Origin of the sequence: Pleionea mediterranea, from assembly GCF_003148745.1 — a bacterium.
Lineage (GTDB): Bacteria > Pseudomonadota > Gammaproteobacteria > Enterobacterales > Kangiellaceae > Pleionea > Pleionea mediterranea.
Window position 1 is genome coordinate 403,700 of record NZ_QGGU01000002.1, and the last position, 51,370, is coordinate 455,069.

48 protein-coding genes and 1 pseudogene (1 of these 49 only partly in view) are annotated in these 51,370 nt (G+C 42.5%); 31 read left to right on the plus strand and 18 right to left on the minus strand.

The features are described from left to right. Together C8D97_RS03840 and C8D97_RS03845 are read right to left on the minus strand one after the other, a co-directional pair. Positions 1–43: the beginning of a tetratricopeptide repeat protein gene (locus C8D97_RS03840; RefSeq protein ID WP_109762108.1), read on the minus strand. It extends 1,001 nt beyond the left edge of the window; only the first 43 of its 1,044 coding nucleotides appear in the window; the start codon lies at positions 41–43; the stop codon falls past the left edge of the window. Beyond that, positions 40–795 (minus strand): hypothetical protein, encoded by a 756-nt coding sequence (locus C8D97_RS03845; RefSeq protein WP_109762110.1) that lies wholly within the window; start codon positions 793–795, stop codon positions 40–42. Before C8D97_RS03845 ends, C8D97_RS03840 begins: the two co-directional genes overlap by 4 nt. Before the next feature lie 188 nt (positions 796–983). Here C8D97_RS03845 and C8D97_RS03850 point away from each other — a divergent pair, with 188 nt between their 5' ends. The 7 genes from C8D97_RS03850 to C8D97_RS03880 all read left to right on the plus strand — a co-directional run bounded on the left by C8D97_RS03850 (position 984) and on the right by C8D97_RS03880 (position 7,123). Further along, positions 984–2,129: a sensor histidine kinase gene (locus C8D97_RS03850; RefSeq protein ID WP_170115129.1), complete on the plus strand. Its 1,146-nt coding sequence runs from the start codon at positions 984–986 to the stop codon at positions 2,127–2,129. Between the two features lie 3 nt (positions 2,130–2,132). Next, positions 2,133–2,780 (plus strand): response regulator, encoded by a 648-nt coding sequence (locus C8D97_RS03855; protein ID WP_109762114.1) that lies wholly within the window; start codon positions 2,133–2,135, stop codon positions 2,778–2,780. A gap of 97 nt (positions 2,781–2,877) precedes the next feature. After that, complete coding sequence (locus C8D97_RS03860) at positions 2,878–4,566, plus strand: GAF domain-containing hybrid sensor histidine kinase/response regulator (RefSeq protein ID WP_109762115.1); 1,689 nt, start codon at positions 2,878–2,880, stop codon at positions 4,564–4,566. 427 nt (positions 4,567–4,993) lie between these two features. Then, positions 4,994–5,230 (plus strand): DUF3303 domain-containing protein, encoded by a 237-nt coding sequence (locus C8D97_RS03865; RefSeq protein ID WP_109762117.1) that lies wholly within the window; start codon positions 4,994–4,996, stop codon positions 5,228–5,230. Between the two features lie 66 nt (positions 5,231–5,296). Then, a complete protein-coding gene (locus tag C8D97_RS03870) occupies positions 5,297–5,734 on the plus strand; it encodes a hypothetical protein (RefSeq protein WP_109762119.1) in 438 nt (145 codons plus the stop codon). A gap of 43 nt (positions 5,735–5,777) precedes the next feature. Then, positions 5,778–6,185: a hypothetical protein gene (locus C8D97_RS03875; protein ID WP_109762121.1), complete on the plus strand. Its 408-nt coding sequence runs from the start codon at positions 5,778–5,780 to the stop codon at positions 6,183–6,185. Between the two features lie 455 nt (positions 6,186–6,640). Next, the gene (locus C8D97_RS03880; RefSeq protein WP_109762123.1) at positions 6,641–7,123 is read left to right on the plus strand and encodes a cupin domain-containing protein; all 483 of its coding nucleotides are present in this window, start codon (positions 6,641–6,643) and stop codon (positions 7,121–7,123) included. 111 nt (positions 7,124–7,234) lie between these two features. Here the strand turns inward: C8D97_RS03880 and C8D97_RS03885 are convergent. Continuing rightward, a pseudogene (locus C8D97_RS03885) lies at positions 7,235–7,567 on the minus strand (IS110 family transposase); the annotation flags it as partial. A gap of 140 nt (positions 7,568–7,707) precedes the next feature. Between C8D97_RS03885 and C8D97_RS03890 the strand changes: the two are divergent. The 3 genes from C8D97_RS03890 to C8D97_RS03900 all read left to right on the plus strand — a co-directional run bounded on the left by C8D97_RS03890 (position 7,708) and on the right by C8D97_RS03900 (position 10,359). Beyond that, positions 7,708–8,277, plus strand: a complete 570-nt coding sequence (locus tag C8D97_RS03890) for a plasmid pRiA4b ORF-3 family protein (protein WP_109762125.1) — start codon at positions 7,708–7,710, stop codon at positions 8,275–8,277. A gap of 116 nt (positions 8,278–8,393) precedes the next feature. After that, positions 8,394–9,833 (plus strand): serine hydrolase domain-containing protein, encoded by a 1,440-nt coding sequence (locus C8D97_RS03895; RefSeq protein WP_109762127.1) that lies wholly within the window; start codon positions 8,394–8,396, stop codon positions 9,831–9,833. A 67-nt stretch (positions 9,834–9,900) separates the two neighbouring features. Then, complete coding sequence (locus C8D97_RS03900) at positions 9,901–10,359, plus strand: hypothetical protein (protein ID WP_109762130.1); 459 nt, start codon at positions 9,901–9,903, stop codon at positions 10,357–10,359. Between the two features lie 92 nt (positions 10,360–10,451). On the opposite strand, the gene C8D97_RS03905 is transcribed toward C8D97_RS03900, so the two are convergent. Both C8D97_RS03905 and C8D97_RS03910 read right to left on the minus strand, forming a co-directional pair. Beyond that, on the minus strand, positions 10,452–10,769 hold the full coding sequence (locus C8D97_RS03905; RefSeq protein WP_109762132.1) for a CcdB family protein: 318 nt from the start codon (positions 10,767–10,769) through the stop codon (positions 10,452–10,454). Then, a complete protein-coding gene (locus tag C8D97_RS03910) occupies positions 10,769–11,014 on the minus strand; it encodes a type II toxin-antitoxin system CcdA family antitoxin (RefSeq protein ID WP_109762134.1) in 246 nt (81 codons plus the stop codon). Before C8D97_RS03910 ends, C8D97_RS03905 begins: the two co-directional genes overlap by 1 nt. Positions 11,015–11,138: 124 nt before the next feature. Between C8D97_RS03910 and C8D97_RS03915 the strand changes: the two genes are divergently transcribed. Beyond that, complete coding sequence (locus C8D97_RS03915) at positions 11,139–11,687, plus strand: hypothetical protein (RefSeq protein ID WP_109762136.1); 549 nt, start codon at positions 11,139–11,141, stop codon at positions 11,685–11,687. Positions 11,688–11,764: 77 nt separating this feature from the next. Next, complete coding sequence (locus C8D97_RS03920) at positions 11,765–12,382, plus strand: DUF4272 domain-containing protein (RefSeq protein ID WP_109762138.1); 618 nt, start codon at positions 11,765–11,767, stop codon at positions 12,380–12,382. 189 nt (positions 12,383–12,571) lie between these two features. Here the strand turns inward: C8D97_RS03920 and C8D97_RS03925 are convergent, their stop codons facing one another. The 4 genes from C8D97_RS03925 to C8D97_RS03940 all read right to left on the minus strand — a co-directional run bounded on the left by C8D97_RS03925 (position 12,572) and on the right by C8D97_RS03940 (position 15,676). Beyond that, the gene (locus C8D97_RS03925) at positions 12,572–12,811 is read right to left on the minus strand and encodes a DUF1289 domain-containing protein (protein WP_109762140.1); all 240 of its coding nucleotides are present in this window, start codon (positions 12,809–12,811) and stop codon (positions 12,572–12,574) included. A gap of 26 nt (positions 12,812–12,837) precedes the next feature. Further along, positions 12,838–13,434, minus strand: coding sequence for a TIGR04211 family SH3 domain-containing protein (locus C8D97_RS03930; RefSeq protein WP_146196072.1), 597 nt, complete (start codon positions 13,432–13,434; stop codon positions 12,838–12,840). A 165-nt stretch (positions 13,435–13,599) separates the two neighbouring features. Beyond that, positions 13,600–14,877, minus strand: a complete 1,278-nt coding sequence (locus tag C8D97_RS03935) for an inorganic phosphate transporter (RefSeq protein ID WP_109762143.1) — start codon at positions 14,875–14,877, stop codon at positions 13,600–13,602. Between the two features lie 124 nt (positions 14,878–15,001). Further along, positions 15,002–15,676 (minus strand): TIGR00153 family protein, encoded by a 675-nt coding sequence (locus C8D97_RS03940; RefSeq protein WP_109762236.1) that lies wholly within the window; start codon positions 15,674–15,676, stop codon positions 15,002–15,004. Between the two features lie 231 nt (positions 15,677–15,907). Here C8D97_RS03940 and C8D97_RS03945 point away from each other — a divergent pair, with 231 nt between their 5' ends. From C8D97_RS03945 to C8D97_RS03965, 5 genes are all read left to right on the plus strand, one after another. Further along, positions 15,908–17,428 (plus strand): CYTH and CHAD domain-containing protein, encoded by a 1,521-nt coding sequence (locus C8D97_RS03945; protein ID WP_109762145.1) that lies wholly within the window; start codon positions 15,908–15,910, stop codon positions 17,426–17,428. 63 nt (positions 17,429–17,491) lie between these two features. Beyond that, on the plus strand, positions 17,492–18,943 hold the full coding sequence (locus tag C8D97_RS03950) for an aspartate kinase (RefSeq protein ID WP_109762147.1): 1,452 nt from the start codon (positions 17,492–17,494) through the stop codon (positions 18,941–18,943). Between the two features lie 123 nt (positions 18,944–19,066). Further along, positions 19,067–19,897: a UDP-2,3-diacylglucosamine diphosphatase gene (locus tag C8D97_RS03955; RefSeq protein WP_109762148.1), complete on the plus strand. Its 831-nt coding sequence runs from the start codon at positions 19,067–19,069 to the stop codon at positions 19,895–19,897. 111 nt (positions 19,898–20,008) lie between these two features. Beyond that, a complete protein-coding gene (olsF, locus tag C8D97_RS03960; RefSeq protein ID WP_109762150.1) occupies positions 20,009–21,760 on the plus strand; it encodes a bifunctional ornithine lipid synthase OlsF in 1,752 nt (583 codons plus the stop codon). Positions 21,761–21,851: 91 nt separating this feature from the next. Then, positions 21,852–22,142, plus strand: a complete 291-nt coding sequence (locus C8D97_RS03965) for a hypothetical protein (RefSeq protein ID WP_109762152.1) — start codon at positions 21,852–21,854, stop codon at positions 22,140–22,142. A gap of 34 nt (positions 22,143–22,176) precedes the next feature. On the opposite strand, the gene C8D97_RS03970 is transcribed toward C8D97_RS03965, so the two are convergent. The 3 genes from C8D97_RS03970 to C8D97_RS03980 form a co-directional block, all read right to left on the minus strand. Then, on the minus strand, positions 22,177–22,413 hold the full coding sequence (locus C8D97_RS03970) for a DUF2789 domain-containing protein (protein WP_109762154.1): 237 nt from the start codon (positions 22,411–22,413) through the stop codon (positions 22,177–22,179). A gap of 143 nt (positions 22,414–22,556) precedes the next feature. Beyond that, a complete protein-coding gene (gene dapE / locus C8D97_RS03975) occupies positions 22,557–23,864 on the minus strand; it encodes a succinyl-diaminopimelate desuccinylase (RefSeq protein ID WP_109762156.1) in 1,308 nt (435 codons plus the stop codon). A gap of 152 nt (positions 23,865–24,016) precedes the next feature. Further along, positions 24,017–24,940, minus strand: a complete 924-nt coding sequence (locus C8D97_RS03980) for a histone deacetylase family protein (RefSeq protein WP_109762157.1) — start codon at positions 24,938–24,940, stop codon at positions 24,017–24,019. A gap of 403 nt (positions 24,941–25,343) precedes the next feature. On the opposite strand from C8D97_RS03980, the gene C8D97_RS03985 reads away from it, so the two are divergent. Next, on the plus strand, positions 25,344–25,901 hold the full coding sequence (locus tag C8D97_RS03985; RefSeq protein ID WP_109762159.1) for a DUF1569 domain-containing protein: 558 nt from the start codon (positions 25,344–25,346) through the stop codon (positions 25,899–25,901). Positions 25,902–25,988: 87 nt separating this feature from the next. Here the strand turns inward: C8D97_RS03985 and C8D97_RS03990 are convergent, their stop codons facing one another. The 3 genes from C8D97_RS03990 to C8D97_RS04000 all read right to left on the minus strand — a co-directional run bounded on the left by C8D97_RS03990 (position 25,989) and on the right by C8D97_RS04000 (position 28,886). Next, positions 25,989–27,917: a M48 family metallopeptidase gene (locus C8D97_RS03990; RefSeq protein ID WP_109762161.1), complete on the minus strand. Its 1,929-nt coding sequence runs from the start codon at positions 27,915–27,917 to the stop codon at positions 25,989–25,991. Positions 27,918–28,005: 88 nt separating this feature from the next. Further along, a complete protein-coding gene (locus tag C8D97_RS03995) occupies positions 28,006–28,590 on the minus strand; it encodes a LemA family protein (protein ID WP_109762163.1) in 585 nt (194 codons plus the stop codon). Positions 28,591–28,640: 50 nt separating this feature from the next. Beyond that, the gene (locus C8D97_RS04000; protein WP_109762165.1) at positions 28,641–28,886 is read right to left on the minus strand and encodes a hypothetical protein; all 246 of its coding nucleotides are present in this window, start codon (positions 28,884–28,886) and stop codon (positions 28,641–28,643) included. 121 nt (positions 28,887–29,007) lie between these two features. On the opposite strand from C8D97_RS04000, the gene glnE reads away from it, so the two are divergent. The 6 genes from glnE to C8D97_RS04030 all read left to right on the plus strand — a co-directional run bounded on the left by glnE (position 29,008) and on the right by C8D97_RS04030 (position 40,609). After that, positions 29,008–31,920 (plus strand): bifunctional [glutamate--ammonia ligase]-adenylyl-L-tyrosine phosphorylase/[glutamate--ammonia-ligase] adenylyltransferase, encoded by a 2,913-nt coding sequence (glnE, locus tag C8D97_RS04005; RefSeq protein ID WP_170115130.1) that lies wholly within the window; start codon positions 29,008–29,010, stop codon positions 31,918–31,920. Positions 31,921–32,047: 127 nt separating this feature from the next. Further along, a complete protein-coding gene (locus C8D97_RS04010) occupies positions 32,048–32,242 on the plus strand; it encodes a zinc-finger domain-containing protein (RefSeq protein WP_109762168.1) in 195 nt (64 codons plus the stop codon). A 245-nt stretch (positions 32,243–32,487) separates the two neighbouring features. Beyond that, complete coding sequence (locus C8D97_RS04015) at positions 32,488–33,738, plus strand: efflux RND transporter periplasmic adaptor subunit (RefSeq protein WP_109762170.1); 1,251 nt, start codon at positions 32,488–32,490, stop codon at positions 33,736–33,738. A gap of 30 nt (positions 33,739–33,768) precedes the next feature. Continuing rightward, positions 33,769–36,933, plus strand: coding sequence for an efflux RND transporter permease subunit (locus C8D97_RS04020; RefSeq protein ID WP_109762172.1), 3,165 nt, complete (start codon positions 33,769–33,771; stop codon positions 36,931–36,933). 94 nt (positions 36,934–37,027) lie between these two features. Further along, the gene (locus C8D97_RS04025) at positions 37,028–39,937 is read left to right on the plus strand and encodes a BamA/TamA family outer membrane protein (RefSeq protein ID WP_109762174.1); all 2,910 of its coding nucleotides are present in this window, start codon (positions 37,028–37,030) and stop codon (positions 39,935–39,937) included. A 138-nt stretch (positions 39,938–40,075) separates the two neighbouring features. Next, entirely contained in the window at positions 40,076–40,609 is a 534-nt protein-coding gene (locus tag C8D97_RS04030) for a hypothetical protein (RefSeq protein WP_109762176.1), read from the plus strand. A 4-nt stretch (positions 40,610–40,613) separates the two neighbouring features. Here the strand turns inward: C8D97_RS04030 and C8D97_RS04035 are convergent, their stop codons facing one another. Both C8D97_RS04035 and C8D97_RS04040 read right to left on the minus strand, forming a co-directional pair. Further along, positions 40,614–41,021 (minus strand): ACT domain-containing protein, encoded by a 408-nt coding sequence (locus C8D97_RS04035; protein WP_109762178.1) that lies wholly within the window; start codon positions 41,019–41,021, stop codon positions 40,614–40,616. A gap of 21 nt (positions 41,022–41,042) precedes the next feature. Next, positions 41,043–41,642, minus strand: coding sequence for an acyl carrier protein phosphodiesterase (locus C8D97_RS04040; protein WP_109762180.1), 600 nt, complete (start codon positions 41,640–41,642; stop codon positions 41,043–41,045). 118 nt (positions 41,643–41,760) lie between these two features. On the opposite strand from C8D97_RS04040, the gene C8D97_RS04045 reads away from it, so the two are divergent. The 7 genes from C8D97_RS04045 (at position 41,761) to C8D97_RS04075 (ending at position 50,768) form a co-directional block, all read left to right on the plus strand. Continuing rightward, entirely contained in the window at positions 41,761–42,147 is a 387-nt protein-coding gene (locus C8D97_RS04045; protein WP_109762182.1) for a hypothetical protein, read from the plus strand. Between the two features lie 291 nt (positions 42,148–42,438). Continuing rightward, positions 42,439–43,764, plus strand: a complete 1,326-nt coding sequence (miaB, locus tag C8D97_RS04050; RefSeq protein ID WP_109762184.1) for a tRNA (N6-isopentenyl adenosine(37)-C2)-methylthiotransferase MiaB — start codon at positions 42,439–42,441, stop codon at positions 43,762–43,764. Positions 43,765–43,791: 27 nt separating this feature from the next. Further along, positions 43,792–44,775, plus strand: a complete 984-nt coding sequence (locus tag C8D97_RS04055; protein WP_210204840.1) for a PhoH family protein — start codon at positions 43,792–43,794, stop codon at positions 44,773–44,775. A gap of 13 nt (positions 44,776–44,788) precedes the next feature. Continuing rightward, positions 44,789–45,259, plus strand: a complete 471-nt coding sequence (gene ybeY, locus C8D97_RS04060; protein WP_109762188.1) for an rRNA maturation RNase YbeY — start codon at positions 44,789–44,791, stop codon at positions 45,257–45,259. 70 nt (positions 45,260–45,329) lie between these two features. Beyond that, a complete protein-coding gene (locus tag C8D97_RS04065) occupies positions 45,330–46,199 on the plus strand; it encodes a CorC family transporter (protein WP_109762190.1) in 870 nt (289 codons plus the stop codon). Between the two features lie 3 nt (positions 46,200–46,202). Further along, entirely contained in the window at positions 46,203–47,762 is a 1,560-nt protein-coding gene (gene lnt, locus C8D97_RS04070; RefSeq protein ID WP_109762192.1) for an apolipoprotein N-acyltransferase, read from the plus strand. Between the two features lie 222 nt (positions 47,763–47,984). Further along, a complete protein-coding gene (locus C8D97_RS04075; RefSeq protein ID WP_170115131.1) occupies positions 47,985–50,768 on the plus strand; it encodes a TonB-dependent receptor domain-containing protein in 2,784 nt (927 codons plus the stop codon). 449 nt (positions 50,769–51,217) lie between these two features. Here the strand turns inward: C8D97_RS04075 and C8D97_RS04080 are convergent. Next, on the minus strand, positions 51,218–51,370 hold a 153-nt coding region (locus tag C8D97_RS04080), incomplete at its 5' end, for a transposase (protein ID WP_280951647.1).

Below are 51,370 nucleotides of genomic sequence, written 5' to 3' on the forward strand. Positions count from 1 at the left end.
CGAACAAAATGTTAACTAAAATGAGTGGGATAATATACTTCATGACTTGGCTTCTCCTTGAACTTTAAATTTTGTCGCGAAATATTTTTTATAGAAATGAATACTGAGTCCGCCGATTACTCCAGGTAAAATCCACGGGATCAACTGCCAGTTTCCCTGCAGGACTTCTGATAAGTAGCGACGACCGCCAACCGCAAAAAAAGCTGTGTATACCGCAATGCCTGAGCCGATGATGGCGCTCATATGTTCAATTATCCACTCACGTTGTTTGAGTTGTGGTTTAAAAATATAGTGATAAACACCCATTGCAGATACGATTGCGAGAACCGCAAATATGGCGTATAAAACTTGGCTGTTGATGATGGCTTTTATAAGAATCAGCGAGCCAAGTAAAAACAATAAAGCCACCCAAAATAAATGGCTCCAATGTTTGAGTTGGTTTCTATCTGCTTTTGCTTTTAAGACGAGAGTGCTGTGTTTAACACCAACGAGAACTAAAACGGATAACAGTAATAAGAACTCGGTCAGTTGTCGGTGACGATCAGTCAGTTTTCCCCGTACTTCTTCAGATAAAACTTGTTCTCCAAATCGAATGGCAATTGGGTCAAACCAGGCAATCAAACACATTACAATTCCACTGATACTGATAATCCACATTGCCCTTGTAAAGATTAGACCAGCTTGCTTATGCAAACGCGAGCCCTTGCGACTCACTACAGGTACCCAGAAAGCAACCATTGCAATAAAGCCCACCAGAATATGAAGGATTAATGCCGAATGATGGATAACAATCATATTTTTTATCTCCGTTTATCACTTGGAAACACATGTTATTTGATAAGCAATCGGTGCGCATGTGCCACAGGTAATGATTTAAAACCGTGACTTTTGGCCTATTGGCATTAATGATGGACTTTGCGATACTGACTATCTTTTAAACTTAAAGCGAAACTTTAGTGTCTGAATTCGACAGTCCAGTAAATATGAGCTCACGGCGTCAAAAGAGTAAAAAGGATGACTTATTTGATGCGAAAAATATCGCCGCATTATCAACCTGGGGGGCTATTTTTGCATTAAGCCTCTACTTGATGACTCGATTATCCATTGAAGATCCCATTCGTTATATTCAAATTGTTGTATTGTTTTTAATTTATGCGGCCAGTTTTATTGCTGTGGCTCAAGAGAACCTAACCTGGGGCAATTTTGCTCATTGGCGAGCCGTGTTTCTGGCAGTTATGTTGTTGGCTGCTTTTTCCATAGGTTATATTTTATTGTTTGATTTTTTGTCTATCTTGACGATTATATGGGCTGCGGTTGTTTCATATTACTTGACCCTTCGTCAGTCAGTCGTAGTGGTTTTAACCGTCATTTTGCTGTGGTTTGCCATGATAAGTTTCAGACAAAATGAACTGCACTGGATTCAGGCTATTCTATATGGTTCATTTCATATGTTTGCTTTATTGCTTGCAACATCGAATAAACGCGAGCGAGCTATTGCTGAACAACTGCAACGTCGTAACGCCGAGCTTCAGGCCACACAAAAACTGCTTACCGAAGCATCAAAGCAAACTGAACGTACCCGAATCGCACGCGACTTACACGATTTACTGGGGCATCATCTCACCGCTCTTGCTATAAAACTTCAGGTCGCTTCTCGACTCACTGAGGGCGAAGCTAAAAGTCAGGTTGATGAATGTCATGTCATTGCAAAGCTATTGCTGAATGATGTTAGGGATGCGGTATCAACGCTGCGTGAATCTGGAACAATTAATGTTGTACAGGCTATTAAGTTATTAACAGAACAAGTGCCAAAACCGAAGGTTCATTTATCGGTAGATGATTCGCTTTCAATTGAAAATATTACTAAAGCGGAAACATTGTTGCGCTGTATTCAGGAGTCTATTACCAATAGTATGAAACACGCGGGTGCTGATAATCTTTGGCTTAGTATGAAATATGACGATAAAGCAATCATTACCCAAGTAATAGACGATGGGCATGTAGATACCCATTGGCGCAAGGGTAATGGTATTCGAGGCATGGAAGAACGATTAAATGCCTGTGGTGGGACGTTATTGCTTTCAAGAAAAGACAGCAGCCTTGAATATATTATTACAATACCGGTGTAATCAATGACTATACGTGTACTTCTGGTTGACGATCAAAAACTCATTCGAGATGGCATAAAAAGTTTATTGCAATTGTCTGATAAAGTTTCCGTTGTTGGTGAGTGTATTGATGGTACTGAAGTGATTTCAGCAATTAACCTGACACAGCCTGATGTTATCTTGCTGGATTTGTCCATGCCAAAAATGGATGGGATTTCAACTTTGGAACATTTGAAAGTATGCAACATGACAACTCCAGTATTGGTACTAACCACTTTTGATGATCACGAGTTGGTTTTAAAAAGCATACAATTTGGTGCCAGCGGTTTTTTACTTAAAGATATTTCGCTGGAGTCATTAGTAGAGGCGATTGAGTCCGTTAATGATGGACAGTCATACATTCAGCCAGCCATCACTGAAAACTTAATAAAAAATACACGAGTTGAATCTACAAGCATACCTTCGTCTGCAGTAATAGAACCATTGTCCAAAAAAGAACTGGAAGTTTTACGACTAATAGCGAGTGGTTATTCGAACAAAGAAATTGCGTTAGCACTGAGTAAGTCCGAAGGAACAATTAAAAATCATGTGTCCAATTTGTTGTCGAAACTTGGGGTTCGAGATAGAACTCGGGCTGTATTGTTGGCAATAGAGCAAGGAATATTGTACTAGCAGAAAAAGCTTTCAGTTGGTGCGTTGGTGATCAGAGCGACAATTAGCATTTTCCGTTAAATTGGCTACACTGGATATGTTCTTTTAGGAGTTCAGTATGCAAAGTGCACCCAATCATCCCCAAGAAGCTGCCAGAATAGAAGCATTAAACGAATACCAGATATTGGATACCCTGCCTGAGCAGGAGTTTGATGATCTGACGCAGATAGCAGCCAGTATCTGTGGCACTGAAATTGCTCTGGTCAGTTTGGTGGATACCGATCGACAATGGTTTAAATCCCGTTATGGGCTGGATGCCGAGCAAACACCCAGAGAATTGGCATTTTGTGCCCATGCCATTTTGCAAGAACAGATTTTTGAAGTACAAGACGCCAGTAAAGATGAGCGGTTTTTTGATAATCCTTTGGTTACTCAGGCGCCAGATATTCGATTTTATGCCGGCGCACCCATATACGCGCACAATGGTTTGCCGGTGGGTACTTTATGTGTGATCGATCAACAACCGAAAAAACTGACCAGTGAGCAGCAGGCCGCGTTGTTTGCATTAGCCCGGCAGGTGATGTCACAGCTGGAATTGCGCCGCAATATTATGGAGCTGGAAACCAGCCAGCAACAGCTGGAAGAAAGTAATAAAGAACTAACACGCTTGACCCGTCATCGAACGCAATTTATTAACCATGTCAGCCATGAAATTCGCACACCATTAAATGCCATTCTTGGATTCAGCCGTATCTTGTCGCGGCAAATGCCTGCCGAACAACAAGATAATGATGAACTGACATTGAATGACGATTCTCCTGAAGCATTGATCGATTTAATTAAAGTGTCCGCTGAAAACTTAAGTGAAACCGTTAATCATGTACTGGATTTATCACGGCTCGAAGCCGGAAAAATGACCTTGCAAGATGAAGATGTTTTGCTGGAAGCATTAGCCAAAGACATTATTGTGATTAATTCACAACGTGCGAAAGAAAAAAATATACAACTGTCCAGCGAACTTTCACCTGCTTTACCGCGTTGTGTGCGAACCGACAAAACAAAACTGGTACAAATATTAATAAACCTGGTGGGCAACGCGATTAAGTTTACACCCGCTGGCAAACGAGTTTCTTTACAAATAAATTCGGACAATGGCACGCTGAATGTTCATGTGAAAGATGAAGGTGTTGGAATAGCCGAAGAGAATATTGATAAAGTTTTTCGTCCTTTTCAGCAAGTCGAAAGCAGTGAGAGTCAGCTTTATGCAGGCTCGGGTCTTGGTTTAACCATTTGCCGGGAGCTGGCTGATTTTTTAGGAGGCAGTTTAAATGTTTCCAGCCAGTTAAACGAGGGATCGGAATTTATATTGCGCTTGCCACTGGTTGCTGGAAATGAATCGTTGGTGCAGTCGGATCTTACTCTTAAAGCCCTCGACTTATCCGATAAAAATATTCTGGTAATAGAGGATAATCGGGTAAATCAACTGGTGATTAAAGCCATGTTAAAAGCAACCAAAGCCCGGTTAAACTTTGCTGATAATGGAAGCGATGGCATAGCAGCAGCAAAGCAGACATTACCGGATCTGATTCTTATTGATATACGACTGCCGGATATGGATGGCTTTTCCATATTAAGCCAGTTAAAAGCCTATGATGCGACCGTAGAAACCCCAATGATTATTGTTTCGGGTGATGTGACCAATGAAAATTATCAGAAAGCTGAAAAGTTAGGCGCAGAGGCGTTTATTGAAAAGCCATTGGATGAACTTAAATTGATGGTATTGCTTGAGCAAATATTTAAATTATAACCACCGTATTAAACGATAATTTAGATAGATCTGAACACAATTTTGCATTCCTGAACGAGAGGGCTCAAGATAATTAGACAGTAAAGCTTCTGCCAATATCTTAAAGCGGACATGGCAAACTCCTTTAAATTAAATCTTTCAAGCTCTCAATAATGGGAATGGGTTGTCCGTTTTTTCGTTTAATTTCACACTAATTTCGTAGATATATCTGTGGATAAACTGCTAACTAATTGAATTTATTGAGAATACACTGGCGCATATAATGGAGTTATATACTATTGAGCGATCTATCAAACATTATTAGAAAATGTGATTTTTGCTCTAGCGATTGTGACCAAAGGGTTGTAGGCTATCCGGTAAGAAAAGCGAGCGGTTTATTTAAGCTCGCATGAATAGAATAAGCGTTCTTTGCTATTAAGGAGAACCTTTGAAAAAGTACATGGTCGTTGAAAATTTTAAGCCTGGGCTAATGGAAGAGAATTACAGAGTGTATAACGCGAAGGGCCGTCAATTTCCTGAAGGTTTGTACTATTTGAATTCGTGGGTAAACACAGAAAAAAGCATCTGCTTTCAATTAATGGAATCAAAAGATGAGTCTCTATTTTATGAGTGGTTTAAAAAGTGGGAGCAGTTCGTCGATTTTGAACTGTATCCTCTTGATTAAGCAAATAACAAGCAAAGGCAAATCGACGCGTGCCGCGCGATTGCTTTGAGCGTTATGAGTAGTGTCATGAAATGTTTAGCTCTTTTAATAACTCTGTCGATAATGGAGCCCTTGTTCGCTGAAGATAACTACATATATTTTTCAGTTGATAGATTTAAGGCTCCATCATATTCAATAAAAGCCTCAAATGGTCGAGCAATTGTATTGCGTTATAGTGGAGGTTTGGGTTTATCTGATCCTCAATCTGATTGGTGTGAGGGTAAATATTCAGAGCATCAGCTTGATATTTTGCTAAAGAGTTTGAGATTGGCTAAGGTACGTAATTGGAAAAGCCGTTATAAAAAAGAAGGAATGAAAGACGGTACTTGGTGGAAGCTTAAAATCATAAACGGCAACTTCAATTTTTCGTCTTCTGGCAGTAATGAATATCCTGATAACTTTACTGATGTGGTGACTTTAATAAAAACTATTGAAGAAAGTTTAAATTGTGAGTCACACTCATAACAAGAAAAGATTGCGGATTTGCAACCGCAACTTTAGGCATTAAGTGAGCAAAGCCAGTATGGAAACAGATGTGAAAAATTTAAGTATAGTGTTTCCTGATGAAGGATTAACAACAGGATGTGATGTTTCTGATCTGGGCAATGGTTTATATAGATTGGTAGAACACCCTATTATGGCCGAAAGTGCAATGTATGGAGATACAATACTTGCAGAGTTAGAATCTCAAGAACAAATTAGATTTAAAAAAGTAGCTGAAAAATCATCATACAAAATGTTGGATTATGTTTTACCAAAAGAACTGATTGAAAGTCAGGAATTCTTAGAACTGAAAAATAATCTCACAAAACGAAATATTTTCTGGCAGCAAGACTTTGGTGGTTGTTTTATGTGTTTTTTAACTCAAGATGAAGAGTCGGAAATTAGAAATGAAATTGAACGTAAAATTACTTAACAAAACGTACCAGGCAACTTCGTTCCTCAGTGCCTGTACTTTGCGTTAAGTGTAGGTAGAGGAAATGGCATTCGATTTATACTTGGGAAAGGAACGAGCATTTATAGACCATCATGAAGAAGGTATCTTTAGTGCTATCAATGATGAATCTCGTTACCCGAAACTAAATTGGCTCTGGGAAGAATTCTACAACGGCCCGTTAATTCAGCCTCATTAGGCAAATGACTTAGTGCATGAACTGTTGAGCTTGCGATCTGAGATGTCAGAGAAGAACGAATCGAAGCATTTAGTCTCCGTAATTGACCGGCTGTTACCATTCTTTAGCAAAGCATATAAAGAGGATGAACAAATTAGGTGCAGCAGTGACTAAATCCACACTTAACAAGAAACAGCTGAAAGAACAGCACAAAAGACGTGCCTTCTTCAGTGTGAAGCGTTAGGCCCAAGGGGGAATCGTGAAGAGAAACATAGTAACTAAAGAAGAAATCGAAGATAACCAAGGATTAAACAAAACACATTTTCTTAATGAAAACGCTCGTCGCAATAATAAGTCCTTGGGTGATCTGGTGGGTATAACCGGTTTTGGGTTTCATATTATAGAAATTGAACCAGGCAAGGAAAGTTCGCAGATGCATGCGCATCACTTTGAAGATGAATGCGTGTATGTCTTAGACGGTGAGGCGACAGCCTATGTTGGTGAAGATGTTTACTCACTCAAAGCAGGTGATTATATTGGTTATCCCGCAGGTGGTGAGGCGCATAATATTTTGAACTCTGGCAGTGCAACCTTAAAGTGTATTGTTGTTGGGCAAAGGCTAGAGCATGATGTAATAGATTATCCTAAATTGGGTAAAAGACTCTTCCAAAATAAAGGAATGCCATTTAACTTGGTTAGCGAGAATCAAATTGAGGAGCCCGAATTGGGCAAAAAGGCCTAACAAAAACGTGAACCCGACCATCACTACGCGCGCAATTTCGCGTTCTGCTAGTTAAAAAAAAGTTAAAAAGGAAGAAAAGTTAAAAAAGAAAAGTTAAAAAGGACAGCCATCACTTAAAAACGTTGCATCACGTTTATCCGTTTTAATTTTATCGCCAGGCTTTTTGGGGATAAGTGAAGGAGCAACAACAAAGCAGCAATGACCTAAGCTAGTCAGTAATCGGTAAACCCAGTACCCACATGGTCCTGCCTCATAAACAAAATGAAGTGTCGCATTGGGGAATTTAGATTGCATTTGCTTTGCTAATTTTTTAATTGCTGGCTTAGTTGTTTTGATTCGCCCAAAGTGTTGAACAATGGCATCTCTTTGGTACTCTGAATAGGCTACTTCGGTAAATTCTTTGTGAGTATCCATGCCAATAAAAGTTATGGTATCGTTGTTCATGCTAGCCTCCGTTATATGGTTTTGAACGCATATATTATGGCACTGGCTTTACGCTAACCCACGAAAAAGGGGGCTAGCACTAATTAAAGGAAAGGCTCCAGTGGGAGTCATTATGTCTATACGAAAATTGAGTCTAAATCATGGCGACAGATTTAAGAAAAAGATACCAAATCACAGTGACGTTGAATGACGTAAAACCATTGATTTGGAGGCGGGTGCTCATACCAAGCTCAGTGCAGTTGGACGCGTTACACGCGACACTACAACTGGCATTGGGGTGGACGAATAGCCATTTGCATCAATTTCTGATTTCAGGAAAAAGATACGGTATTCCAGACCCCGATTTTGATGACGGGGTAATTGAAGAGTCTGGGATAAGAATCGAGCAACTCCTTAAAAAGGAAAAACAGTCGCTGATTTACGAGTACGATTTTGGCGACGGTTGGGAACACAAAATTGAGCTTGAAGCGATTCTGCCTTTTGAAGCTTCTGATCAACTCCCAATTTGTATTGATGGCAGCCGTAGTTGTCCTCCAGAAGATGTTGGCGGGCCTTGGGGGTATATGGATTTCTTAACGAGGTTCAAAGATACCTCTCACCCTGAGCATGAAGAGACCATTGAATGGGTAGGTGAATACTTTCACCCCGAAAGCTTCGATATTGATGAGGTTAATGGGCTTCTAGCGGAGTACGTGCAGCCACGCGTATAACCAGTAGTTGCAGTACGTTCCGGCCCTGGCGGGCCTCCACCGGACCGGTTTTCCGGCGCGGTTGCGCCTCCAAACCGGCCGCTGAACATTGGCGTTAGCTTTAAGAGGATAATAAGTTGAAGAATATAGTTAAAGTCATTCCACTTGTGCTTCTATGCTTTTTGGTCAGAGCAAATGAGCAAGATGTTGCTGGTCAGCTTGATGCGTTTATCGTTGAAATGGAAAAGCAGGCTATTTTCAGCGGTTCAATAGCTGTCATCGAAAATGGTGAGAACATTTTTAGTAAGTCTGTTGGATATGCTGATGCTTCTAAAGCAAAACCTGTTGAAAAATATGCAGTTTTTAATATTGGTTCTATATCGAAGGGCTTCACTGCAATGTCGATCTTGCTGCTGGTCGAGGACAATAAGCTACAGCTGGAAAACTCTCTATCCACCTACTTCCCTGAGCTGCCAAACTGGGCTGAGAAGATTACAATTAGCCATTTGCTGAGTCATTCCTCAGGCTTGCCTGCTAATGGATATCAGCCTGATTTGGACAATACTAAAATTATTCCTGAATTAAGGACGGTGACTGAGATCGAGTTTCAGCCCGGAGAAGATACGCTTTATGGCAGTTATGGGTATCAGCTTTTAGCAATGGTTGTTGAAAGAATAACTGAGCAACCATTTGGAGCCTTCGTTCAAGACAGAATTTTCGTGCCATTGAATATGAAGTATAGCTATGTACTAGGAACTGAACCACGGACGACGGCACAGCTTGCCATCGGATACGAATTTGGGCGGGGAAACGTGCCGCAAGACTTCACAACCGGTGCCAGTAATGTCTATTCAAATGTAAGTGACTTGCTGAAATGGGAGCGCGCGCTGTCTAACAATGCTCTGGTAAAGCAAGCGACTTTACAACAGGCATTAACGCCATCTAAATGTTGGGGAAATGATTGCCGATTAAATGCCGATTTTGGTATTGGTGTGTACAAAAACGATGAGCTTTGGGGGATTCATCATCATGGTGGATTTGGCGGTTATCAATCCATGTTGTATCGATTTCCCGAAAAGAACAGGGCCATAGTTTTTACTGCAAATAACGGGTTAGAACTTCAGTACAACGATATTCGATTTACGCTGATATCTATTTTGGATGGTGAAAGTCCGGCTTATCCAAAGAAAGATGCTCATATTATGTATTACGACGTGTTAATGAATAAGGGATTAGACGAGGCAAAATCTGCTTATATATCAATGCGAAAGAAGTCTGACATTTATGATGTAAATGAGAAAGACATAAACTCCATTGGTTACTTTTTGCTTGGTAACAACCACGCTGAATTAGCAGTCGAAACCTTTAAGTTTTGTTCTGAACAGTTCCCTGATTCCGCTAATATCTGGGATAGCTATGGCGAAGCCTTAGAAACAGCTAAGGATATAAAAGGAGCTCGTCATGCCTATGAAAAAGCATTGAAGCTAGCTACAGCGAACCAGAATGAAAAGCTTGCTGCAAGTATTAAGAAGAATCTGCAGAGAGTAAACGCATTGACGGAATTAACTGAAAGCTAACAAGGCCAGGCAAGCGACGGCAAACAGCAGCGTGCCTGCTGGCAGCATTAGCTATACAAGGATAGTTATGAGAAAGCTTCTAGTTTTATTTTATATAATCACTACTAGTGTTTATGCATCCCAAAAAGAATCTTTAGCTATTGGAAAGTGGTCTTGTGATCCCTACACCATTAATACTGTCGCTGAGGGATTTTCTCTTGATGTTACACATATTGTAGAATATAGAAGTGATGGTACCTCAACTGATATTCATACATTTAAAATTCGCGGGTTTGAAGACACAATGTGGTTCAAAGTTGCTTATAGCGGCCCTTGGAAAATTGAGAACAATGTCCTAATTGAAGGTTTGGAGTCAACATTAATAATTGATGCTTCAATTCCTGAACTTATGCATTCAGAAGAAATGCTAGAAGCTGTAAGTTTTGAAGAAAAAGAGTTTATATCCGATATTTTAGATTTAACTAAGTCTAAATTTACAACCAAAGACAGGGAATTAGATGAATCAGGCACCTGTATTAAAGTATAGCTAACAAGCTGTTCAAGGCGGGACTGCTAAAGTTTGGCTCGGTTGCTTCGCTACACATTTTAGCCAAACATTATCAGTCTCTTAACAGGGCGTTAAATGCCAGTAATCGCGAGATCTATGGACGAAACAATCTCGTCGCGTAGGTGTGATAACGTGCCCACTGGATCTCTCAAAGATTTTCTACTCATAGATGCGATTTGAGGTATCAAAATTAATAGGTTCTGACCTTCAAACTCTACTCTAGGGGTTAGGCCTTTAAGTTCTTCGTTTTTAAAATTTACTGCATCCCCAAGTGGTACAACTATCCTAGTTGAAATATCTTCAATCAGACTATGTTGTATATCCAAAATGTATGGGTAAGCTCGTCGTGATTGTTTGCTTGGATTTTCGTATACATCAAACTGAGCCACTAAAAGTCCCTATGCTCTTCAGAAAAAAGCCCATTTTCTTCAACAAATTCATTGTATATTTTTATCGCACGCTTATTATCTTTGGCCCATTTTTCAGCTTCTCTTTCTGCAAGCTTAGACTTTAAAGCTTGCTCTAAGGTCGCAGAGAGGTTAATGTTCAAGGCCTTAGCTTTTTTAAGTAAGTCACTGTTTAGGCTTAGGTTTGTTGGCTTTTTTGGGGCCTCAAGGTTATATAATGTTCGCATATTATCACCACAGTTATGCGTATAGATATGCGCATAACTATAGCGTCAAGCATTAAACAAATCAAGGCAGTATACGCGAAGAGCGCGAAACTGCTTGAGGCGTTAGTTTCAAAAGGGACATGATTTGAAGTTTTCGAAATTAAATGAGAACAACCAACCCGCAGTATTTGAATATGGAAATAATTTCTATAAAGAGCCATTAACATCAGGCTACCGACTAACTATTGGTCCAAGCAAACATCATATTAATCTCATGGATGCACTTGCGTCGTCCTGGAAGTCTGAGAAGTATTATGCCCTCTATGTTTCACTAATCTCGCATATTGGAATGGAGCAAGGGCGATATCAGTCACCAGTAATGGCAGACTATGAGGACTTGAGATTGTTTATGTATACATTTCAAGAGTTCTTGGAAGGGGACGGAAGGCATCACATATGGATTGCTTCACCTGAAGGAACTCTTGTATATGATCAACACAATGTCATATTTGCATATGGTAATTTAGATAAATATTCAGAGATCTTATTAGGCAGCGGGTTAACTGAAAAAGAATTTCGCTTTCCTGTGCCACACATGCACTCTTATAACTCAGAATACACTAATACAGAATCAGAGTTGTTCGAGTATTGGAATTGGAGCCATTCTCCTTTACAGGATGGCGATGAATACTGAAACTAACAATCACAAGCAGTCGACGCGGAAAAGCCCGCGCAACTGCTGCAAGCGTTAGGGCTCCCTGAGACACGAGCATGGAAGAACTTAAAACCAGAACCACAGACTATCTCGCTTCGGTCGGTATCGAAGTACCTTCGCATCTTCCGACGATTGAGGAGATGGATGAGGTAACGCCAAGAAGTGCACAAGACGTAGCTGGAAGACTCAGCGCTCTTGCGTATGTCATTGGGCTGGGTTTCGGGGCAAAAGGCAGCGATCTTTCGGAGCAGCTTCAAAAATACGATCTGGTGCCCTTCGTAAGCGAACGCGAGAAAAGTTTGTTTAGCGAGGAGGTCATTGATGACCAAGACAAAGTAGATATGTCTTGGCAAACGGAATGTGCCCAAGCTTTAGCGTGGTGTATTGGCCTTGTTGAGCTCGACCACTTCCAGCACTGTGATGATGACTTAGCCCAAAAGATACCATTCAAAACAGATCCCAGTGATTTCATCCGAAGTGCAAAGCTACGTCCGATTGCCGAAATTCAAGAACAATCAGACCTTCTGTATAGAATGCACTGGTATTCGAGAAACTGCCGACTTACCGGGCGAGATTGCGATCTAAGCGAAAGCATAATCTCGGAACGGCGAAAAGCCATTGATTGGGTTTACGGTGTTGAGGAGGACTGGGATGAAGTGCCAATGGATACCTAGCCCTAACAATCGCAGGCACGGCGACGGCTTTTCCACTGCGGCTTCGCCTCCATTCCAAAGCCGCGCATGCTGCGGACGTTCATGTCCGCTTATGGCCGAAACCTGAAACGTAAATTGTACTATTAGATCAAGTTCTACTTTCTAAAGTGTGTACAAATAATTACCGTATTAAACACCACCCTAAAGAACTTAGCGGTTTTTGTACTGCCGATACTCAACACTGGTAATGGGTTTGAGTTTGGTCAGGTCTTGATCGGCGTAGGGTTTTGCCCAACGCCGCTTTTGAATTCGAATAATAACAAGGTGTTTTTGCCGTTCGGATAATCGGTTCCAGTTGGCTATTTCATCCATGTGTCGGTAGCAGCCGACACAAACATCCTGCTGGTTCAGTTTGCAAGTGGAGCGACAAGGTGAGCGGACAGCGTTCATAGTATGATTGGTTTTAAAAACCTGATTTAACTCCAGCCACTTTGTTTTTTGCGACTGACACGACCAATGATTACACCAATTAAACAACCTGCGGCAACCACAATGGCACCGGCAAAAAACACTTCTTGCTGAAAGCGATCGGCCATGCGTTTATTTTGTTGTTCCAGAGTGGCGTTTTGGGTTTGCAGTTCACTGATTTCGTTTTGAAACGTTGCGCTTTTTTTAACAATCACATTAGCCGTTGCAAGTTGTTCTTGCAGCTTGGCAATCTCTTTGGCGTGTTGTTGTTTCAGATTTTCAATGGTAAGCAGTGCAGCAGATAATTCCTGCCGGGTTTCTTCAAGCTGAATTCGTGCACCCTTTGTTTCCGTTATAAAGCGGTTGAGTGTCCAGCCTTCACGTCCCTTATTGTCTCTCACTTTAATAAAGCCATTTTCGGGTTCATCATCCAGTACGGTGATTGCTGATCCTGCTGGTACGTAAAATAAGATCCGGTACTCGTTGGTTGCACCACTTCTTACGGCTGTGCTCAGGTTATCCGTAACATAGGCTGTTTTTTCGGCAAAAACGGACAGGCTGGCAATAAGCGCAATCAGCATCAGGCTTTTTTGTAGGACGTTCACGGTTGACTCCCCTTGTATAACTGTTGCCGCATTGTATGACAATCAAATCGGCATGAATAGAGGGCAGAAAAGGATATAAATGGATATAAAAAGAAACTGTGATTCGGTTGGCAGTGGCAGGCAGTTCTAATTGAACTGCCTGCGAAATCCTTATATCAGGGCGTTTTAAAGAAATATGCCCTTCAGCAGGAAGAAGAATACAATTGAAAGGAAAGCGCCAATCGGTAAGGTAACGACCCAGCTGACCACAATATTGCGAACCACGCCAAGGTTAAGCGCTGCAATACCACGAGCCATACCGACACCGAGTACACCACCTACCAGTGTTTGGGTAGTAGAAATTGGCAAACCGGTGCCCGAGGCAATCACTACGGTTGTGGCTGCAGCCAGCTCCGCCGCAAAGCCACGAGAAGGAGTTAAGTGAGTGATGCCTTTACCAATGGTGGCCATAACGCGGCTACCAAACAGCGCAAGACCCGCCACAATACCGATACCACCAAGAGGCAATATCCACCAGGCCAGTTCCGTTTTAGCAACAATCTGACCGTCATTGGCGATCACGCTTTGTACGGCGGCGAGTGGACCAATTGCGTTAGCAACGTCGTTTGAACCGTGGGCAAATGCCATACAGCACGCGGTTACCACCATTAATACCGCAAAGATTTTTTCAACATTGCTGAAATGCATTTCTTTATCAGCATTGGGCTCAATTTTTACTTTGCTGATAAAATAGGCGCCAATCAGAGCGACGATGAGTCCAACACCACCGGCGTATAAGTAGGCCTCGGTGGTTGAAATATCAAACGTGCCCGACTTCATTACGTGCTTGAGACCCTTTTTGATGGTAACCAGAGCAAGAACAAAACCGGCAAGAGCCATATAAAGTGGGACGTATTTTTTTGCGTTGGCAACAGGGTGGTCAGTATCGAAAATAAGCTTCTGAGCGCTCATAAAAATAAGGTAAGCGATAATGCCCGAGATAGCCGGCGTAATAACCCAGCTTCCCAAGATTCCACCAACTTTACCCCAGCTAACAGCGTCAACGCCCATGGCGACCACGGCAAAACCGATGATAGCACCAACAATGGAGTGAGTGGTTGAAACGGGCCAGCCTTTAGCCGATGCAACCGCAAGCCAGGTACCTGCGGCGAGCAGTGCCGAAATCATCCCCAGTACCAGCAACTCGGGGTGGGGTATAAATGGCGTTGAGTCGATAATACCTTTACGAATGGTCGATGTTACTTCGCCCCCCGCTAAGTAAGCACCTGCAAACTCGAAGATAGCGGCGATTAGAACCGCCTGCTTAATGGTTAAGGCTTTTGAGCCTACGGATGTCCCCATTGCATTGGCAACATCATTTGCGCCAATACCCCAGGCCATAAAAAAACCGACTATGGCGGCGAATACGAGTAGGAGAACCTCATAATGTGTGAAAAAATCCATCGTCTTACCTGCTTATATTTCGAATAGTGTGAATTCTGGTTTCAATGTTCATTGATATAAGCTCTTTGCTGATCGGTACATGCCGATCCTGTTGTTTTATGTTAATAAGCAAAGAGCCTCGGTATTATTTTCTGGCCAGCATTAATTCCAGATCGGAACCAACTTTTTCGGCGCGATCGGCAAGGTCGCCAATCCAGTCAATGATCTTATATAAAAACACAACATTGACCGGTGGTAAGTCGGCTTCCAGTGCGAAGAGTTCTTTGCGTAATTTGCGCTGAAGGGTGTCGGTGTCATTTTCAATAACATCCAGCTCTTCGATCATATGGGTAACCAGCGAAGCTTCTCGACCACGAAATCCGGTTTCAACCAGCTCATCAAGTTCGTGAATGGCTTTATGAGCCTGATTGGAAGCATCGATACAGCGAGTCAGGTAAGCGCCAAAACTTTGTTGCAGCGACTCAGGGATCTCCATATGACGACCGGTCATCAGGCCGGCAATGTCTTTTGCTTTATTGGCAATTTTATCTTGCGCGGTGACCAGACCCAGCAGGTCGGTACGGGCAACAGGTAAGAAAATGCCTCCCGGCAGTTTTAAGCGAATTTCTTTTTTTAAGTCATCGGCTTCGTTTTCCAGTTGACTGATTTTTTGTTGCAAAGCGTCAACTTTTTCCCAGTCTTTTGCATACACCGCATCCAGAAAAGGCTTTAATTCACTAACACACTCGTGAACCTTGCTGATGTGGTCCTGCATGGGGCGGAAGGGAGAAGCTGCAAACAGGTCGCTGATTAAAGTCATGACAATCTCGTTACAGTTAGATGAAAGAATTGTGATGGGCGATTGTAGTGAGGCAGCGCAGCGATGTCCAGTTGGTAAAATAAATGTCATAAATCTGTCATATTGAACCATGGAATTGCTCTTATCGGCATTTAAGTGGCACGGCCATTTCACCCTTAAATTATAGGTGACATCAGAAATTTAGCTGGGTAAACTGGTTTTTTGTCGAAAAAACAACGGAAAGACTTCTAGATGGCTAACGAGATTGAGGTCAAACTCATCGCTGAACAGCAAGTGGTGAAGTCGCTGCTTGATATGTCATTTGAGGGTGTCAGTGCGATTGATCCCTGGCAAACATCCGAGCTCAAAAACACCTACTTTGATACCGTCAACTTTAAACTGCGAGAGTTAAAAATTGGCCTGCGCATTCGCGCCGATGGTGAAAAGCTGATTCAAACCGTAAAAGCATCTGGCCGTGCCATTGGTGGGTTGCATGAGCGTAATGAATCGGAAACCGAACTCGATGAGTTTAAAATCGACATCAATAAAGTGGAAGATCCTTACCTTAAAATTCTGCTCGAAGAAGCTCTCACCGATTGCGGCGAGCTGGACAGAGTATTCACCACCAACTTTACCCGACACAAAACCCTGTTCTACTTTGACGATGGCACCGAAATAGAAGTGGCACTGGATGTAGGGCATATTTATTACGAAGACGACTCCTGCCCAATTTCAGAGGTTGAGCTGGAACTGGTGACCGGTGATCCCAAGCATCTGTTTTCACTCAGTCGTAGGCTAATTTCCGAACACGGATTTGCCATCAGTAATGCCAGCAAGGCGCGACGCGGTTATTCACTGTGTTCTTCTTTGCCAGTGACTCATCGCAAAATGTCGGTGATTGAACTCAGCTCAGGCACCGAAGCGGAAAAAGCTTTTGAGATAATCTGTTATTCCGGACTGAAGCACTGGCAGTACTATGAGCAGTTTCTCGATTCATCACTGGCCCCCGACGCCATTTTACAAATGTACCGGGCGCTGTTGTACATTCAGCATGTGTATCAGGTATTTGGCAGTTTGATCCCACGGCACGCCACCAGTGATCTGCGCGCCAACTGGGAATGGATGGCCGGTTTTATGGATAAAATTGTCACGGTGGCGCGTGAGCGTAATCATATAAAGCAGATGCTGGAACAGGAGTTAGCGTCGGAAGAAGAGCTGGCACAAGTGGTCGCCGCCAATAAAGCAGAACTCGCTGAAGCCGTGGCCAAATTCAAAGAGTTAAAGGCTTCTCCGCGTTATAACCTGGTGATGCTCGGTATCTCTGAGTGGCTGTTCTTCAAACAATGGCAAAATTTTATTGAAGAGGGCGACAAAGAAAAACTAAAAGCACCGATTATTGATTTTGCCAAAGCACAACTTGAGCACGCTTTAAAAGAATTGCGTCGGGAGTTTGGGCCAAAAATTAAACTCGATACCAACGATTATTTGGTGCAGGTCGATCGCTTAAGAAAGGCACTCGATATCGGTTTGTTTTTTGGTGGTCTGTTTGACTCGAAAAAACGGCAGCAGTATCGACAGCCCTGGCTAGATTTAATGGCTGGCACTCGTGAACTGGCTTTGTACAAATATGTTTGTCATACCTTTAAAGCGCATAAACTCAGAGACGACAAAGATATCGAACATTGGTTTGACAGGCGTTCGGAATCGGTTTTAGAAGCGATGGAACAAACGCGAAAAGCCATGTTCAAAGCCAGACCCTATTGGTTGCTGTAAATTTTTAGCATCTGTTTTCCTCCACGATTAAATTCCTACAACCACTGATGTGATTTTTCTTATATGAATCAAAACTGGATCATTCTTAAGTTTGGTGGCAGCAGTGTCGGTGAAATACGACATTGGCGAACCATTACTGAACAGGTACAACATCAACAGACTCAAGGATACCGCCCTTTACTGGTGTTATCTGCACTGAAAAATGTATCCAATTTGTTAGAAGCTTTATTGCATCAGTCGCTGGCCGGTGTACACACCAATGCCATATTTCAGTTAAAAGAATTACACACAGGCTTTGCGTCACAACTCGGATTAAACGGCGAACAATTGTTGGCGAATTATTTTGAAAAACTGGCAGCCTTTTGTGATGCCATTTATCAGCAGCAAAGTATTACGTCAGAAGATCACGCAAAAGTATTGGCGATAGGTGAGTTATTATCATCAACCATTGGTGCGGCCTATTTGTCACAACAAGATATAGATTGCGACTTTGTCGATGTGCGCTCTATTCTTAAAGCTGACACACTGGATGAGCAGGACGCCTGGCATCACTTCACCAGTAATCGCTGTGGTTTTGATCGTGACATAGCCATCGAAAATGATTTAGCGAGCAAAAAGTCGGTCATAGTGACACAGGGTTTTATTGCCTCCGACGAAAAACAACGAACGGTATTATTGGGACGAGAGGGCTCCGACACTTCGGCGAGTTATCTGGCGTCGATATTAGGTGCGCGCGAACTTCAAATATGGACCGATGTACCGGGCGTATTTAGCTATAATCCCAGAGTGATTGCAGACGCTCGGCAGATCAAACAGTTAAGCTACGCACAGGCGGAGCGACTGACCCGCTGTGGCGCAAAAGTTTTACACCCCCGAACAATTCAACCGGTTAAAGCATCCGGTATTTCGGTAACCGTTAAGTCGACTTTACTGCCAAAGCATAAAGGTACCGTCATTGGTGTTGAAAAAGCATGCTCTGCCGATATTATTGCCATGGCAAGCCATAGCAATGTGGTTCAAATCATGGTGGATAAAAAGTATCATAATTTCATTCGGCAGCAATTGTTACCGATAGGCTTTGACCGGGTTAATCTTGAATTATCGAGTGTTAAGCACAGCAATAAATCACCGTTATTATTCACCTACTCCAACACCGAGCAGCAGCAACCGAGTGCAGAGCAGTTACGTCACATTTTAATGAGCTTTAAACAACTCAATGTTCTGGATTCAAACTCTTTAATTATTGACGACAAATGCAGCGCCATCAGTTTAATCGGTGCAGAACAAAAAAGTGACTGGAAACATAACTTAACTCAGATAAGTCAGCAACAAAGGTCACAATTGGATGAGTACTTATCATTGCTTGAAAGCACAGGCGTACTTATTTTTATAGTCAGGCAAGACAAAGAAAGTCAGTGGGTGGCGGCATTACACAAACAAATTTTTGAAACTGACTTGCAAAGTCAGGCCTCTGTGTTTGGCGAACGTTGGCAAGAAATTATGGCTCTGCAATAAACTCTTCGTAATACAGTTGATTTGCTTTTACTTTTTTTGACATAAAACTTTCGCAACAGCGTCATATATTTGTCTTTTAGAAAGATTAGAGTGCAGTCATCAACATTGCATGGCGAGTTAATTATGACTGACTTTACCAAAGGGAACGCTTATTCCAACCAATCACTCAAGCAATGCCGTGCTTTATTCATTTCCGATGTGCATTTAGGTTACAAAGATTGTCGGGCAGATTTTTTATTGGATTTACTCGAAAGCGTGTCATTCTCTACGCTTTATCTGGTAGGTGATATTGTCGATATATGGTCACTGAAAAAGCGTATTTATTGGCCAAAGATGCATCAAAAATTACTGACTCGTTTATTAGAGCTTCCAAATCAAGGTGTTCGTGTCGTGTATATTCCGGGCAATCACGATGAAGCTATGCGAAAATTTTTACACCTCTCCGTTAATCATATCGAGATTTATCAAGAGTTTGAGCACCAGACTAATAACGGTCAAAAGTTATTATTGTTGCACGGTGATGCGTTTGACAGCATTGTTTGTGGCGCACCACTGATGGGCTGGTTAGGCGATAAACTGTATGACTTTTTATTATTTTTGAATCGATGGTTTAATCGAATTCGACGAATGTTTGGTAAGCCTTATTGGTCACTGGCCAGTCACATTAAACAGAAAGTAGGTAAAGCACAAAGTTATATTAAGCGTTATAAGCAGGCTGCGACTCAGTTTGCTTATAATAAAGGTTACGACGGTGTCGTTTGTGGGCATATTCATCAGCCCGATCTGGATAAAACCGAGTATGGTGTTTACGCCAACTGCGGTGACTGGATTGAAAGCTGTACCTGCTTAATCGAAAATCAATATGGTGATATTGAACTTATCCATTGGGCTGATCATAAGCAGCTGTTGACTCGGCATGAGTTTGACAATGAAATACCACAGCGTGCGGCCTAAATAATTAGATGATGACTAGTTAGTTCATAACTGTCATTTATCTGCCATAACATTATCAAAAACACGTAATAAAATATCGCTAAGCTACGATTAAACCATGAGAGAATCTGTATGTTTAACGTAGACACATTATTACAACAACGATTTCCACAGTTATCCAACCGTCGTTGGTTATTTAAAGCATTTTCGGGTGTTTTAAAGTATCTACTGCATGAAAAGGAATTTATTCAGTTTCAGAAAGAGCTACCTTACACTGAAGGCATTGATTTTGTGGATCAAGTGCTGGACTACTTTAACTTTAGTTATTCCATTACCCAACGAGATCGTGAGCGGATCCCTGCCAGCGGCCGTGTGGTTATTGTTTCAAATCACCCTATTGGTTCTCTGGATGGATTGGCGTTGATACAATTGGTTCGTCATATACGGCCTGATGTAAAAATTCTGGCTAACGATATGTTGATGACACTTAAGCCATTACAAAAGTTATTGTTGCCGGTTAATAATATGGGCGGAAAAACGCCTAAACAAAACTTAACGAATATTACCCAGTATCTTGAACAAGAAGGAGCTGTCATTATTTTTCCGGCTGGCGAAGTTTCTCGAATGAAATTATCAGGGGTCAAAGATGGTAAGTGGCATTCCGGCTTTGTTGGCATAGCTCGTACGGCAAAAGCTCCTGTACTAACGCTGTTTGTGGATGCTCGTAATTCAATTTCGTTTTATTTGACTTCGATGCTTTACAAGCCGTTGGCGACATTATTACTGGTTAAGGAAATGACCAAACAGTCGAAGAAAACCGTAACGATTAAAGCGGGTGATATGATCCCGGTTGAACAGTATGCTCAGCTCCCACTGGCTAAAAAAGAAGTTGCCCGTTTATTTCGAAAGCACCTGTATCGCATAGGCAGTGATCGAAAGCCCGTGTTTTCAACCCAGGCGTCCATTGCTCATCCAGAAAGTCCGAGTGTATTGCATTCTGCATTAAAGCAACAAACACTGTTGGGCGAAACACCCGATGGCAAATCAATATTTTTATGTCGTGGAAAGATCGAGTCGGTTATTTTAAGGGAAATAGGCCGCTTGAGAGAGTTGTCATTTCGGGCTGTTGGTGAAGGGACAGGAAATAAAAGAGATACGGATAAATTTGATCATTATTATTATCATTTGGTGTTGTGGGATAAGGATGCACTTGAAATTGTTGGTGCTTATCGATTTTGTGATACACAAAAAGTGATTTCTGAACAAGGCATGGAAGGACTTTACACCAACAGTCTGTTTGCTTTTGATGAAAATATGAATGGGTATTTTTCGCAGGCAATAGAATTGGGGCGAAGCTTTGTTCAGCCCAAGTACTGGGGGAAGCGATCACTGGATTACTTATGGTATGGCATAGGTGCTTTTTTACAAAAAGAACCAAGGTTTCGATATTTGTTTGGCGCTGTTAGCTTAAGTGACCATTACCCTAAGGCGTCAAAAGATTTACTGGTTTATTTTTATTCACTGTATTTCTCTGAGCAGCAAACCCCTGCGCGTTCATTTAATCCTTATAATATTGAAGCGTCTGTCAGTAATGAGTTGAAAGACACTTTTGTTGGCAATGATTATAAAAAGGACTTCACACAACTGAAATCATTACTTGCCAATATGGGCGTCGCGATACCTACTTTATATAAGCAATATACTGAGCTATGCGAGCCTGGCGGTGTTAAATTTTTAGACTTTGGTGTGGATGCTGATTTTGCAGGTTGTGTGGATGGCTTGGTGCTGGTTGATATTGATAAGTTAAAGCAAAAAAAGCGAAAGCGTTATCTTGAAACGGGAAAATATCAAAGTGAGCCTAATGCCGATAAAAATGCGACTTGAAGGAAATTGATAAGTGGCTTTGCCAGGCTTTTTTATAGTAAATATTCTTCAATCATAATTAAGTTATAGCTGAGACCAGTCTATGAGCAGTATGAAAGGTTTAGAAAATATTAGTCAAAAAGAGATTGGTCATAAAAAGATTAGCCTAAGGAATGAGAAAGGGCATCAAGGACGATGCAGTCATTGCCAAGAGATGATGGCTGGTAAGTTTTTATTTTTACATAAAGTAATGAGCTTTATTGGGTTTGAGCGAAAAAGGTTAAGCCGTCCAAAGCCATTCAGTGAAAGACACAGTGAGCAAACGCATTCTTCTCCGTTATACGTTAATAAATACAACTGTCTCCGCCAAAGCATAGATGCGTTTTATTTAATTCCGGATTAATAACTTTATTATGCCGATAAAAGTTGAGCCTTTATTAGTGTGCCTCTCGTAAGCGAACATCCAGTTGATCGACTATTTCAGCCCAGTCGGAATCATCGGATATGGCCTGATGCAAAAAGTCTTTTTGCCCTTTGTTCCAGAAATCGGCCTCGAACAAAGATTCCTTATCATCAAGCGGATGCTGCTTAATAAATGACTCAATGGATTTAGAGGTGTTAGGTAAGCCAAGCTGAGCAAACAGTTCGGACATTGGATGAAAACTGGTTTCCATTATAAGGCCTCTTTAAACGGTTCTTGATTTCAACTTATACAGTTATTATAGGGTAGTCCGTTAAGGCTCGACAGTAATAGAAGGGCGTATAACAAAACAATATCAAAAGAATTATTGACATTCCATTCGACAATATAAAACCATCAGCAATTAAAGTATTGCATCAGAATAGTTTGATAAATATTTCTTAGCGTAATCAGATCATCCACGCTGACTTTCTCATTCACTTGATGAATGGTCGCGTTGCACGCGCCAATTTCATAAACTTCACCGCCGAGACTCGCTGCAAACCGACCATCGGAGGTGCCACCCGAAGTTGACAGCGACGGATATCTGCCTGTGGTTTGAAATATGGCTTGTTCCAGTAAGGTCAGTGCCGAGCCCGGATTAACACTTTGTTTATTCCAGTAGGGCGGACAAGGCCGTTGCCATTGCAATTCAAATTCTGAACCCTCTGGTTGCACAAGTGCGGTGATTTTCTGTTTTAATTGCTGTTCATTCCAGCGATGACTGTAGCGAATATTAAAGTTAATTTCGCAATACGAAGGACTTACATTATCGCTGAACTCACCAGAGTTAATATGAGTGATTTGTAAACTGCTACCGGGGAAGTCAGCACTGCCAGAATCCCATTCTATATTATTCAATGCCTGAATGATTTTCGCCATGGGATTAATTGGGTTTCTAATTTGATCTGGGTAAGCAACATGCCCAGGTTTACCGGCCAGTTTAATGCAGCCGGATAACGCACCCCGGCGGCCAATTTTTATGGTATCGCCAGCTGTAACCCTAGCTGTTGGCTCGCCAACGAGAGAAACATCAAGAGAGACACCCTTTTGTTTTAAATGTTCGATCATTGCTTTGGTGCCATATTCAGCTTCACCTTCTTCATCGGACGTTATTAACCAGTAAAACTTACCACGATTGAATTGGCCGCCATTTGTTATAAATTGCTTGGTAGCGTTTAACATACAGGCGATAGCGGTTTTCATATCAGCCGCACCTCGGCCGTATAAAAAATTATCTTCAACAGTGGCTGCAAACGGAGGGTGTTGCCAGTGTTTCAAATCTCCAGCAGGTACAACGTCCGTATGGCCAAGAAATGCCATGGTTTTATTTCCAGTACCTATACTTGCGATTAAGTTGGTTACGCCGTTAACGTCTAATTGTTGGCAGTGAAACCCAAGCGGTTCAAGTTGTTGAATTAACCAGGGAGTGCAGCCTGCATCGTCCGGAGTGATGGATGGTTTTTGAATAAGTTGTTGTGCAGATTCGATAAGTTGCCTGTTTGCCTCATCTATTTTTTCTGCTGTTGTTTGTTCAATATCAAGATTTGATACTGCAGGCTTCTTTGTTGCGATGCTTGCTGAAGTATCTGCTGACTTATCTGTTGAAGTATCTGGCTGTAAAGATACTGTTTCTGATGAAACCTTTGTTCTGGCTAAATTCATTTATAAGACTCAATTATTTATCGGATAACTGAGTCAGTTTAGAAGTGATCTATGTCAAAAAAACGAATGAATTTTGACAGTTCAATGACGTTGAACTGTTTTAATATTGGCTCTGAATTTTTGCGTAACAGCAGTTTGAAGTGAATTGTCGTTTAATCGTCTAATAACCCCTGCATAAATCGCTTAACACTGCGAGACAGTGCATTAAGTTCATAACCGCCTTCAAGAAACGCAATTAATTTTCTTTCGCAAAGTTCATCGGCAAGGGATTTTAGTTCGCGGGCAAAAAAGTAGTAGTCATCGTCTTCAAAATTAAGTCCCGCCAGTGGATCATCTTTATGGGCATCAAATCCCGCTGACACTAAAATTAAATCAGGTTGATAGGCTTTTATGTCCGGGAGTAGCCGTTGCTGCCAAAGTTGTTGGATCTGATGACTATTCGTACCGGCTGATAGCGGATAATTGTGAATATTGTCAGCCGATGCTGGCACGCCCGTTCCCGGATACAAAGGGTGTTGAAACGTTGAGAACAGAGCAATCGCCGAATGATCAGCGACTATGTCTTCAGTACCGTTACCGTGGTGCACGTCGAAATCGACAATCGCTATACGTTTTTTATGGTAGTCGGTGGCGGCGGCTAATGCGCAAATAGCAATGTGATTGAGCAGGCAAAAGCCCATGGCCCTATCGTGTTCGGCATGGTGACCGGGCGGGCGAACCGCGCAAAATGCGGTATGAGAGATGGTCTGCTTCTGATGAATCATTTGCAATGCTAACAGGCCCGAGCCTGCCGCGTAACGAGCGGCATTTAAACTGGCCGGATTCATGGTGGTATCCGCATCGATCGAATAGTAACCTTCTGTGGGGGCGTGAGCTGTTAATTGTTCTATTAAATGATCCGAGTGCGCCCGTTTGATGGCTTTAAGAGGGGCCTGAGTGGCGTTTAGTGGTTGCAAAGGGTACTGCTCGGACAGTTGAGTGATAACCTGCTGAATCACTTTAAGGCGATCCGGTGATTCTGGGTGGGCGTGACCCATTTCATGGGCCAGACAATGTGGGTGTGTTATAACGTACATAGAGGCTCCAGAAATTCATTAGCAGCTATTTCAAAAATGCTGCGGTTGATGATACAGCGTTAAATTGCGACTCAAAATGCTCATTGACTGCGTGTAGACTGTGCTGCTTTGTCAAAACTTGCTTTATCTCAGCTTCGTTCGCTATTTTTGAGACGCCTTCCAGCAAACTATTGATTAATAAATTTAGCACTGAAATTAAGTGGCATTGTTTATAGCATAGCAAATGAAGGTTGTTTGTAACTTTTGTTAAGTATGTAATTATGTTTTTAAGATGATTTTTTAAGATAACCTTTTTACAGGTAATGACTGTTTAAATAGTGACTATTTAAACAGTGACTTTTTAAAATAATGACTTTGCTAGGTGTAATCTTTTTAAGGGCAAAACTATTTTGAGGTGGATAACATGAAGCGACGAACCTTTATTGAACTGGGGTTAGGCTTGTCAGCGGTAGCCGGTGCTGCGGCTTACGGCTGGTTTTCACTGCGACCGCCCAGAGCAAAAGATTTCACATCGCTTTCAGACGCAATAGAGTATATCGAAGCGTTACCCAAAAATGCGTTTATTGTTTCATCGGGCTACTGGTCGGCGCATCAGATATTTGTGCACTTAAAACAAAGTGTGGATTATTCCATGTCAGGGTTCCCTGAGCAGAAGTCTGAGCTGTTTCAAAATACGCTAGGCAGTCTGGCGTATCATTTATTTAAAGCCAAAGGTGGATCGACTCATCGATTATTTCAACCAATCCCCGGGGCTGATCCATTACCTGTAAGGGGTAACACCTATCGAGCACTTCAGTCACTGGCGGACTCATTAAAGCAATTCCAACAACATCAGGATTTTCAACCACACTTTGCCTATGGTGATTTGTCCAGGTCACAATATGAGATTGCTCACCTGATGCACATCAATGAGCATTTTTCTGAAATTGATGTCGTACTACCGCCCGGTAATAAAAAATAATGAGTATTTTTAAGTGCAGTTATGTTGAGCGGATTACTACTGTATTGAGATAAATATATTGAGACAAATGTATTGAGATGATCGCTACTACAGGAGTTTTGGTACCGGGCAATCGAGATAGCTGCACACCGCCCGAATTAAAATAAATTCATTTTCTTCAACACGATTGTTGCTGCTAACGCACTGAGCTACGGCATCAATTACTGGCTTTTTTAATATTGGATTTAAACGGGCTAATTGAGTTAATGAACGGTGAAAATTATTGGCGTTAAACTCAGTTTCCATATAATCACCAGCGGATAGGCCACCAGCGGATAGATTAAAGCTTGCCATCAGTTGTTGATAAAGCTTATTTTTTCGTTCGAAACTTATTCGGCTGTGGCATAAAAATGTGGCGAGTAACTGTTGAATATCTTCCGCGACCGGTTGAAAACGTTTGATTGTAGCGGCAATGGGTTTTTCCTGCTGCAGCGATAGTAGGCATAATGCATAAATCACATATTCCTGAAGCGATACCTGTTTATCCCCATCCACCAGTTGTTTGCAGTGCGATAAAAAATCATTTGCTTGAGAATGTTGGAGCGTTTTTATCCGTGGCAAACTTAATTCAAGCAATAAAAATTGTTGAGTGAGTTTGAGTGATGCCATATCCGGCAGTAGTTCGCCAATGGCAACTAAATCTTCCTCAGGCATAAACTGTGACGCCTGATGCATAATATCGGCGCGGGTCATGGTGTTGTTCAGCACGAGCAGACAATAAACAAGGTGTTCCGGTGTTGCCAATTTATGATTGCCACGGGCCACTTGTTTCAGTATTTCAGGCAGTAAGCTGATCTGCCATTGAGTTGCATCCATATTTTTTGCATTTATCTGCCCTGCATTTTCTGTAATGGCACTGGCAATTACGCTGTGATTAAAAAATTCTTCGGCGGTGTTAGCCCGTTGATCGCTGCGTTTTGTTTTTTCTGTGCTGTCTTGTTGAGACTGTTGCTGATTTTCTGCTGTTGAGTGTTTGGAAAATTCTTTGGCTGAAAAGTAAGGGTTAACCTGTTTGATTCGATCATCTATAGCGGGGTGGGTTGCCAGTAATCCTGAAAACATTTTTATTGGATGTGAGCGCTCAAAACACATATGACTGAGTTCTTCGGCAGACTTGGTGGTTAAGTGCGAGCCGGCATGATCCATTTTTATTTTGTACAGCGCATAACTTATACCCTGATTATCGCGGGTGTATTGAACCGCTGAAGCATCCGCTAAAAATTCGCGCTGTCTTGAAATGGCGGCTTTTATTAAACGGCCAAAAAAGAGTCCTGCGTAGCCCACCAACATTAATGCCACTCCTACCAGCGCCAATTGAGCACCGTTATTTTTTCGTCGACTGCTATAGCGCTGTGATCGAGTTAAAAACTCACCCAGTTGACCAATAACCAGAATACCGGCCAATATACCAATCAGGTAAATATTAATGCGCATATCGCCATTAAAGATATGGCTGTACTCATGACCAATAACCCCCTGCAATTCCTGACGATTCAGTTTATCGATACAACCACGGGTAACCGCCAGGCAAGTGTTGTGCGGCTCGGTGCCAGCAACAAAAGCATTAATGGATGACTCGTTTTCCATTATGTACAGCGATGGCATGGGTATGCCGGAGGCAATGGACATTTCTTCCACCACATTGATCAAACGTCGCTCAGCGGGATCTTTGGTATTTAACTGGACGCTGCGTGCTCCAGCCATGGAGATGGCTTTATACCCACCGCCTTTTTTCAGTTGGCTCCACCGAACAAGACTGGTAATGGCAATAACTAGTAGTGTGGCCAGGGATACGCCAATTCCCAGCGGGCCAAAAAAGTAGGCTTGTGGGCTGCTGCAATAAACATTGCTGACACAGGCTCCAAAATAAATGGCCAGATTAATTAACGCGATAATGCAAATTACCGCGATAACAAAGTAACCAATAAGTCGTTTGGTTTGGGTTCGGGCCTGTTGTTGATGCTCAAAAAAATTCATAATGAATATTGTCTAAATAAATATCGTCTAAATGATATTAATGAGTCGTGCTGAAGCTGATATTTTTAACGGCATTTTTTAAAAGACGTTATTCAAACGAGACTTTCACCGCTTTACGAACATCAATTTCATCCACTTCAAATAATTGAGCTTCATTAAAGTTGAATTTTCCGGCCACCAGGTTGCCAGGAAACTGCTCTCGATAAGTGTTATAAAACATCACCGCATCATTGTAGGCCTGCCGGGCAAACGCTACTTTGTTTTCAGTGGTTGTCAGTTCTTCCATCAAACTTTGCATGGTTTGATTAGCTTTAATATCCGGGTAGTTTTCCATCACTGCAAAAAATTTACCCATGGCACCGGTTAAAGCGCTTTCGGCTCCAATAAGGGATTGAATGGATTGAGCGTCGGAGGGATCCGCTGCCGCTTGCTGGCTGGCAGAAACTGCTTGAGAGCGAGCATTAATAACCGCTTCAAGGGTTTCTCGTTCATGCTTCATAAAACTTTTTGCGGTTTCTACCAGATTGGGGATGAGATCGTAGCGTCGGTTAAGTTGAACATCTATTTGTGAGAAAGCGTTTTTAAATCTATTTTTCAGACTTACCAGCTTGTTGTAAATGGCAATAATGTAAACCACTAAAACCAGTAGCAGACCTAAGATAATCCACTCCATAACCCTCTCCTCTAATCGATGTTTTTAAATTCTTTATTTATAAACCGATTCTAGTTTTTATGGCTAGAGTCGGCTGTTTTAAGATTATCAAATTCACGGCGTAGAGTTTCACTGGGATCCGTGACAATTTTTTCTAACGCTTGTATGCGTTTTTCCAGTTGTTCAAGCCTATCGAGTTTTTGTTTTAACTCATCGTCCTGTTGGTTGTTGGCTTTTTTATTTTTGATGTGATACTTCCAGACTTCCGCACCCATAATAATGAATACAATTAAAGTCGCGTACTTAAAAAATTCCATGAGGTACTCCTGTAGCTGAAAACCTTTTAGTGGATTGATTATTCCAATACTGGTCTGGAGGAAACTCAGGCATCACGTTATAGTAACCCTATCAGACACTTACTTCTACCAGAAGAGCATTGTGACAAGCGATATCAATTATAGTCTTCCATCGGACAGTTCTCTTACATCCGAGCAACAAGCTTTGTGGGGTGCTTTGGAGCAGCGCTATTGCAAAGAGTTGGCGCAGGCGGATGCCAGCGTTGTGCAACCATTAAAAATGGCGGTGGCTTTAAGCCCTTTTGTCGCCGATGTATTACTTGCAGAGCTGCCCTATGTACTGGCTTATTCTGAACAATGGGATCTGGCCAAGCCGTTAGCGTTTGAATCTATTGAACAGACTCTGAGCGAGCAATTAGCAGCCTGCCAAAACGATAATGCCGCTAAACAAGTACTGAGACGTTGGCGCTCACGTATTTTCGTGTTAATTGCCATCCGAAACCTGGTGTATTCATCCTCAATCACTATTGATTTTCAGGATATTTCTTACGCCGCCGATCGTTTGATTTTATCCGCTTACCATTGGGTCTACCCTAGATTAGGCCAACAGTTTGGTACGCCACTTGATGAACAGGAAAAACCTTTACCGTTACTAATTTTGGCGATGGGTAAATACGGTGGCAAAGAATTAAATTTTTCTTCCGATGTAGATTTAATGTTTTTCTTTCCCCATGACGGTGAAACACAAAAAGGTCCACGGCGGTTAGAGCATCAAACCTTTTTTACCCGGTTGGGGCAGCAAATTATTGCCTTGCTTGCCGATAGAACCGGAGATGGTTTCGTTTTTCGTGTGGATATGCGGTTGCGCCCTTATGGTGAAAGTGGGCCTCTGGCAATGAGTTTTGCCGCCGCAGAAGAATATTATCAGGATCAGGGGCGTGAATGGGAGCGCTTTGCCCTGATTAAAGCGAGGATAATCAATTCTGCATCATGCGATATAAAAAGTAACGACTTAAACAATGCGCAAACGGAACATTACAAGGAGATGTTTTATCAGTTGATCAAACCGTTTGTTTATCGTCGTTATATCGACTTTGGTGTACTGGAATCCATTCGTAATATGAAAACCATGATTGAAACGGAAGTCAGACGCAAAGGACTAACCGATAACATAAAGCTGGGTTCGGGCGGCATACGGGAAGCCGAGTTTATTGTTCAATCGTTACAATTGATCAGAGGCGGTCGTATTCGACATATTCAACGTCGCAGTTTTATTAAAGCGCTCGAGCAGTTAAAGCGAACAGAAATTATTCAGCCGCGAGTGGCTGAAAAACTATTGGAAAGTTACTTGTTTTTGCGTCGGGTTGAACATGTTATCCAGCAACTGCACGATCAGCAAACACAATTGCTGCCGGATAATCCTCTCGATCAAACTCGATTAACGGTTGCTTTGGGGTTTAGCCAGTATGGTCAGTTTATGGATGAATTGAGCAAACACCAACAGGTGATCTCCGCGGAGTTTTCGGAAGTGTTTCATGTTGATGACGAAGAAGAGCTGGACGCCGAGCGCTTTTCGCTCGACATTCTTGAACGGGATGACTTTGAGCACTGGTATACGGAGCATGACTCATCGGTTGTGCCAGCTATGATGGATAAATTACAGCGATTTGTAGGCTCTAATTCGTTTCAGCATTTGTCATCACGCGGCAAATCAAGAATGGAATCTCTGTTTCCCAAGTTATTAAATGTCTTGTCTCGCGAGTCGGATCCTGTGGTGTCGTTTGAACGCATTTTAGATTTACTTCGTTCGATCAGTCGCCGAACCGCCTATCTGGTATTACTGGAAGAGAATCCACCGGTACTGGAGCATCTGGTAAAATTGTGCGGACAAAGCAAATGGGTCAGTGAGCAGATGATCGAACATCCACTGCTGCTTGATGAACTGCTATATCCCAATGCTTTGTATACACCGCTTGATTCCAGTGAGTTAACTCAGGAGTTACGGCGTCAGTTGCTTCGCATTGAGCCAGATGATGAAGAACAACAGCAGGAACAGTTGCGAATTTTTAAACAGACCCATGAACTAAGAGTGGCCGCTGCTGTACTGAATAACACCATCAATGTTAAAAAAGCCAGCCGTTATCTGAGTCAGATCGCCGAAGCAATCATTGCCAGTGTGATTGTTTTTTCCTGGCGCAAATTGTGCCAACGCTATGGCTTACCTTCGATTGAAGGTGTCGATCAGGATCGCATGAAAGGATTTGCGGTTATTGGTTACGGCAAATTTGGTGGCGAAGAACTTGGTTTCGGCTCCGATCTGGATTTGGTTTTTTTATTTGATGCCGAGCCAGAAGCAACCACTTCCGGTGAGCGATCACAGTCTCACACACAATTTTTTACCCGACTGGCTCAACGTGTTATTCATGCGTTGAATATGCGAACCGTGTCTGGCGTTTTGTACGATGTCGATATGCGGTTACGTCCATCGGGCAAATCAGGCTTATTGGTCAGCTATACAGAATCCTTTAAAGATTATCAGTTAAACGAAGCCTGGACCTGGGAACATCAGGCATTATCGCGTGCTCGAGCGGTGGCTGGTGATAAGGATTTGTGTCAGTGGTTTGAGCAACTGAGATGTGAACTTTTGGCAAAGCCGCGTGATGCAAAACAATTAAAGCAGGATGTTATTACCATGCGCGAGAAAATGCGCAAACAGTTGGATAAATCCCAGGGCGATAAGTTTGATTTAAAACAGGGTACTGGTGGCATGGTGGATATTGAGTTTTTGGCGCAGTATTTACTGTTGGCCAATGGCGCCAGCTTTCCCCAAGAGTGTTGGTCGAGTCGTACCACTCGGCAATTTATTCGACTAAATGAGTTAGAAATTTTGTCTCGCGAACAGGCGGATCATTTAATTGAAGCCTACCGGTATTATCGTGAATTGAATAATCGTATCGTGCTTACGGGTCAGTCAAAACAATTACCCTTTGATTTGGTTTGTGATCACAGTGCTCGAGTTTCATCCTGTTGGCAGGCCATTCTTGGTAAATCTTAGTGGCTAATGATTTGCAAGATGAATGAATGCTGTATAGGGATGAATGCTAATTAATTGTGAATCGTTAAGTGAATTTGCTAAGCTTTCAATGTGCTACTAATGATGCACAAGTATACGGAGATTTAAAATGACCGATACCGACAAACAAAATGTTCCGCAAGACAGTGTCATTCAGGTAAACAAAAGCCAACTGCCTTTGTCTTGTCCGTTACCTGATGGACAAGTCTGGAACTTGCATCCCAGAGTGTATTTGCCTATCGAAAAAACCGGGCAGGCCAGTTGCCCATACTGTGGCGCTCAATACAAACTAGCTGCTTCATAAGGCAGGTGTTAACGATTTCTTAGCTTTATCATTGATACGAATGATTATTATTCATTATGTGTATCATCATACAGATCCAAACTGAACAGTCATTGGTTCTTTCATCTTGAAACATTTAATTACATCACCGGCGTAAATCTCTTCGTTTTTTCGTTAATAAATTCCGCTTAAGCTGTACTCATGGTCTAAGTTTATTGGATCACCTCCGATTGTCCGCAATCCAGTCACCTTCTATTGAGGTAAGCATGAACAAGCAAAAAGCAACCCTGGTTGGCATTATTGTTATCGTTGTCACTTTTGGCATTGTTGCCACACTTTTTAAAACCAAACCTGCAGCCCCTAAAAAACCACAGGAAACCAAAGCACCCTTAGTTGAGGTGTTAGTGCCTCAATCAGAAACGGTACAATTTGAAGTGACCAGTCATGGTGTGGTGCAACCGCGAACCGAAACATCGCTGGTCTCCGAGGTGTCGGGCATTGTGCAAAAGGTTTCGGAGCAGTTTGTTGCTGGTGGTTATTTCAAGCAAGGTGAGCTGTTATTAAAGATCGATCCTACCGATTATCAGGTAGCTGTTGAGCAGGCTAAAGCAAGGCTAAGCAGTGCCAAGGCGCAATACGCGCAAGAGAAAGCTCGTTCTGAGCAGGCTCAAAAAGAATGGGATTTATCCGGTCGCAGTCGTCAAAATGCACCGTCGCTAGCGCTACGAGAACCGTTTCTGCTGGAAGCGGAAGCCAATGTGGAGTCTGCCAAAGCGGATCTGAAACGAGCGGAACAAAAATTGAAACGAACCGTTATCCGTGCGCCTTACGATGGCATGGTAAAAAGTAAAAATACCGATGTGGGGCAGTTTGTCGCTACAGGTTCACAGCTTGGTGTTACGTTTGCCATTGATTACGCTGAAATTCGTTTGCCGTTAACCGATCAAGATTTGGCCTTTATTGATATTCCTGCGGTAACGCAACAATCGGATTCAACAACCCCGGTAACTCTGGAAGCCAAATACGCGGGAAAAATTCATCAATGGCAAGCCAGCCTTGTTCGTATGGAAGGCGTGGTGGATCAAAACAGCCGTGTGCATTATGCCGTTGCCCGAGTGGTGGATCCTTATTCAATATTGAATCAACAAGAATCTGAAAGTGATCAGGCGCCGTTAAAAATGGGTACCTTTGTCACGGCAAAAATTTCCGGTGTAGAAATGTCAGGGTTGGTGAAATTGCCAAGAGAACATTTTCGAAATCTTTCTGAAGTGTTGGTCAGTAACTTTGAAAATGAACTGTTTTTACGTGATTTGAACGTTGTGCGTGCAGAAGCCGACATGGTTTATGTGAAAGGCGGATTAGAACCCGGCGATAAAATTGTGGTAACGGCTATCGAATCACCGGTACAGGGCATGAAGGTTCGACTGGAAGGCTTTGAGGAAGAAAATGATGACGAAAACTCATCATCGGATGACGCCATAGCCGCTGGCGATACTCAAAGTCAGCCTCGACATTAATCGTAAACCAATTTTTTAGAGAGTTAATATATGGAAAAGCAACCTAGAGAAAAAGGGCTGATAGCCTGGTTTACCTATAATTCTGTCGCGGCAAATTTATTAATGCTGTTTATTGTTATTGCGGGTTTTGTGTCTTACAACCTGATGACAAAGCGAATGATGCCCGATGTGCAGCCTAACCTAGTGAGCATATCTGTGCCATACCTGGGCGCAGCACCGAAAGAAGTTGAAGAAGGCGTTGTCATTAAAGTTGAAGAGGCGATTCAAGATGTCAAAGGCGTAAAGACCATACGCTCCACAGCCAGTGAAGGCATGGGCAGTGTGGTGGTCGAGCTGCAAAATGATGTGGATCTGGATGACGCAGTTAATGAAATAAAGATTAAGGTGGATTCCATTTCTACGTTTCCCGGGGAAACGGAAAAACCGGTTATTTCAAAAATAGAATTTAGTGCCGATGTTATGTGGTTGTCAGTGTTTGGCGATATGGACCGACGTACCCGACAAACCATTGCCCGAGAAGTGCGCGATGACATTATGTCTCTGCCAGATGTGAATAAGGCCGAAATATTGGGTAACCGTCCTTATGAAATATCCGTTGAAATATCCGATGCTCAATTACAAAAGTACAATTTAACCATGTCCGAGGTGGCCCGTGCCATTCGCAATTTTTCAATTGACTTGCCCGGTGGTGCCATTAAAACCGATGGTGGCGACATACGATTAAGAACCAAAGGACAAGCTTATACTGGTCTCGATTTTTCTCAGATTATCTTGCGAACTAATCCTGACGGAACTCGATTATTGCTGAGTGATATTGCCGACATTAACGATGGCTTTGTCGAATCCGACGGATACGCTCGATTTAATGGTAAGCCTGCCACAGTGATCCGGGTTAAATCCGTTGGCGAGCAAAACGATCTGGAAATCGCTGAATCGGTTCGTAATTACATGGCGAAAAAGAATAAGTTGTTACCCGAAGGCGCAAAAATAGAAATTTGGGGCGACGGATCTTATTACCTTCAACAACGTCTCGACATGATGTTCTGGAACATGTTGATGGGAATTGTTTTAGTGTTTGTGTTATTGACCTTGTTCTTACGACCCAGAGTCGCTTTTTGGGTGCTAGTGGGTATTCCCATTTGTTTCTTTGGTGCGTTTTTATTAATGGATAAAGTTGGACCTGTTGCAACCAACATTAACTTTTTAAGTCTATTTGGTTTAATTCTGGTGCTTGGGATAGTGGTCGATGACGCCATAATTATTGGCGAAAGCATCTATACCGAAATTAAAGAGCATGGGCATTCAAAAGAAAATGTAATTCGCGGCGCTAAACGGGTGGCGGTGCCTGCAACCTTTGGTGTATTAACCACCATAGCGGCATTTGCGCCCATGTTAACTTTGGACTTTGTCGCCGCACCTTTCTTTGAAGCAATCGCAGTTGTGGTAATTTTATGTTTGATCTTTTCATTAATTGAATCCAAGTGGATACTGCCTGCGCATCTGGCGCATATGAAATATAAACCTTACGATGAAACTAACAGTTCAAAACTCGGTAAAGTGCAACATGCCATTCGTGAAGGAATGGAACGTTTTGCGCTGAATAAATATTTACCAGTACTTAAAACAGTTACAAAACACAGATATTTAACCTTGACTTCATTTGTTTGTGTTTTAATCGTTTCGTTCTCGTTAATTGCCACCGGTTGGTTAAAGCAGGAAATCTTCCCGAGTATACCTACTGATATTATCCAGGCCCGTTTCAGCTTAAGTGAAGGTTCGCCAATTACAGAGCGTGATGCATTAATTGAACGTATGGAAAAAGCAGTACGGCAGGTTGATAAAGATTTAGCCAAAGAAAATAATGGTGAACCAATTGCGCAGCATGTTTTGGCCTGGACCAGTGGCGATACCGGCGGTGGTATGTTGGTTGAGCTAACGAAAGGTGAGACTCGTGAGGTTGACTCCTGGGCCTTTGAACGGGCGTGGCGAGATGCCGTTGGTGAGGTTGCCGGGGTTAAAGAATTACGCTTTATGTCATCAGCTGGCATAGGTGGCGATGCAGGATTAAGTTTCCGTTTAATGGGCTCCAATTACAACAATCTTGAGCTGGCCTCAAAAGAGTTGGAAGACAAACTAGCCGAGTACGATGGTGTGTTTGATATTCGAACGTCTTATTCTTCAGGCAATCAGGAAATCGAATTGAGTTTAAAACCCGGCGCGGAATCGTTAGGCATCACGCTGGTGGATTTAGGTCGACAAGTTCGCCAGGCTTTTTATGGAGAAGAAGCGCAACGGATCCAACGAGGTAAAGATGAAATTCGAGTCATGGTACGTTATCCCAAAGAAGAGCGTAAATCGATTGCCAACTTGGAAAACATGAGAATACGAGCGCCCTCTGGTGATTGGGTTCCGTTTACTTCTGTGGCAGACTTTACCATGGACGAAGGCTACTCTTCGATACAGCGGGAAGACAGGAACCGGGCTGTGTCTGTGATGGCAGATATTAATCCGGAGAAGATTCAGTCCCGTACAGTCATTATGGAAATAACCCAGCAGTTTATTCCACAATTGGTGGCCAAGTATCCGGGGGTTAAATCTGAATTGAGTGGCCAAAGTAAAGAGACTACAGAGTTTTTGATTGAACTTGGGTTGTCGTTTTTATTTGCTATTGCCATGATTTACGTGCTGTTGGCAATACCGCTTAAATCTTACCTGCAGCCGATCATGGTGATGTCAGTAATACCTTTTGGTTTTATTGGCGCAATAGCCGGCCATATGATTTTTGGTAAAAGTTTTAGCATGATGTCGTGGTTTGGCATAGTGGCACTATCGGGTGTTGTGGTTAATGACAGCCTGATAATGGTTGAGTTTGTTAATCGTGCACGGCGAGAAGGCACCCGTTTAATGGACGCGGTATTAGGTGCGGGTGTTAAACGATTTAGGGCAATCATGTTAACGTCACTGACGACCTTTTTTGGTTTGTTCCCGATTATGTTTGAAACCAGTTTGCAAGCTCAGGTGATTATTCCAATGGCCATCTCTCTGGCATTCGGTATTATGTTTGCCACCTTTATTACCTTGCTACTGATTCCTGCGCTTTACCTTATTTTGGAAGATGTTAAAGATTGGTGGCGTCGTACAGTGTTGCGGCGGCCAACTTCATCGACGGCTGCGAGCGTACGACAATCAAATTAAGCAAATGAAATACTTTTAAGGGTTAGAGTTATTTTTGAGGTGGTTTCTAAAACACACTATAATCGTTCCCAATTATTATTACTGGGAACGATTTATGCGCTTTTTAGGACGATACCTGCCGCTGGCTTTTTGTTTTATCTGTGCTCATTTATGGGCATTTGACCCTTCACTGGAATGGAAAACATTATCGTCAAGCCATTTTGATGTGCATTATGATGCCAAGCATCGAGCTCTGGCGATCAAAACAGCCAACCTGGCAGAGCAGACGCATCAGACACTGACAAAAAAATTAAGCTGGCAACCAAAGGATAAAACACAGCTGGTCATTACCGATCACACGGATCTGGCCAATGGTTATGCCAGTGCCTTACCTTTCAATCGTTCGGTTTTGTTTATTCATCCGCCAACGGCAGGACGCATGGATTTTGATAGCTGGCTGGCGTCGCTTATTACTCACGAGTACACCCATGTTTTGCATCTGGATAAAACGGCAGCCGCGCCAAAATTTATTCGCAATATAATTGGTCGAGCCTGGTTTCTGTTTCCAAACGCTTATCAACCTAGCTGGTCAATAGAAGGTCTGGCAACTTATTTGGAAACCGATCACAGCCGAAAGCTCGGTCGTGGTCAAAGCAGTGTGTTTGCCATGATGATGCGTGAAGAATTAAAAAGTGGCTTTAAAAGCATCAATGAAGTGAATATGGCAAGCCCAAGCTGGCCACTGAATGCTCGCTATCTTTACGGCTATTTTTTCTTCGAGTTTATCGAGCAGACTTATGGTAAAGAGAAACTCGATTTGTATATTGAAAATTACAGTGACAACCTATTTCCTTACCTGCTGAATACTAATGCGAATAATGTGCTGGGTAAAGATATGACGGCCTTATGGCAAGCGTTTGAAGATTATTTAAACAAACGTTTGCTCGGTGAGTCCTTATCTTCTGCTTCGAATATTTCTAGATTACTGCCACTAACCACCAATGGCTTTTTTAAATCAGATATAGGCGTAAGTAAAGAAGGTGATATTTATTGGGTTGAAAACGATGGCTATCATCAAACACGACTGAAAAAGAAGTCGGTGTCAGGTGAGGTTATTGAATTAACCGAATTGAATGCTCTGGCAACCATAGATGTTATCGAGAATGATAAGCTGCTAATTGCTCAACCGGAAGTGTGTGATGAATATAATATTTACTACGATTTATACGTGTTTGATGAAAAGGCTGAGTCGTTTTCAAGATTGACTCATTGTTCTCGTTATATTGAAGCGGTTTGGGATGCCTCTAATAACACAGTTTTAGCACTTAAGGCCGAGGCCGGTGTGTTTCAAATTGATCGACTGGATAATAAAGGCGAATTGTTTGAAACGGTTTGGCAAGGCAGTGAAGGCGTCACCGTTTCTTATCTTGATTTATCTGAAGATGGGAAAACGCTCGCAGCCAGTTTACAACGATCACCCAATACTCGAGCAAATATTGAACTTTTCTCTTTGCGAAATAAACAATGGCAAGTGATGCATCCGGTATCAGCCCATCAGTGGTATCCACGGTTTATTAAGCCTGATACGCTCAGCTTTAGCAGTGATGTTTCCGGACGATTTAATATTTACCAGATTGATCTGACTGAAAAAAAGGTTTCGTCTGTCAGCAATGTTGACTCGGGTGTGTTTAACTATATTTACCAACCAGCCAGTGATCAACTCATTGCCATAGGTTATCAGTCCACAGGCTATGATTTATTTCAACTGTCCGGTGAGGGTAAACTTGATCAAAATGTTGTCAGTCAAAATAGCTCGGTTCAAAGTAAATCTGTTCAAAATAAATTAACTGAAAGTCATTCTATTCAAAACAACAATGATCAAGTCTCTGATAAAGAAACTAACGATACTAGTGATCGCAAGCAAAACTTTACCATAAACGATTATTCACCCTGGGCAACATTAAGTCCTAAATATTGGTTGCCGTTTGTGGTCGGCAATGAAAATTCTCTGGAAGTTGGCGCTCAAATATCGGGTATGGATGCTCTGGAAAACCATGTTTATAGCCTGGCAGGCAGCGTTGAACTGGAAAAGCGTTTACCTAACTTATTTTTCACTTACCAGTTTGATCACAGCATCGAGCTACACTTGCAGCATTATCATGATATTGTTGATGATAATGATGACAGCACATCGGATTTGGTCGAGCAAAATTCCGAGCTGGAACTGGGGTACCATTTTCCGGTGACCTCATTCCTATCTCAATGGGATTTTGAACTGGCGATGTCGCTTGATAATTATCGCAGCTACCTCTGGCTTGACGATGATTTGCAGTTTATACGGGATAGTCAGGATATACTGGCTGGCTTTGCCGTTAGCTATAACTCGGCCAGTCAATTTTTACGTTCTATCAGTATCAACGATGGTCGTAGTGTACGAGCGGTGGTGGCTACCAGCGATGTGTTTGACAGCGATTTTACCGGCAAAAAAGCGCTGCTGGACTGGCGCGAATATTTGCAAATTTATAAGGAACATACGCTTGCTATTCGATTAACCGCGGCAAGTGCTGAGCGGGGCGCACGAGCGTTTCGTTTAGGTGGTGATTTCAGTGATGCTTTTTTTATGCGAGCAGAAACGTTGCTAGAAGATAAATACCCATTTAGAGGTTACCAAGAAAACTCCCCTTATTTAACCGGGCGTCATTTTAGAATGATGAGTACGGAGTGGCGTTTCCCGATTGCCCATGTTGAACGAACCTGGATGGCACCGCCGCTGGGCATTGAAAAAATCTCCGGTAAATTGTTTTACGAACAAGCCCGTGTGTTTGGTCGTTCAGAGTTTATCGTTAATGCATTGGGTCTTGGTGACTTATCGGATAAAACGTTTGATGCCTATGGTGCTGAAATAATAACGCAGTTAAGACTGGGCTATTTTTTACCCTTAAATGTAAGACTTGGTTATGCCAGAGGTCGTGAGCCTGGGATAGGCGGTACTGAGTACTATATGAGTTTTGGCACCTCATTTTAGCCATTATTTATTATGGTTAACGAATATCAGAGACAATAAATATTATAGTTAAGTAGTTATCGAGGAAAAAGACGCTTGGTTTCAAGTATTAACGTTTAAATACACCATTGTTATGTTTTGTCATTGTGAGGAGCAATCATGCAAACGATTAATGTTTTAGTAAAACTGGCCGCTGTTTTGAGTGTTGTTGTTTGTCTGGGCGTTTTTTCCGCCGAGCCTCCAAAAGCTTGTCAGTCAGTGGAGCATCGTCAGTTTGATTTCTGGATCGGTGACTGGAATGTATATTCTAAAGATGGCAAGTTAGTTGGTACCAACTCAATTACTTCTTCATTAAATGGTTGCGTATTGAAAGAACATTATAAAACAGCCAAAGGCTATGAAGGGGAAAGTTTTAATTTATATGACGCCACAACAAAGCAGTGGCACCAAACCTGGGTTGATAATGCGGGCACCTTGTTGCAGCTTGATGGTGTCTGGAACGGTCAGGTTATGACCCTGTTAGGTAAAGGACTTACTCGAAAAGGCGAACCTGTAACCCATCGTATTCAGTGGCGGCCACAAGATAATGGTGATGTTCATCAGGTGTGGGATATCACTAAGGATGGTGGTCAGCACTGGCAAAGTAACTTTTTTGGCGTTTATCAAAAGAAACAGCGTCAAAAGAAAAAATAAGCGATTAATCAAACGAGTTGACCGAGCGAATGTTATGGCCTTGTTGACGCAAGGTCATTAGTGTTTTTCCAATGTGTTTATTTTGCACCAGCAGATAGTCGGTGTTAAATGTTGATACAACAAAAATGCTGATGTTTGCCTGTGCCAGCTGTTGTGCCATATTGGCCAGCACGCCCACCATACTAAAGTCCAGGGTTTCATCTATTTTTATTGCCTGCCAATGATGTTGCGCTTCAATAACAGGCTTGTCTTTTAGCCACTGGGTTGGCGCAACAATGGATAGCTCATCATGGGACACACTCAGACTGTACAGATGGCGAGCTTTTGATGGTAACGTCACTGGTGATGACAGTTTTGCAATCGTCATTTCTGTTTGGTCGTGCAACAATGAAAATGTGTCTGTTGTTGTCATGATATTGCCTTACGGTTGCTTTTATTCGATAGCATTATGGTGCCGAATATAGGTTTGTGTCATGGTTTGCATATCGCTGAATATCTCCAGAAAAACATCGTGGGGCGGCTGCTTATAGTCCGTTTTTATTTGCTCAAGACATTCATGCAGTTTTTCACCTCGTTTCAAACGCTTAGCAACCAGAGAGACATTATGGGTTATTTGCGACATTGAGCGATATTTTAAAAACAAATCTTGACTCATCAGGTAATTCAGAAAGCGCTTTTGAGAGTCTGGTACCCATTGCCAATGGTCAGTGATCCAATGATTAATTGTTTGTTGAAACTGCTCAAGCGATTGATCAAATTGATTATCCCAGTTGTTTGCAAGCCAGTGATCGAACCAGAAGTCGATGATAATGCCGGAAAAGCGACGTCGGCCCTGAGCAAACTCTTGCCGTAAGTTGATGATGGCTGGTAAATTATCAAATACAGAATCGATCTGTCGGTGCAGTTGTACACCCAGTGCAATGTCATTCGGTAGATGGTCAAAGTGTCGACCTCGAATATGTTCACCAATTAAATTGCCTATGGTGATTTCAGGGTATTGATAAGACAAAGCGGCGTGCGCTAAATAATTCATGGGTTAAGTATAACGGTTAGCGTATGAATAATGGTTAAAATAGTGACCATTGCTGGAAACTTAAGGCGTTTGTTTCTATGCTTATCATAGCGCAGTTACAGTTTAATTTGAGGTATTCATGGCCAGTTGGGTAGAAAAGTCCTGCCAAAATTTATTGAAAAAGCTAAATGGCATTCCACAAGGGAGCGAACGTGAGCAACAACAGCTTGCGCTGCTAATGAGTGGATTTGCGGATATTAATAAGGAAATGATGCGCCGTGCCGCCGAAAATGCCCGGGCACAATTTGGCCAGACAAGTGATGCGGCTGAAAAAGAGACGAGTAAAGGCTCGGTCAGCCAGTCAGAGCAGAGCGCCACTAAAGCAAGCGCCAGCAAACAGGGGGATAGCAGCGACAATAAGGCGGCTAAAGATCTTGATGATACCCCCGATCTGGATGATTTTGATGCCTTCGATGAAGAACTCGATATGATTGAGCAGACTTTAATTCGCTCGATCGGCGACTAGCTGGTTCCCAATTAGTTCGCAAACAAGTTCAGGCAGGCGCTTAACGCTACTAACTAATAGCCCTTTCTTACCCTATTCGTCCAGAATCTGGCGTAACCGCTGGTGATCGTAATTTAACCTTTGATATAATCGCCGCCTTTCTCATTTTGGGGCTAGAGCTCCGGTGAAAAGCAGAGAAGGCTGTATTTGTGACGGCCATTTCTTATAGCTTTTTGCTCTAATGTGTAATTTTGCTAATTGTAGGTAATTGGCGCTGAACTCCGGCGAAATACCGGAAAGGTGTAGTAAAACATGGCGAAGAAGCTTTATATCAAAACTTGGGGTTGCCAGATGAATGAATACGATTCATCGCGAATGGCCGATTTATTAAACGATACCCATGAACTTGAAATAACCGATAATCCGGAAGACGCTGATGTTTTATTGTTAAATACCTGTTCCATTCGTGAAAAAGCGCAGGAAAAAGTGTTCTCGCAACTTGGTCAATGGAAAAACTTTAAAGAGAAGAATCCCGATCTGGTAATCGGCGTTGGCGGCTGTGTCGCCAGTCAGGAAGGAGAGGCCATTCGTTCACGAGCGCCTCACGTTGATATGGTGTTTGGGCCGCAAACTCTGCATCGCATTCCTGAGATGATGGAGTCGGTAAAAACCAAAAATGCTTCCGTTGTCGATATTACCTTTCCTGAAATTGAAAAATTTGATCGTCTTCCGGAACCGAAAGCCAATGGTGTTACGGCGTTTGTTTCCATAATGGAAGGTTGCAGTAAGTATTGTACCTTCTGTGTGGTGCCTTACACCCGCGGTGAAGAAGTCAGTCGCCCGTTTGATGATGTTATTGCCGAGGTGGTTGAGCTTGCTGATCAGGGGGTTCGAGAAATCAATCTGCTGGGGCAAAATGTAAATGCCTATTACGGCGCAACACACGATGGTCGCATTGCCGATTTGGCTGAACTGATTACCTACGTTGCCGCTGTTGAGGGGATCGAACGTATCCGTTTTACCACATCACATCCGGTGGAGTTTTCTGACAGTTTGATAGAGGTTTATGGCGAAGTGCCAGAGCTGGTGAGTCATTTGCATTTGCCAGTACAAAGTGGCTCCAATACGATTTTATCGGCCATGAAGCGGGGCCATACCCGAGATGAATACCTAAATAAAATCAACCGGTTAAAAGCTATTCGCCCAAATATCAGTTTATCGTCTGACTTTATTATTGGTTTTCCAGGTGAAACCGAGCAAGATTTTGAAGACACCATGGATTTAATAGCGGAAGTGGGTTTTGATTACAGCTTTAGCTTTATTTACAGCGCTCGCCCCGGAACGCCTGCGTCGGATCTGCCCGATGAAACCCCCATGGCGGATAAAAAACGTCGGCTGCAATTACTGCAACAGCGCATTAACCAGCAAACTCAGGACATCAGCCGAAAACTGGTGGGTACTGAACAAACCTTGTTGGTTGAAGGGCCGAGTAAAAAAGACATTATGCAACTTAGTGGTCGTACAGAGTGTAACCGTGTGGTGAACTTTGCCGGGTCTCATAAATTGATAGGCAAGTTTGCTAAAGTGATGATAACCGAAGCCTTACCCAATTCACTCAGAGCAGAACTGATCCAGTAATCGCTATTTAACGAAACGAGCGTAATTTTGACAGAAACCACCAGTATTCAATTTGATCTTGAGCCCGCCGATAACGAACGTCTGGCTGACCTATGCGGCTATCTGGACGAAAATTTTCGACTGATAGAACGCCGTCTAGGCATTGAAGTGAACAATCGCGGCAATGCTTTCCAACTTATCGGTGAAACCGTCAATATCAATGCCGGGCGCGATGTTATCGAAGAGCTTTATCAGGAAACGGGGCAGCGCGAAGCATTAAAAGCAGAAACAGTCCACGTTATCCTACAGTCTCGCGCCAGTCAGCTTAAGTCGGATAAAGAAGATAAAAAGCAGCCCGACGTGGTGATCACCACCAAACGAGGCTTGATCCGCCCACGAGGGCATAACCAGCAGCGTTACGTTGAGCGAATACTTGCCAGCGATATCAGCTTTGGTATTGGCCCAGCCGGAACCGGAAAAACTTACCTGGCTGTTGCGGCAGCGGTCGATGCATTGGAGCGGCAGGAAATTCGACGCATTATTCTAACTCGTCCGGCGGTTGAGGCTGGTGAACGACTGGGATTTTTGCCTGGCGATTTAAATCAGAAAGTCGATCCTTACTTACGTCCTTTATACGATGCATTGTATGAAATGCTCGGATTTGAGCGAGTGGCAAAATTAATGGAGCGTAATGTGATTGAGGTTGCGCCACTTGCCTACATGCGTGGCCGTACCCTGAACGAAGCCTTTATTATTCTGGATGAAAGTCAGAATACCACTGCAGAGCAGATGAAAATGTTGTTGACGCGTATTGGCTTTGGATCGAAAGCGGTGATCACTGGCGATATTACTCAGGTGGATTTGCCTCGTGGTACCAAATCGGGTCTTCGACAGGCAATTGAGGTTTTGAAAAACATCAAAGAGATTAGCTTTACCTTTTTCCAGTCGGCCGATGTGGTGCGTCACCCTGTGGTACAGCGGGTGGTTCAGGCCTATGAGAAGTTTGATCTGGATTCGCAAAAAGATAAATAAATGGGGCCTATAAATGGAAATTGAACTCGATCTGGATATTGCCGATAATTTGCAGCAGGTACCCACCGAAGAGCAGTTTCGAGGCTGGATCACCCAGGCATTAACCGCAGGTGGTTACAATAAGAATTCTGTTGAGTTGTCGGTAATGGTGGTTTCCGAAACCGTTAGCCAGACACTGAATGATCAATATCGGGGTAAAAACAAACCCACCAATGTGTTGTCTTTTCCGGCAGAGATCCCTGAGTTTGTCGAATCAGAATTAATTGGTGATATGGTGATTTGTGCGCCTCTGGTGCAAAAAGAAGCCGAACAGCAAAATAAGTCGCTGCAAGATCATTGGGCACACCTGACGGTTCATGGCTGTCTTCATCTGTTGGGGTTTGATCATATAGAAGATGAAGAGGCAGAGCAGATGGAGGCTATTGAAATCAAAGTGTTACAGCAACTTGGTATCGCTAATCCTTATCTTTTAATCGAGTCCTGATGGACGTAGTTTTTTCAGTTTAGCTTTGCTAAACTGACTCAGTTATCAACATAAGAGATCACACTAGACAATGGATGAACACCCGCCCTCGCGGTCATGGCTAGAGCGTTTAACGCATTTAATTCAATCCGAACCCAAAGATCGTGCTGATATCGTCGATATCTTAAAGACCGCACAGCAAAACTCCCTGATAAACCTTGATGTCTTAACCATGCTTGAAGGCGTGCTTCAAGTCGCGGATATGCAGGTGCGGGATATTATGATTCCGCGTCCGCAAATGGTTGTGATCGAGCAGGATATGGCAATCGAACAGATACTTTCCGTGGTGATTGATTCTTCCCATTCGCGGTTTCCCGTAATTGGTGATGATCGTGATGATCTTGAAGGCATTTTATTGGCTAAAGATCTGTTACCAGCATTGCTTGAAAATGCGCAGGGAGAATCTGGCTCACGCTTTGATCTGAAAGAAGTATTGCGACCTGCGGTTATCGTACCCGAGAGTAAACGCCTCGATGTTTTATTAAAAGACTTTCGAGTAAACCGCAATCATATGGCGATTGTGGTTGATGAATACGGTGGTGTTGCCGGATTGGTCACCATTGAAGACGTGCTTGAGCAAATCGTCGGCGAAATTGAAGATGAACATGATTTCGATGATGAAGATGATCATATCAAAGCGCACGATGACAATGAATTTGTTATTAAGGCGCAAACACCTATTGATGAATTTAATCAATATTTCAAATCGGATCTCAGTGCTGAAGAGTTTGACACCATAGGTGGATTAATCATCCAGGCATTCGGACATCTGCCGGTAAAAGATGAAGTTGTGGTGCTTGGAAGCTTTGAGTTTACCGTATTAGCAGCGGACACCCGACGTGTGCGGCTGGTCAGAATGACTGTGCTGGAAACCGTTGACGAGAGTGAACAAGAAAGCTAATCCATGAAAGCATTCCTTAAACAACGCCCAACCGGGCGTTTGTTGTATCTGTATGCCGCAATAGCCGGCGCAATTTACCCTCTTGGTCTGGCACCACTTAATATATGGCCACTATTGTTTGTTTCTGTACTTGTTCTGATTGCTTTATTAGATAACCAGCCAACAAAGCAAGCGTTCAAAATTGCCTACTGTTATGGCGTTGGCTATTTTGCTGTCGGCGCCAGCTGGGTTTATGTCAGCATTCATGATTTTGGTCATGCACCTGTTTGGTTAAGTGTGTTCCTGACACTTGTGTTTGTGCTGTTCTTAGCTTTATATAAAGGCATTATGGGCTGGCTGGTGGGTAAAGCCTATACCCTTAAAGGACAGATGGGATTTTACTTTACGTTCCCATTGGCCTGGCTTGCACTCGATTGGTTTCAAGGCGTGTTTCTAACAGGGTTTCCCTGGCTATATCTGGGTTATGGGCTGGTTGATAGTGTTTTCTCCGGCTGGCTAAGCTGGTTTGGTGTACAGGGCGCAAGCTACTTTGCAGTAATTTTGATGCTACTTACCTACCTTTGTCTCCAAATGGTTCGCAAATCATCCTATAAAGGATTAATTAAAGCGCCATTAACTGCATTATTTTTACTCTGGGCTGTCTCGATGGGAAGCAGCTTATTAATGGATAAATATTCCAGTCTGGAGCCTACTACCGAGCAATCGGTTTCCGTGGCACTGGTGCAGCCTAATATTCCTCAGAACGAAAAGTGGCAACCCGAGCTACTGTCAACATTTATACATCGTTATCATAATATGACCGAGCCTTTATGGGGAGCTGATCTAATTATCTGGCCAGAAGCGGCTATACCGGCTGTAAAGCACCGTGTTGAGAACTGGTTGGAGCTGTGGAGCAAACAGGCAAAAGCCAGCGGGTCACAGCTTATTTTAGGCATTCCTGTGTATGAAGCCGAGCAACAACAGATTTATGCCTCTGTGATAACACTGGGAGATTATCAACAGCGGTATGACAAACAACATCTGGTTCCTTTTGGCGAATTTGTGCCGCTGGAGCGCTGGTTAAGAGGATTGATCGAGTTTTTTAACTTACCCATGTCCGGCATGACCGCAGGTAGGTCTGAACAAAAAGCTCTTGAGACCGAACGATTTAATATTTATCCCGCCATCTGCTACGAAATTGCTTTTAGTGGCTTGTTTGATAAATTCAATAAAAGTGTTACTAATCAAAAAGATAGCTTAATAGTTACCATCAGTAATGATGCCTGGTTTGGTCGCAGCTGGGGGCCTCACCAACACCTGCAAATAGCTCAGTCCCGTGCTCTGGAATATGGGATTCCCGTGCTTCGTGCAACTAATACCGGGATTACAGCGGTAATCAACCACAAAGGACAAATACTTAGCAAAACACTCCAGTTTGAGCAAAATGTTCTTAATGAACGTTTTATATTCAAATTTGCTTCGACAGTTTATTCTAAATATGGGTTGATAATATGTTTGTTTTTAGTTGTTATTTTGCAACTTTTGATAGTACTCACTTTATTAAAAACACAAAAAAACAAGTAAAAAACAGGGGTATTTTGCACTTTGGTGATTAATTGTACGGTCATCAATAATTGTAAGGAATTACAAAAAAAAGCATTGACCTTTGAAAGGGAAACTGGTTAGTATCGAGCCTGTTAATATAAGGCGCTACGCCATATAACGTGTTTTTGTGATTGCTGGGTATAACAGCAACACTGAAACTAAAAATGAAAACATCCTATGTAACAACCAGGGAGAATGAAATTGAGTACTCTAAATAGCAATCCTATTGCTAAGGCAGTTCGTACCGCATTACTAGCCGGTACCGCAGCTGCACTAGCTATTCCAGCCGCTTACGCTGCTGAAGCTGAAGATGAAGGTGAAAAAGTTGTCATTACTGGCTCTCGTATTCAGCGCGTTGATATTGAAGGCGCAAATCCTGTAACTGTAATTACACGCGATCAAATTGAAAATACTTCAGCCACTAATTTTGGCGAGTTTTTGCAAACAATGCCATCGTCTAGTGGTTCTCCACTAGGAACAACAACGAATAACGGCGGTAATGGCTCTGTATCTATCGACCTGCGTGGTTTAGGTACTGGTCGTACTTTAGTTTTGGTTAATGGCAAGAGACCTGTTGATGGCGGTGATTTGCAGACTATTCCTATGGTCATTGTGGAAAGAGTTGAAATCCTTAAAGATGGTGCATCTTCGGTTTATGGTGCAGACGCTGTCGCAGGTGTGGTTAATATCATAACTCGTTCTGACTTTGAGGGCACAGAAGTTGAAGTTGAGTATTCTGATACCTTTGATATAGATGGTGCGAGCGACCGCTTTCGTCTAAGCTTCGTTTCTGGTGCTAGCCATAATAAAGGTAATATTACTTTCGGCGCGCAGTGGGATAAACAGCAAGGTATCTTTCAAGGGGATCTCGATCACGATATGTATCAGTTCCCGTTGTTTGTATTAGACCCAGATTCATATGATGGCGGACTACCTGACGTAAATAACCCAACCTTTATTCAGTTTGGCAGCTCTAGAACAACGCAAGGTGTTTTTGATCTTCCTAATGGTGATACGTTAACCCTGATAGATGGTGAAGACGGAAACGACCCTTCTGACTTTCGTGATGCAGTTTTGAATTTTGGTCCAGGTAATGACCTGTGGAACTATGCTCCTGTAAACTATCTTCAAACGCCTTTTGAGCGTATAAACTTCTTTATGCAAAGTGATTACGAGTTCAGTGAACATGCCGTATTTACAGCTGAAATGCGTTACAGTGAGAGACATTCTGAGCAAACTTTAGCTCCTCTGCCTTATGATACGAATATATATCCTGGTGGACCTGTCCATGCTGATAACTTTTATAATCCATTTGGCGAAACATTGGATCGTGTACGTCGACGAATGATCGAAACAGGTGGACGTAATTTCCAGCAAGATGTTAAACAGTTTCAGGTAGTGTTAGGTCTCGCTGGTTATATAAGTGATAGTAGCTGGCGCTATGATGTAAGTGTGAATTATGGAAATCGTTCACGTGTTGATACTGACTTTGGCCAATTCTCAGGTGACCGATTAGAAAATGCGTTAGGCCCTTCATTTCAAGACGGGAGTGGTAATATAGTTTGTGGAACGCCAGGTAACGTAATTGATGGATGTGTTCCTTTAAATGTCTTTGGTGGTCCAGGATCTATCTCTTCTGCAATGCTTGATTACATTGGTGTTGCATTAAATGATCGTTTTGACACCCAGATTATGGTTGCAGATGCTTTTGTGTCAGGTGACTTGTTTGATTTGCCCGGTGGTACCGCAACAGTTGCATTTGGTTTCAATACTCGTCACGAATCGGCTGCATTCATTCCTGACTCCAGTAAAGTTCTTGGCACGGTAACTGGTGGTATTAGCGAAGCAACTGATGGGGATTATCGGACAGAAGCATTTTATGGTGAAGGTATCTTCCCATTGATTTCAGATGTGAAAGGTGCAGAAATGCTTGAGTTATCGGTAGGGTTCCGTGAAAGCGATAACGAAATTTTTGGTTCTGCATCGACTTATCAATTAGGTTTAAAGTGGAAGCCTATTGACGACTTATTAATACGTGGAACACTAGGTGAATCTTTCCGTGCCCCAGCTATTGGAAGTTTATTTTCAGGTCAAGCACAAGGCGCTTCTCCAAACACGTTTGACCCATGTCGCTCAGCTAATTGGGGCAACTTGTCAGGAGATCAACAGAGCAACTGTGTAAGCTCTGGTGTACCACAAGGCGGTTGGGATCAGCAAGATAGCCAGGTAACTGTAATTGGCGGTGGTAATCCGAATCTTAAGCCAGAAGAAGGTGAAACAACTACCTTTGGTATTGCTTGGTCGCCATCATTCTTGGATGGGTTCAGTATGACTGTTGATTGGTGGGATGTTCAAATTGATAAAGCGATCAACTCACTTTCAGCGAATGCTATTTTGGACTTATGTGCAAATTTCGGTCAGTGTGACGGTGTTAGCCGTAATTCTGACGGTTCAATTAATTTTGTAGCTACTTTCCCATTAAATGTTGCTTTTGAAGAAGCGACTGGTGTCGATCTTGAAGTCAAGTATAGTTTCGATACTGAAGTTGGAATGTTTAGTACTGGCCTGTTATGGAGCCGAATGACTGATCGTGTATTACAAGAGTCCTCTGTTGCTGAGCCAATAGACTTAACTGATACTTATGATCCTGGCTTAGATGCATCTTACCCAGAAGATAAAGCGAAAATCACAGTTGATTGGGCTAATGGTGATTGGGGAGCAACATATGCTATCGATTATATCGGCGCAATTAATGTTCCTTTCTCGTTCTTTGACGGTGGCTATCAAACTGATGCTCAGTTCTATTCTGATGCACAAGTTCGGTATGTGATGCCAAATTCTGATACCCGATTCAGCTTCGGTATTACGAATTTGACAGATGAAGATCCTGTTTATTTAGATTCAGGATTTAACACTAGTACTGATGAATCTACTTTTAGAACATTTGGACGCGGTTACTACTTCCGAGTAACACAGAGCTTCTAATAGTACTTTAAAGTAAATTTAAGCGTAAAAAGCGAAGCAAATTTTTGCTTCGCTTTTTTATTCATAAAAAAGAACTGCATTTTTGTATAAACGGATTCAATTAAAGTACTAGCGCTGATGGTACATATTAATGGCTTGTTAGTAATGATTTATTAATTTCAGTTCTATATAAATTACTCTCTTCGTTTTAATCAGCAGAGAATACTTAATATTAAAAATCATTAATATTGCGTGATGTTTTGTTTTTCTTCCAATAAGTTACTAATCCAACCATTCAAATCATTTAACCCGAGATCGGTTTAAGCAGGAAATAAAGTCTGTCATTCAAGTTCACTAATGTTAATGGAAGATTTTTAAGCTATAAGGCCGCCCATTAAGTTCAGCATGAAACCGTGCATTCATCGGTACTGGGAATGTTGAATCTAAGAAACCTCAGATCTGCATAAGATTTAAAGCCGAGTTACATTGATGCTCGGCTTTTGTTGCTTAAATGTATAAGCAATCAATCCGGCGATTAAGTGCACCATAAACGATATACAGCTACGATGCCTGGTGTGCTCAATTTGAGCTATATTTTTTAACTGGTCAAAGACGGTTTCAAT

Coding starts and splice junctions, on each gene's coding strand:
- C8D97_RS03845 (WP_109762110.1), bottom strand. CDS start 795: ATGATTGTTATCCATCATTCGGCATTAATCCTTCATATTCTGGTGGGC.
- C8D97_RS03850 (WP_170115129.1), top strand. CDS start 984: ATGAGCTCACGGCGTCAAAAGAGTAAAAAGGATGACTTATTTGATGCG.
- C8D97_RS03855 (WP_109762114.1), top strand. CDS start 2,133: ATGACTATACGTGTACTTCTGGTTGACGATCAAAAACTCATTCGAGAT.
- C8D97_RS03860 (WP_109762115.1), top strand. CDS start 2,878: ATGCAAAGTGCACCCAATCATCCCCAAGAAGCTGCCAGAATAGAAGCA.
- C8D97_RS03870 (WP_109762119.1), top strand. CDS start 5,297: ATGAAATGTTTAGCTCTTTTAATAACTCTGTCGATAATGGAGCCCTTG.
- C8D97_RS03890 (WP_109762125.1), top strand. CDS start 7,708: ATGGCGACAGATTTAAGAAAAAGATACCAAATCACAGTGACGTTGAAT.
- C8D97_RS03900 (WP_109762130.1), top strand. CDS start 9,901: ATGAGAAAGCTTCTAGTTTTATTTTATATAATCACTACTAGTGTTTAT.
- C8D97_RS03910 (WP_109762134.1), bottom strand. CDS start 11,014: ATGCGAACATTATATAACCTTGAGGCCCCAAAAAAGCCAACAAACCTA.
- C8D97_RS03920 (WP_109762138.1), top strand. CDS start 11,765: ATGGAAGAACTTAAAACCAGAACCACAGACTATCTCGCTTCGGTCGGT.
- C8D97_RS03925 (WP_109762140.1), bottom strand. CDS start 12,811: ATGAACGCTGTCCGCTCACCTTGTCGCTCCACTTGCAAACTGAACCAG.
- C8D97_RS03935 (WP_109762143.1), bottom strand. CDS start 14,877: ATGGATTTTTTCACACATTATGAGGTTCTCCTACTCGTATTCGCCGCC.
- C8D97_RS03940 (WP_109762236.1), bottom strand. CDS start 15,676: ATGACTTTAATCAGCGACCTGTTTGCAGCTTCTCCCTTCCGCCCCATG.
- C8D97_RS03945 (WP_109762145.1), top strand. CDS start 15,908: ATGGCTAACGAGATTGAGGTCAAACTCATCGCTGAACAGCAAGTGGTG.
- C8D97_RS03950 (WP_109762147.1), top strand. CDS start 17,492: ATGAATCAAAACTGGATCATTCTTAAGTTTGGTGGCAGCAGTGTCGGT.
- C8D97_RS03955 (WP_109762148.1), top strand. CDS start 19,067: ATGACTGACTTTACCAAAGGGAACGCTTATTCCAACCAATCACTCAAG.
- olsF (WP_109762150.1), top strand. CDS start 20,009: ATGTTTAACGTAGACACATTATTACAACAACGATTTCCACAGTTATCC.
- C8D97_RS03965 (WP_109762152.1), top strand. CDS start 21,852: ATGAAAGGTTTAGAAAATATTAGTCAAAAAGAGATTGGTCATAAAAAG.
- C8D97_RS03970 (WP_109762154.1), bottom strand. CDS start 22,413: ATGGAAACCAGTTTTCATCCAATGTCCGAACTGTTTGCTCAGCTTGGC.
- dapE (WP_109762156.1), bottom strand. CDS start 23,864: ATGAATTTAGCCAGAACAAAGGTTTCATCAGAAACAGTATCTTTACAG.
- C8D97_RS03980 (WP_109762157.1), bottom strand. CDS start 24,940: ATGTACGTTATAACACACCCACATTGTCTGGCCCATGAAATGGGTCAC.
- C8D97_RS03985 (WP_109762159.1), top strand. CDS start 25,344: ATGAAGCGACGAACCTTTATTGAACTGGGGTTAGGCTTGTCAGCGGTA.
- C8D97_RS03990 (WP_109762161.1), bottom strand. CDS start 27,917: ATGAATTTTTTTGAGCATCAACAACAGGCCCGAACCCAAACCAAACGA.
- C8D97_RS03995 (WP_109762163.1), bottom strand. CDS start 28,590: ATGGAGTGGATTATCTTAGGTCTGCTACTGGTTTTAGTGGTTTACATT.
- C8D97_RS04000 (WP_109762165.1), bottom strand. CDS start 28,886: ATGGAATTTTTTAAGTACGCGACTTTAATTGTATTCATTATTATGGGT.
- C8D97_RS04010 (WP_109762168.1), top strand. CDS start 32,048: ATGACCGATACCGACAAACAAAATGTTCCGCAAGACAGTGTCATTCAG.
- C8D97_RS04015 (WP_109762170.1), top strand. CDS start 32,488: ATGAACAAGCAAAAAGCAACCCTGGTTGGCATTATTGTTATCGTTGTC.
- C8D97_RS04020 (WP_109762172.1), top strand. CDS start 33,769: ATGGAAAAGCAACCTAGAGAAAAAGGGCTGATAGCCTGGTTTACCTAT.
- C8D97_RS04025 (WP_109762174.1), top strand. CDS start 37,028: ATGCGCTTTTTAGGACGATACCTGCCGCTGGCTTTTTGTTTTATCTGT.
- C8D97_RS04030 (WP_109762176.1), top strand. CDS start 40,076: ATGCAAACGATTAATGTTTTAGTAAAACTGGCCGCTGTTTTGAGTGTT.
- C8D97_RS04035 (WP_109762178.1), bottom strand. CDS start 41,021: ATGACAACAACAGACACATTTTCATTGTTGCACGACCAAACAGAAATG.
- C8D97_RS04040 (WP_109762180.1), bottom strand. CDS start 41,642: ATGAATTATTTAGCGCACGCCGCTTTGTCTTATCAATACCCTGAAATC.
- C8D97_RS04045 (WP_109762182.1), top strand. CDS start 41,761: ATGGCCAGTTGGGTAGAAAAGTCCTGCCAAAATTTATTGAAAAAGCTA.
- miaB (WP_109762184.1), top strand. CDS start 42,439: ATGGCGAAGAAGCTTTATATCAAAACTTGGGGTTGCCAGATGAATGAA.
- ybeY (WP_109762188.1), top strand. CDS start 44,789: ATGGAAATTGAACTCGATCTGGATATTGCCGATAATTTGCAGCAGGTA.
- C8D97_RS04065 (WP_109762190.1), top strand. CDS start 45,330: ATGGATGAACACCCGCCCTCGCGGTCATGGCTAGAGCGTTTAACGCAT.
- lnt (WP_109762192.1), top strand. CDS start 46,203: ATGAAAGCATTCCTTAAACAACGCCCAACCGGGCGTTTGTTGTATCTG.